The organism is Pseudomonas sp. RW409 (assembly GCF_003184125.1).
Taxonomy (GTDB): Bacteria; Pseudomonadota; Gammaproteobacteria; order Pseudomonadales; family Pseudomonadaceae; genus Aquipseudomonas; species Aquipseudomonas chlororaphis_I.
Map to the genome: position 1 here is coordinate 265209 of NZ_QHHP01000004.1, position 57671 is coordinate 322879.

Here is a 57671-nt window from a genome sequence, read left to right on the forward strand (position 1 = left end):
GGTGCAGATCGACCAGGGCCCGGTGCGTGGCGCGACCGCGCTGTTGCCGGTGCAGCAGTGGTTCTTCGAATCGCCGATGAGCGAGCGCCATCACTGGAACCAGTCGGTACTGCTCAAGCCGGCCCAGCCGTTGCGCGCCGAAGTCGTGGAAAACGCCTTGCAGGCACTGTGGGTGCAGCATGACGCCCTGCGCTTGCAGTTCAGCCAGCAGGCCGATGGCTGGTCGGCCCGGTTCGCCGATGCCGGCCAGCGGCCGAGCCTGCTTTGGCAGGTCGCGGTGGATAACGCCCAGGCCATGGAACAATCGGCGATCGCGGCCCAGCGCAGCCTGAACCTGCAGGACGGACCGCTGTTGCGGGCCGTGCTGTTCAGCCTGGCGGACGGCAGCCAGCGCCTGTTGCTGGTGATCCACCACCTGGTGGTGGATGGCGTGTCCTGGCGGATCCTGCTGGAGGACCTGCAACTGGCCCACGCGCAACTGAGCGCCGGCCAGCCCCTGGCATTGCCGGCCAAGACCAGCTCGACCCAGGCCTGGGCCGAGCACATGCAGGCCTATGCGCAAAGCGCGGCGCTGCAACAGGAGCTGGGCTACTGGCAGACCCAGTTGCAAGGCGTGGAGTCGAGCCTGCCACTGGATCACCCCGTGACGCCGTTGCAGAACCAGCACGCCAGCAGCCTGAGTTCGCGCCTGGACAAGGCGCATACCCAGCGCTTGTTGCAGGACGCTCCGGCGGCCTATCGCACGCAGATCAACGACCTGCTGCTCACCGCCCTGGCCCGGGTCATCACCCGCTGGACCGGCGAGGCCAGCGCCCTGGTGCAACTGGAAGGCCATGGTCGCGAAGACTTGTTCGATAACCTCGACCTGACCCGCACAGTGGGTTGGTTCACCAGCATGTTCCCGGTCAAGCTGACGCCCCGGGCGGCCCTGGCCGACTCGATCAAGCAGATCAAGGAACAGCTGCGCGCGGTGCCGAACAAGGGTATCGGCTTCGGTGCCCTGCGTTACCTGGGGGATACCAATGCCCAGGAAACCCTCGCGGCCCTGGCCGTGCCGCGTATCACCTTCAACTACCTGGGCCAGTTCGACGGCAGCTTCGACGAACAGGATTCCCTGTTCAAGCCGACCGGTGAAGCCAAGGGCGACGACCAGAGCCCGCTGGCCCCGCTGAGCAACTGGCTGAGCCTGGATGGCCAGGTCTATGGCGGTGAGCTGAGCCTGAGCTGGACCTTCAGCACACAGATGTTCGACGCCGCGACCATCCAGCACCTGGCGAATGACTATGCCGCGGAACTCAAGGCTCTGGTGGCGCATTGCTGCGAGCCGGGCCAGGGCGGCGCGACGCCTTCGGACTTCCCGCTGGCCGGCCTGGACCAGCAACAGCTGGACCGCCTGCCGGTGGCGCTGGCCGAGGTCGAAGACCTCTACCCGCTGTCGCCGATGCAGCAGGGCATGCTGTTCCACACCCTGTATGAACAGGCCGCGGGCGACTACATCAACCAGCTGCGAGTGGACGTGGACGGGCTCGACCCGCTGCGCTTCCAGCAGGCCTGGCAGGCGGCCATCGATCGGCACGACATCCTGCGCACCGGCTTTATCTGGCAGGGCGAGGTGGCGACCCCGCTGCAGGTGGTGCACAAGCACGTCGCCCTGGCGTGCAGCGAGCATGACTGGCGTGGCCAGCCGCAGTTGCAAGAGGCGCTGGACAGCCTGGCAACCGCCGAGCGCCAGCGTGGCTTCGAGCTGGATGCGGTGCCGTTGCTGCGCCTGACCCTGGTGCGTATCGACGACCAGCGGCATCACCTGATCTACACCAACCATCACATCCTGATGGACGGCTGGAGCAACTCGCAGTTGCTCGGCGAAGTGCTGCAGCGTTATGCCGGTCAGTTGCCGAACCATGCGCCCGGCCGCTACCGGGATTACATCGGTTGGCTGCAACGCCAGGATGCCCAGGCCTGCGAGAACTTCTGGAAAGAACAATTGCAGGCGCTGGACGAACCGACCCGCCTGACCCAGGCCCTGTCCCGGGTCGCGGAGATTCCCGCCGGTACAGGCCATGGCAAGCATCAGCGTGAGCTGGACCTGGCGCAGACCGCGCGCCTGGGCGAGTTCGCCCGTCAGCAGAAGGTCACGATCAATACCCTGGTGCAGGCGGCCTGGCTGCTGTTGCTGCAGCGTTGCACCGGCCAGGAAAGCGTGGTGTTCGGCGCCACGGTGGCGGGGCGTCCGGCCGAGCTCAAGGGCATCGAGCAGCAAGTGGGCCTGTTTATCAACACCTTGCCGGTGGTGGCCACGCCACGTCCGGACATGACCGTGAGCCAATGGCTGCAGGCGGTGCAGAGCCGCAACCTGGCGCTGCGCGACTATGAATACACACCGCTGTACGAAGTGCAGCGTTGGGCCGGCCTGGGTGGCGATGCGCTGTTCGACAACATCCTGGTGTTCGAGAACTACCCGGTGTCCGAGGCCCTGGAAAAGGGCGCGCCGGCACAGCTGCAGTTCGGCGCGGTGGGCAACCACGAGCAGACCAACTACCCGCTGACGGTCGCGGTCAATCTGGGCCAGAGCCTGTCGTTCGAATTGATCTATGCCCGCGAGTCGTTCTCCGAGGCTTCGATGGTGCAGTTGGGTGGGCATTTGCAGAGCCTGTTGCTGAGCCTGATGGCGCATCCGCAGACCGGCCTGGGCGAGTTGCCGTTGTTGACCCTGGAAGAGCAGCGCGGCATCCGCCAGGACTGGGATCACACCCAGGTGGTTTACCCCACCAACCGCTTTGTCCACCAACTGTTCGCCGATCAGGCGGCCAGGGCGCCGGAGGCGCCGGCGGTGTTCTTCGCCGAGCAGCGCCTGAGCTACCGTGAACTGGACATTCAGGCTAACCAGCTGGCGCACAAGCTGATCGAGCTGGGAGTCGGTCCGGAAGTCCGGGTCGCCATCGCCATGCCGCGTTGCGCGGAGATCATGGTGGCCTTCCTGGCCGTGCTCAAGGCCGGTGGGGTTTATGTGCCGCTGGATATCGAATATCCCCAGGACCGCCTGCGCTACATGATGCAGGACAGTGGTGCCTGGTTGCTGCTGACCCAGAGCCATCTGCTGGATCGCCTGCCGATTCCCGATGGTTTGCCGACCCTCAGCGTCGAAGGCGCGGCTGACTTTGCGGCTTACCCTATGACCAGCCCGCAGGTGGAACTGGCCGAGGAAAACCTCGCCTACGTGATCTACACCTCCGGCTCCACCGGCCTGCCCAAAGGCGTGGCGGTGTCCCACGGTCCGCTGGCCATGCACAGCCTGGCCACCGGCGAGCGTTATGAAATGAGCCCGGCGGACTGCGAGCTGCACTTTATGTCCTTCGCTTTCGACGGTTCCCACGAAGGCTGGATGCACCCGCTGATCTACGGTGCCAGCGTGCTGATCCGCGATGACAGCCTGTGGTCGCCGGAATACACCTACGAGCAGATGCACCGTTATGGCGTCACCGTGGGCGTGTTCCCACCGGTGTACCTGCAACAGCTGGCGGTGCACGCCGAACGCGACGGCAATCCGCCGGCGGTGCGGGTGTATTGCTTCGGCGGTGACGCGGTGCCGCAGGCCAGCTACGACCTGGCCTGGCGGGTGCTGCGGCCGAAGTACATTTTCAACGGTTATGGCCCGACCGAAACCGTGGTCACCCCGCTGATCTGGAAGGCCAAGGCTGGCGATCCGTGCGACGCGGCTTATGCGCCGATCGGCAATATCGTCGGCAATCGCAGCGCCTACGTGGCTGATGCCAACCTCAACCTGCTGCCGGTGGGCGTGGCGGGCGAGCTGTACCTGGGCGGCCTGGGCGTGGCCCGGGGTTACCTGGATCGGCCGGGCCTGACGGCCGAGCGTTTTATTCCCGACCCTTACAGCACCAGCGGTGCACGGCTGTACCGCAGCGGCGACCTGACTCGTTATCGCACTGACGGCCTGGTGGAGTACGTCGGTCGTGTCGACCATCAAGTGAAGGTGCGGGGTTTCCGTATCGAGCTGGGTGAAATCGAAGCGCGCTTGCTGGAACAGGAGCCGGTACTGGAAGTGGCGGTGATCGCCCAGCCAGGCCCGAGCGGCCAGCAACTGGTGGGCTACATCGTGCCGGTGGACGCGCAGGTTACTTCGAGCAATGAACGTCAGGCGCAACTGCGGGAAAGCATCAAGGCCCGCCTGCGGGAAAACCTGCCGGACTACATGGTGCCGACCTATTTGTTGTTCCTGGAGGCTTTGCCGCTGACGCCGAACGGCAAGCTGGACCGCAGGTCGCTGCCGAAGGTCGATGCGCAACTGATGCAGCAGACCTATGTCGCACCGCAAAACGAGTTGGAACAGCAGATCGCCGCCATCTGGGCCGATGTGCTGAAGCTGGAACAGGTCGGTGTGACCGACAACTTCTTCGAGCTCGGTGGCGACTCGATCATCTCGATCCAGGTAGTCAGCCGTGCCCGTCAGGCCGGTATTCGTTTCACCCCGAAAGACCTGTTCCAGCACCAGACGGTGCAGGGATTGGCCACGGTGGCGGAGCAGGGCGAAGGCGGGTTGCAGATCGACCAGGGCCCGGTGCGCGGCGAGATGGCACTGCTGCCGATCCAGCAATGGTTCTTCGACACCCCGGTGCCGGAGCGCCATCACTGGAACCAGTCGGTGCTGCTCAAGCCGGCCCAGCCTGTGCAAGCGGATGTCCTGGAAACGGCCTTGCAGGCGCTGACGGTGCAGCATGACGCCCTGCGCCTGCGTTTTGTCGAGGGCGAGGGGGGCTGGAGCGCAGCGTTTTCCGAGTTCGACGAGCAGGCGCAACTGCTGTGGCAGGCCAGCGTGGCCAACGATCAGGAGTTGCAGCAATGCAGTGAACGCGCCCAGCGCAGCCTGAACCTGCAGGACGGTCCGCTGCTGCGTGGCGTGCTCTTTACCCTGTCTGACCAGAGTCAGCGCTTGTTGCTGATCTTCCACCACCTGGTGGTGGACGGGGTGTCCTGGCGGATCCTCCTGGAAGACTTGCAGGCGTTGCTGGGCAACCAGTCGCTGCCGGCCAAGTCCAGTTCGACCCAGGCCTGGGCCGGGCAGTTGCAGGCGTATGCCCGCAGCACAGCCCTGCAACAGGAACTGGCTTACTGGCAGGCGCAGCTGCAAGGCGTCGACTCGAACCTGCCCTGGGATCACGCGAGCGACGGGCTGCAGAACCAGCACGCGTGCAGCGTCGACACCCGACTGAGCAAGCGCGATACCCAGCGCCTGCTGCAGGATGCCCCGGCGGCCTACCGCACGCAGATCAACGATCTGCTGCTGACCGCGCTGGCCCGGGTCATCACCCGCTGGACCGGTGGTGACAGCGCCCTGGTGCAACTGGAAGGCCATGGCCGTGAAGAACTGTTCGACAACCTCGACTTGAGCCGCACTGTGGGTTGGTTCACCAGCGTATTCCCGGTCAAGCTCACGCCGCAGGCGGCCCTGGCCGACTCGATCAAGCAGATCAAGGAACAGCTGCGCGCGGTGCCGAACAAGGGCATCGGTTTTGGTGCCCTGCGTTACCTGGGAGACGAGGCTGCCCGGCAGACTTTGGCGGCCCTGGCCGTGCCGCGCATCACCTTCAACTACCTGGGCCAGTTCGACGCCAGCTTCGATGAAGAGCAGGCGTTGTTCATGCCGGCCGGTGAAGCCAAGGGTGAAGACCAGAGCCCGCAGGCGCCCCTGGGTAACTGGCTGACCCTCAATGGCCAGGTCTATGGCGGCGAGCTGAGCCTGGGCTGGAGCTTCAGCCAGGCGATGTTCGAGCCGGCGACCATCCAGCGCCTGGCGGATGACTACGCCGAGGAACTCAAGGCGCTGATCGAGCATTGCAGCCAGCCGCAGCACCGTGGCGTCACCCCATCGGACTTCCCGTTGGCACGCCTGAACCAGCAGCAACTGGATCGCTTGCCCGTGCCGCTGGCGCAGATCGAGGATCTCTATCCACTGTCGCCGATGCAGCAGGGCATGCTGTTCCATACCTTGTACGAGCAGCAGGGCGGCGACTACATCAACCAGTTGCGGGTGGACGTGGACGGGCTCGACCCCGAGCGTTTCCGCCAGGCCTGGCAGGCGACTGTCGAGCGCCATGACATCCTGCGCAGCGGTTTCCTCTGGCAGGGCGAACTGCCGGCGCCGATCCAGGTGGTGTACAAGCAGGTCGGCCTGGAGTGCGCCGAGCATGACTGGCGCGGGCAGGCGCAGTTGCAAGAGGCGCTGGACACCCTGGCGGCGACCGAGCGCCAGCGCGGCTTCGACCTGGCGACGGCGCCGTTGCTGCGCCTGACCCTGGTGCGCACGACCGAGCAGCGTTATCACCTGATCTACACCAACCATCACATCCTGATGGACGGCTGGAGCAATTCGCAGCTGCTCGGCGAAGTGCTGCAACGTTATGCCGGCCAGCTGCCCGCGCACCTGACCGGGCGCTATCGCGACTACATCGCCTGGCTGCAACGCCAGGACGCCCAGGTCAGCGAGGACTTCTGGAAGCAGCAACTGCTGGGCCTGGATGAACCGACGCGCCTGGCCCAGGCTCTCGCTCCGGGCGCCCAGGCGCTGGAGGAGCGCGGCCATGCCAGCCATTCCTGCACCCTGGACGAGCAACAGACTCAAGGCTTGAGCGAGTTCGCCCGCCAGCAGAAGGTCACGGTCAACACCCTGGTGCAAGCCGCCTGGCTGCTGTTGCTGCAACGCTGCACCGGGCAGGACACGGTGGTGTTCGGCGCTACGGTGTCTGGGCGTCCCGCGGAGCTTAAAGGCGTGGAGCAGCAGATCGGCCTGTTTATCAACACCCTGCCGGTGGTGGCCGCGCCGCGTCCGGAGCAGTCGCTGGGCGAGTGGCTGCAAGTGGTGCAGGCACGCAACCTGGCCTTGCGCGACTTCGAACACACGCCGCTGTATGACGTGCAGCGCTGGGCCGGTCTGGGGGGCGAAGCGCTGTTCGACAACATCCTGGTGTTCGAGAACTACCCGGTGTCCGAGGCCCTGGAAAAAGGCTCGCCGGCGCAGCTGCAATTCGGCGCGGTGGGCAATCATGAACAGACCAACTACCCGCTGACCCTGTCGGTGTTCGTCGCTGAACGCTTGTCGTTCGACTACAGCTATTCCTTGCAGCACTTCAGCGCCGCAGCGATCGAGCAGTTGGCCGCCGGGTTGCGGCATCTGCTGTTGGCCATGCTCGGCAATGCCCGGCAGTGCCTGGGCGAGATGTCCCTGCTCAGTGACGGGCAACGGGCGGCCAGCGAACTGGAGTCGCGCCGCGCGCTCACTCAAGTGGGCCGTGACTTGAACGTCCACCAGTTGATCGAGGCCCAGGCCCGGCGCACCCCGGATGCGGTGGCGCTGCTGTGTGGCGACCGGCAGCTGAGCTACGGCCAGCTCAACCAGCGCGCCAACCAGTTGGCCCACAAGCTGATCGAGCTGGGCATTGGCCCGGATGTCCGGGTCGGCATCGCCGTGGAGCGCGGGCTGGACATGATTGTCGGCCTGCTGGCGGTGCTCAAGGCCGGGGGCGCCTACGTACCGCTGGACCCTGAATACCCGCAGGACCGCCTGCACTACATGATGCAGGACAGCGGCATCCAGTTACTGCTGACCCAGGCGCCGTTGCTCGAACGTCTGCGCGCAGGCGTGGAAGTGCCGCACCTGTGCCTGGACCAGGACCATGAATGGCTGGCCGGCGCTGACCGGGGCAATCCGGTTCAACGCAGCAACCCGGAGAACCTGGCGTATGTGATGTACACCTCCGGTTCCACCGGCCGGCCCAAGGGCGTCAGCATCACGCATAACGCCCTGAGCCAGCATGCGCGGGCTGCGCGGGATTATTTCAAAATGACCGCCGAGGACCGCGGGCTGCAATTCTCCACCTTCAACTTCGACGCCTTCGTCGAGCAGCTATACCCGGCGCTGATCTGCGGTGCCTCGGTGGTGATCCGCGGCAAGGCGCTGTGGGACAGCGAAACCTTCTACCGCGAGTTGATCGGGCAGGGCATCAGCATCGTCGACTTGAGTACCGCCTACTGGTTCATGCTCGGTAAGGATTTCGCGGCCAAGGGACCACGGGACTTCGGGCGCCTGCGCCAGCTCAACCTGGGCGGCGAGGCCATGCCGGCCGAAGGCGTGGCCGCCTGGAAACAGGCCGGGTTGACGGACGCTTGCCTGCTCAACACCTATGGCCCGACCGAAACCACCGTCAGTGCCACCGCCCATGATTGCGAGGCTTACCTGAGCGGTGCCGAGCCGTTGCCCGCGGTGATCCCGTTGGGCAAGGCGTTGCCCGGGCGTTCCATCTACCTGCTGGACAACAGCGGCAACCTGCCGCTGAACGGCGTCGTTGGTGAGCTGATGATCGGCGGCGAGCTGCTGGCCCGGGGTTACCACGATCGCCCTGGCCTGACGGCGGAGCGTTTCATCCCCGACCCGTTCAGCCAGGACGGCGGGCGCCTGTACCGTTCCGGCGACCTGGCGCGTTATAACGCCAACGGTGTGATCGACTACGCCGGACGCATCGACCATCAGGTGAAGATCCGCGGTTTCCGGATCGAGATGGGCGAGATCGAAGCCCGTCTGCTGGAACAGCCGCAAGTGCGTGAAGCGGTGGTGCTGGCCCAGGACGCGGCCGGTGGTCCGCAGTTGGTGGCCTATCTGGTGGCCGCCCAGGGTGTGAGCGCAGACAGCCAGGACGAGCAGGCCCGGTTGCGCGAGCAGTTGAAAGCGGCGCTCAAGGCAGTGCTGCCGGACTACATGCTGCCGGCGCATCTGCTGTTCCTCGAGGCGCTGCCGCTGAGCCCCAACGGCAAGCTGGACCGCAAGGCCCTGCCCAAGGCCGACGCCAGCTTGTTGCAGCAGGCCTATGTCGCGCCGCAAAGCGAATTGGAGCAACAGGTCGCGGCGATCTGGGCCGAGGTCCTGGGTATCGAGCAGGTGGGGCTGGACGACAACTTCTTCGAACTGGGTGGCCACTCCCTGGATGCGTTGCGCCTGATCGGCGCCCTCAACCAGGCGCTGGGGTTGCAACTGAGCATCAATGCGCTGTTCAGCGCGCCGACTGTCGGGCAACTGCTGGTCGTCGTCGACGCCGGCCAGGCCGCTGTGGCGGACAACGTCATCGCCCTGGGAGGCTCCGGCCAGCCGCTGTTCTGCTTCCACCCGGCGGGGGGCAGCGTGTATGGCTACCTGCCGCTGGCGGCGCGACTGCGCGATCGTTGCGCGGTGTATGGCGTGCTGCATCAGTCCTATCTGCAGGCCGACTGGAGCGAAGTCTCCTGGCAGGCCATGGTCCAGCGTTATGTGGCCAGCATCCGCCAGGTGCAGCCGGCGGGGCCTTACTACCTGGCCGGTTGGTCCCTGGGCGGGTCGATTGCCATGGATGTGGCCAGCGAGCTGGAGGCAGTGGGAGAGACAGTGCGCTTCCTCGGGCTGCTCGACCCGACACCGCCCCAGGCGGCGGTGGAGGACAGGGTCGAGGAACAGGCAGTGCCGGTCACGGTGACGGCCGAGTCCGAGTGGCGGGCGATTGTCGACAAGCTTTGCCTGCTGTTCCCGGCCAGCGCCGAGCTGATCGGGCAGCGGTTGAGGCAGGAGGCCGAGCTGAACGGGCCCGGCATCCATGGCTGGGTGTCGCGCAATATCGCCCTGGAGCCCGGCGAGCTGGAGCGGGTGCTGGGGTTGTTCAAGGCGGAGTTCGATGCGTCGTTGGTCAGCGCCGTGTTCAATGACTTGAGCGCCTTGGCCGCGGCCTATGCCTATCGTCCGTTGCAGGTCGCGCCTCATCTGTGGTGGTCCGGCGATTATTCCGACCAGGCCATCCAGGCCCTGGAACAGGTCATGGGCCGAGAGGTGCTGGGCGGACGGCCAGTGGCGTCGCTGAAGACGGGCTCCCGCCATGAGGAGATGGTGAACAGCGAGATCTTGCTGGCAAGTTTCAGAAAGCACTTGCTGACCTGCTTGAACTGAGGGCGAGCCCCAGGCCTGGACCGGTAACGGTCCAGGCCTTTTTTGTGCCTGTCTTTTTCTGCCCGGGCTTCCCTCGAAACCCCATCCACCGCCCAGGCAGCGATTGGTCTGTGAAGGCGTGCTTATGCCTTGCGCGCCTGGCGGTTGCGATCGCCGGCAAGCCGGTTCCTACGGAGGAGCGGGGACAGGGATAGGGGGCGTGATGCAAGCGGGCTGGTGTAGGCGCTGGCTGGCCAGCGAAGGCCTGCTTATGTCTTGTGTGCCTGGCGGCTGCTATCGGCGGCGGCTGGCATCTAGAGGGGAGGGGAAAAGGCGTCGGACCGGGCGCTGGGGCCGTGGATCCGACGTGGGCAGGGCGGTGTCGAGGGGGCCGTCGCCGTTGGCGCCGACCCCGGGTCAGGGGAGGAGATTAGAGCGACCAGCTGACGGTGACCATGGCGTTGCGCGGATCGCCGTAGAAGTTGTTGCCGTAGTCGGTGTTGCTGCTGATGCTCTGGTAGTAACGCTTGTCGAAGACGTTGTTGAGGTTCAGGCGAATGTTCACATTCTCCGAGGCCTTGTAGCTGGTCATCAGGTCCACCAGGGTGTAGGCCTTTTGTTCGATGTGGTAGTCGAAGGTGGTCAGGTATTCGTTGGTGCCCTTGTTGTAGATGGTGTTCTGCCGATACAGGCCGCCACCGATGGTCCAGCGGTTGAGGTCGCCGGGCAATTGGTAGGTGGTGAAGGCCTTGAACACATGGCGCGGGATATCGGTGTCGAACAGGGTGCCTTCCTTGGTCGGGTCGGAGTCCTTGGTGTACTTGACCGAGGCGTAGGTGTAGCCGGCCCCCAGCTGCCAGCCCGGGGCCAGGGAGCCGTTGATTTCCAGCTCGATACCTTGGCTGCGCACTTCGCCCGCGGCTTCATAGCAGTCGTTCCCCGGAGGGCACAGAATGGGGTTCAGTAGCTTGGCGCGGTTTTCCTGGTCGATGCGGAAGATCGCCGCACTGGCATTCAGGGCGCCGTCGAAGTACTCGCCCTTGATGCCCATCTCGTAGTTCTTGCCTTCGATGGGCTTGAGCGCGTTGTTGGAGGCGTCGAGCTCGGTCTGCGGCTTGAAGATGTCGGTGTAGCTGACATAGACCGAGTGATGCTGGTCCAGGTCGTAGATCACGCCGGCATAGCGGGTCAGGTTGCGGGTGACCTTGTTGGGCAGGCTGGTGGAGGAGGGCTTGCCGTTCCAGGTGGTGGTCACATCGTAGTCGTACCAGTCCAGCCGTCCGCCGAGGATGAGTTTCAGGTCGTCGGCAAGGTTCAGGCGCGTGGTGACGTAGGTACTCTTCAGTTCGCTGGTGCGGTCCTGTGTCCAGGGGTTGGCACTCATGTCCGGCTTGGGAATGCCGGAAGGATTGTTCAGGTCGGTGTGGGTCTCGAGGTCGATGGGCAGGCCCTTGCCCTTGAACTTCAGGTCGCGCTTGCTGGCGCCCACCACCAGTTCGTGGGTACGGCCGAACAGCGAGAAGGGACCGCTGACATAACCGTCGTAGCTGCTCTGCTTGTCCTTGTAGTCGTACCGGCCGATGTTCTGGCCGAACTCGACGTAGTCGCTTTGCCAGGTGCGCATCGGGATGGAGCCGAGCATGCTCAGGTCCGACCAGCTCTTGCTGGCGGCCAGGAGCATTTTCCAGTCGTTGGCGAAGCGGTATTCCAGGCGGGTGAAGGCGGTGGTGTTGTCCTGGTCCCAGAATTCCCAGTCGCTGCCCAGGTAGGTCGAGCGCTTCAGGTGCAGGTCGCTGCCGTCGGCGGCCACCGGCAGGCCGCCCCAGGATGTGTTGTTGTTGGCGTTCTGGTTGGAGATGCCGAAGGTGAAGGTGGTGTCTTCGTTCAGGTCGGCCTCGGTGATGCCGTAGAACACCGAGCGCTCGGAGCTGACGAAGTCCTGGAAGCTGTCCTTGGTCTGGTAGGCGGTGACTATCCGGCCACGCAGGGTGCCACTTTCGTTCAAGGCATTGGAAGCGTCGAACTCGGTGCGGTAGTTGTCCCAGCTGCCGGCGCTGCCGGTGAGGGTGACCCGCGGGGTAGCGGTCGGACGCTTGTGCACCATGTTCACCGCGGCCGAGGGGTTGCCCGCGCCCTGCATCAGACCGGTGGCGCCGCGCACCACTTCCACCCGGTCGAAGATCGCCATGTCGGGGGTGGAGTTCATGTCCCGGCTGAGGTAGTGGCTCAGGTCGTTGGACAAGCCGTCGACCATCAGGTTTTCAATGGCGAAGCCGCGGGAGTAGAAGGTCGGGCGCTGCGGACCGTCCTTGGTCACGGAAATGCCCGGGGTGGCCTTGAGCACATCCTCCAGGGTCTTCATGTTCTGGTCATCCATGCGCTGGCGGGTGATGACCGTGACCGATTGCGGTGTTTCCCGGGCCGTCAGGGCCAGCTTGCTGGCGGTCTGCATGGGCCCGGTGGTGTAGGAACCGGTGTCTTCGGTGGTCGAGTCCAGGCCCTGGGCGGTGATGGTGCTGGTCCCCAGTTCCAGTGAACCGGCGGAAGCCCGGTTGAGAATGGTCACCGAGTTGCCCTTGAGGGAATAGGCGACCCCCGTGCCATTGAGCATCGCCGCGATGGCCCGCTCCGGCGAGTAGCTGCCGGAGAGCGCATTGCTGCGCTTGCCTTGCACATCGTCGGGGCTGTACAGCACTTGCAGGTTGGCCTGGCGCCCGAACTCCTGCAGGGCCGACGCCATGGATTGCGCGGCGATATTGAAATGGATTTCCTGGGCCTGGACCTGGGCCATCAAGGGCAGGGTCAGGGCCAGGCCCAGGGTGCGGGAAGCCATTCTCGGCGAGAACGCCTGGCCAAGCAGGGCTTTGGCCAGAGGAGTCAGTCGATGTTGTGCGGGCATGCTCATGTGCTCTTATAAAACGGCAGAGGTAATGATTGTTAATGCTAGTAATTCTCAGTTCTGTCTGTAAGACGCACCAGTTGCCAGAAACCGGAAACAATCACGCCGGTTGCAGATCGCTCATGACTTGCCCGGCCTTCATGCGCACCAACTGGTCGGCGATATCGAAGTAGCGATCGTCGTGGCTGATGACGATGATGGTCTTGCCCAGGCGCTTGAGGTCCGGCAGCAGCTCGGTATAGAAAATCCGCCGGAAGGCCGGGTCCTGGTCGGCGGCCCATTCGTCGAACACCAGCACCGGGCGCTCTTCGAGCCAGGCATTGATCAGCGCCAGGCGCTTGCGTTGGCCGGTGGAGAGGTCGGTGGTGGTGAAAGCGCCATCCTTGATGCTGACCTTGTGGGCGATTTCCAGGCGGTCCAGGTACTGGGTGGCGATGTCCAGCGACTTGCCGGCATTGCCCTGGACCAGGTCGTCGAACAGGTGGTAGTCGGCGAAGACCGTGGTGAACAGTTGTCGGTAGTCGTCCCGGAGCCGGTCGGTCACGGCTTCGCCATTGAGGCGGATCTCCCCGGACTGAGGCTGGTACAGGCCCAGCAACAGTTTGATCAGGGTGGTCTTGCCGCAGCCGTTCTCGCCGACGATGAAGACGATGTCGCCCTGCCTGATGTTCAGGTTGATCGGGCCCAGGTGGAACGGCTCGCTGCCTGCCACGGGCGGCGGACTGTAGCTCACACCGCGCAGTTCCAGGCTGTGCACCACCGCTTGCGGCGCTTCGCTGTCGTCCATCAGCAGATGCGGCTCGGGGGAGGAGAAGCGTTCCGACAGCTCGCGGATACGGGCGAAGGCGATCTTCGCCTTGCCAACGATGGGCAGGTAGCCGACCACGTGTTCCAGGGGGCCCTTCATGTACAGCAGCACCAGCACGAAACCGGTGATCACGGCGGGGTCCGGGTTCGGGTAGTAGGCCTGCATGGCCAGGGCCAGGCCGATGACCACGAAGAACAGCATCGAGCCGAAGCTCTTGGCCAGGATATAGATGTTCACCGAGCGCACCTGGATATCGCTGATGCGGTCCGCGGTTTTCTGGATGCGCTGGGTGTTCATGCGAAAGCGCCGTGGCCGGTGGATGCGCAGTTCCTTGGCGCCGGAGGCAATAGCGTTGTAGTAGCGCTGCAGTTCGTCCTCGTGGTCGCGCGCTTCGTCGAAGCCCTTGATGCCCTTGCCGCCGGCCACCAGTTGCACGCTGGTGCCGATGATGATGGCGACCACCATCATCAGGAACATCGGCACCGACAGGTACGCCAGGTAGCCCAGGCAACCCAGGGTGACGGTGGTGGCGATGGCCAGCGGGGTGAAGGCGAAGGAGAAGTCGCTGATGGTGTCGACGTCGTGGGTCAGCACCGGGATCAGGCGGTGGGAGCGGTAGCGTTCGATCTGGGTGATGGGCGCCGAGAGTACTTTTTCCCCCAGGTCCTTGCGCAGGGCGGCAATGATGCGCTGGCCCACATAGTTGGTGCCGATGTCCGAGACGATCGAGCTGGTCAACGCCAGCAGGCACAGGGCGGCGAAGGTCAGGACCACGCCCTGGGTCATGCCGGTCGCCGAGTGCAGGGCGTTGTTGATGGTGGCCAGCAGCAGGGTGATGGCCAGGCCGCCGACCATGCCCAGGGCAACGGAAATCACGACAGTGGTACGAAAGGGTCTGAGCAGGGCGAGCAGTCCGTGAAAGGCTCCGCGCTTGGGGTCGGTCATAAGGGGTTCCCGGCAGTGAATGAAGGGTCGAGGCAGAAAGACCCGTACTCATGAACAGACGAACCGTTGGCGGCAGTATTTAGCGTGGCCGCGGGCGCGGATAAATTGCCCGGCGCCTGTTTCGTTCTTGTTCTGGAGGTGCACGCGTAACGACGTCGTGCCTGGCCCATTCAGCGAGAGCGAGCAAATGACGAAAAAGAATCTGGTGTATGTCTGGTCCCTGAGGAACGCGGCGGCCGACAAGGCCGGGCAACCGGTGGCCTACAAGGATCACGAGCGCTACATGAAGTCGGTGCTGGAATTCCTGGTGGAGTCGCTGAACCAGACGCCCCTGGGCGAGGCGTATAACCTGGTGGGCGTGGTCTACGACGATGACGAGCAGTCGCCGCGGGACCAGCAACTGGTGAGCGACTACGGCTTCGCCTATCAGCCCGGCCGGCAGTGGCTGTACCCGGCGGACCTGCAGGTGCAGGGGCGCCTGGTCAACGACCTGCTGCTCAGCGTGCCGTCCACCTATCGCCGCCATCCGCGGGGTTCGGCCGAGCATATCGCCGGCAAGCAGGATTTCGAGCGTCGCCTGCACGACACCCTGGTGGAGCTCAAGGCCGACATCGTGGTGCTCGACGGCCTGCTGGTGATCCTCGACGAGCTGGTGCGCCCGGGCGCGCCTTTCGCGCGGCGGATCATGAACATCCATCCGGGCATCACCCGCCTCGAATCGCCCTACGAGCGTCGCGGCGCCTATGCCACCTGGAATGCGCTGTACGGTGCCCGTGGGCAGAAGGTGGTGGACTGGGCTACGCGGGAAACCGAGCCGGTCGAGCCGCTGTACATGACCGGGGCCTCGTTCCACTACGTGGACAACGGCATCGATTCCGGCGAGGTGTTCCACGACGTGCTCAACACCGAGATCGCGCCCGAGGACACCATCCTCGAACTGCGCTGGAACAACTTCAACAACAGCCTGTTCCCGGCCTTGCATGAAGGCCTGGCGCTGCTGGCCGAGCAGCTTGGCCAGCAGCCGGTCGGCGAATCCCGGGCCGGCGCCTGAGGCCCGCGGCGATCAGGCGCGACGGTCGCGCTTGATCGCTGTCGATCGGGCCTTTTACTGGTGCTGGGTGCCGGGCTGTTCCAGTTCGCGCACGACACGGAAGCTCAACCAATCCCCACGCACTTCGCGCTTGCGGCTGTTGCGGTTGCCCGAGCGGGAGAACACCGGGGCCTCGCCCCAGTCGTTGCCGCGAATCTGCGCGTCGAGACACACCCCGCCCGATTCCTCCATCCAGGCCCTGCCATCGGCGGGCGCGCCGACATAGTCGGGGTGCCAGCAGTCGGCGACCCACTCGTAGACATTGCCGTGCATGTCATACATGCCGAAGGCATTGGGCGGGTAGCTGCCTACCGGGGCGCTGTAGCTGTAGCCGTCCTTGGGGCCGTAGGTGTTGGCGTGCTGGGTGATCTGGTACTGGCCTTCTTCATCGAAGGGGAAGGGGAACGAGCCGCTGCTGCCGGCCCGCGCGGCGTACTCGCGCTCGGCCTCGCTGACCATCCGGTAGTGCTGGCCGGTCTTCTTCGACAGCCACCGGGCATAGGCCTGGACGTCGGCATAGTCGACGCAGACCGCGGGCTGGCGCGGGCCTTGTTCATAACGCGGCTTGCTGGCCTGGCACAGGCGGCCGGGACGCTCGTCGCCGTCCTTGATCACTGTGCCGGTCTCGCGGATGTAGGCGTCCAGCTCGCCGGCGGTCACGTGGAAACGGCTCATGGCGAAGGCCTTGTTGAAGGTCACCGTATGCTGCGGGCCTTCGTCGGGCTCTCGGCCGACTTCGTCTTCGGGGGTGCCCATGACGAAGCTGCCGGCGGGCAGCACCACCATCTCCGGGCAGTTCTTGCAGTCCTTGAACACGCTGCCGGGCTTGGGCGGCTCGACAGCCTGGGCATTGAGGCTGGCCAGGCAGCCGAACAGCGCGGCGAGTGAGGAGCAGGCGACAGGTTTCATCATCAATAACCTTGTGCAATGTAGAGAAAAGAAGTGGGCGAGGGGCTCAGGCGGTCTTGCCGGCGCGCAGGCGCTTGCCCAGCAGGTCCATGGCGCGGTCGATGTCTGCTTCGCTGTTGAGCAGGCCGGGCGCCATGCGCACCAGCGGCCCCGCGTCGCGGTACACCGCATCCACCAGGATGCGGTTCTCGATCAGCCAGGCAGCGGTGGCGTCGGTGTCCAGGTTCGGGCCGCGGAAGAAGGTGAAGCCAGCGGAAAGCTGCGGGCTCAGGGGCGTCACCAGTTCGATGCCGGGGAGTTCCTGCAAGCGTTGCTTGAGGTAGCTGTTGAGTTGGTGGATCCGCGCCTGGATGTTGGCCTTGCCCAGCTGCATGTGCAGGTCGAAGGCCTGGTCCACGGCCCAGCGGTGCTCGAAGCTGTGGTAGCCGCCGGGGGTCATGGTGGTGGCGAAGTCCTGGTTCTCGGAGAAGGTCGCCACCATCGGCGTCAGGTGCTCGAGCTTTTCCGAGCGCGAGCAGAAGATCCCGGTGCCCCGCGGGCCGAACATCCATTTGTGGGTGCCGGCGACGAAGAAGTCGCAATTGAGGTCGGCAAAAGTGACGTCCTCCACCCCCAGGCCATGGACGCCGTCGACGCAGTAGAGAATCCGCTCGCCCTCGTCGCGGTTGCGGTTGTGCTGGTCCACCAGCTTGCCGATCTCGCCGATCGGCAGCTTGACGCTGCTGCCCGACTGCACCCAGGTCATCCCCAGTACGCGGGTGTTGGGGCGGATGCTGCGGTCGATATTGCCCAGCACTTCATCGACGGAAACCTGGTGGGGCGACTTGAACAGCTCGATGGTGCGCACCTGGGTGCCGTCGCGCTGGGTGCGGAACTTCAGGGCGTTACGGGTCGAGTAGTGTTCATGCACCGTGGTCAGTATCTCCTGCCCGGGGCGCACGTGAATGCCGCCATACATCATGGCCAGGCCTTCGGTGGTGCTGCCGGTCAGGGCCACCTGGGCGGGCTTGATCTGCAGGTAGCGGCCGACGCTCTCGCGCACCTGGGCCTCGCGCTTCCAGGTGTACTGGGTGTCGTAGTCCATGGCCATGGCCGGGTTGCGATCCAGGACCGCGCGGTATTTTTCGATGGCTTCGCGCACGGGCCTGGGGTGCGAGGTGATGAGGAAGTTGGCCAGGTGCACGTAGTCCGGGTCGAGGTCGAACAGCTGGCGCAGTTGGTCCCAGGGTTGCTGGTGGGTGGCGGGCGTGGCGGCGGCCCGGGCCTGGCCGATGGCGAAGGTGCCCAGGGGCAGGGCGGCGGCCAGCAGGCTCGCGTGCTTGAGGAAGGTCCGACGATTGGTCACAGGGATTCTCGTGGTCAGGGTTCAGCCGGCGACGGCGGGTGGTTCGACGGGATGTGTGGCGGGTTGCGTGGCAGGTTGCGCGGTGGGGCTTACCGGCTTGGCCAGTTTCTGCACCTGTTCCCAGACGCGCAGGTAGTTCTCGCCCCAGAGCTTGGCAATCTCGATATCGCTGTAGCCGCGCTGGATCAGTTCGGCGGTGACGTTGCGGTTGTCCGCCACGTTCATCCAGCCGTTGACGCCGCCGCCCTCGTTGAAGTCCGAGCTGATGCCGACGTGATCGATGCCGACCTTCTTCACCGTGTAGTCGATGGCGTCGACATAGTCCTTGAGACTGGCCTTGGGCTCTTCTTCCAGAATGCCGTACAGGGAACTGGCGTACTCGCCGAAGCGTTGTTCCGGCCAGATGGTGATGACCGCGTCGCCCGGCATCAGGGCGTTTTCCAGGCCCTGCAGCGGGCCCAGGTCGAAGCGCTGGCGCAGGGCGTTGAGCTTGTCCAGGGTCGGCTGGCTGAGGGGCCGCAGGTAGGTGGAGAAGCCCACCACCTGGACCACCCCGCCTGTGGCCTTGATTACCTGCAGTTCCTTGTCGCTGAGGTTGCGCGGGATGTCCACCAGCGCCCGGGGCGCGGAGTGTGAGGCCACCACCGGCGCGCGGGTCAGGGCCGCGACGTCGTCCAGGGCCTTGCTGGACATCTGCGAGACGTCGATCACCACCCCCAGGTCGTTGAGCCTGCGCACGGCCTGCTTGCCGATCGGCGAGAGGCCGCCGAGGGCGTCCCGGGTGTCGTTGAAGAATGGCAGCGGGCGCGAGGAGTCGGCCCAGTCGTTATTGCCCACATAGCTGAAGCCGAACAGACGCATGCCGCGGGCGGCCCACTTGTCCAGCTGGTCGAGATCGTCGCCCATGGCGTAGGCGTTGAGCAGGCTGATCACCACTGCCAGCTTGCCTTCGGAGGCGATGCGGCGCAGGTCGGCGGGGGTATAGGCAATGGCCGCCTGGTTGGGGAAGTCGCGCACTAGGCCCTGGATGATCCGGTAGCGGGTCTCCCGCTGGTGCCGGGCCTCTTCGACGAAGCCGGCGGTGGGGCGATGCGGGGCGTTGGCGCCGTTCCACATTTCCGGCCAGGCGAGAATGCTCAGGGCGGCGCCGGACATCCTGCCGCGACCGGCCTTGACCAGGTCGAACTGGCGATGGGTGTCCTTGTCCGCCTCGGTGCCTTCGGTGCCGAAATCCAGGGGCACGGTGATATGGCTGTCGAAGGAGATGATGCGTTCCTGCAGGTCGTTGGCGTGCTTGACGATTTCGCTGGGGTAAGACACCCGGTCCTTCCAGTAGTAGTGCCAGGCGGCCCCGGCACCGACACCGAGTACGGCGACAGTAAGTACCAGCAGGCTCAGGTAGAGGGTTTTCTTACCAGGTAATTTGATCATTGCTATCCCAGTCGCAGGCGGGCTGATGACGGGGTCGGAGCGGGAGGCGCAATGCCTCCAGGCCCGACCTTTTTGTGCACATCTATCCGCGATAAACGAGCTGGCCGGCGGCAAATTTAGCGGCCCGGGAGCGGCTCGCCGGTAAATTTCCGTGCAAATCCAACGTTCTAGCTAGATGCGTGAGGCGCCACTGGATATAGGTAGAGCGATGAGGTTTTCGAGACGAGGATTTTTGACCGGTCTGGCGGTGACGGGGGCGGCTATTCCTGTGGCGCTCTACACCCGCAAGGAGTTGCAGCGCCTGGATGTGCGTCGTCAGGAAGAACTGGAAATCACCCCGGGGGAAGCCAAGCTGGAAGTCGCCCTCGACCCGGGCGTGCGCCTTGCCGATCACCTGCGGGGCATCTGGGATATCGAGTTCCTGGATGCCGACGCACCGCTGCCGCGTCGCGGCTGTGAACTGGTGCTCGATGTCGGTCCGACCGGGCGCGGCCTGCGGGGCTTCCTGGGGCGTGCGCAAAGCCTGCGGGGCGACGGTCCGGTGGAGTTTCGGGTGCAGGGCGAGCTGGCGGCGGTGGACGCCGCGAAATTGTGCTGGCGGCTGTTCCCCGGCGGCCAGCTCAGCGGCGCGCCCAGCCATGAGTGCCAGGTGGTGCTCGACGAGGTCTGGGCGAACTGGGGCAATGCCGGCAGCGGCACCCTCAGTGGCCGCCTGCAGTCGTTGCAGGTGTCGCTCCTGGCGCCGGTATCCGCGGTGCGCTTCGTGGCGCGCAAGCGGGCCTTTCCCGCGGCCCGGGAGCAGAACGGCCTGAGCCCCGAGTTGCTGGCCTGGCTGGTGTCCCCGCAGCATCGCCTGTTCCACCAGCTCTGGCATGCCTCCCGGGATCGCTGGCATTCCTTGCCCAAGGACAAGCGCAACAGCCTGCGCGGGCTTGGCTGGCAGCCGGGACCGCTGAAGCACGAGCGCGATGCCCGTGGACGACGCAAGCATCGCAATGCCTCGGGGATCGATTTCCTCTTCATGCACCGGCACATGCTGTTGCAGGCGCGTTCGTTACAGCCGGACCTGGTGTCCTGGCAGCAGCTGCCCTTGCCGTCCCCGCGCCTCGAGCAGGATCGTCTGGGCTTTATCCGCTACTACGAAAATCACGACGGCTGCTCGGTGCCGCCGGCCTGGATCGCCGACGACGATGAAGAGTTCACCCAGTGGCTGCATGGCTTGAAAAGCGATGCGGCCTTCTATGGCAACTTCCAGGTCTGGGAGTCGCAGTACCAGGATCCCGACTACCTCAGCCGCCTGACCCTGGGGCAGTTCGGCTCGGAGGTCGAGCTGGGCCTGCATGACTGGTTGCACATGCGCTGGGCCGATGTCGCCCGGGACCCTGCCAACGGCATGCCGGTCATGGAGGCCCGGGTGTCCTCGGACTTCGCCGGACGCTGGTACCTGGCGCAGAACGACTTTCTCGGCGACCCGTTCTCGTCCCATGTGCATCCGATGTTCTGGAAGTTCCATGGCTGGATCGATGACCGCATCGACGATTGGTTCCGCGCCCATGAGCGCTTCCATCCCGGTGAAGTGTTGCGCCGCGAGGTCAACGGCGTGCCGTGGTTCGCGCCCGGGCGCTGGGTCGAGGTCGACGACCCGTGGCTGGGGGCCTCGACCCATGGTTGCGGCCCGCTGGGCAACGCGCCGGGCGAGATGTCGCTGGAGATGGACCAGGAGGTCATGAAGCTGGCCTTGCGTATCGCCCTGAGCCGTGACGAGGAGGTGCCGCAGTTGCTCAAGCGGGCGCCCCGGCGTCCCTGGTACGCCCAGCACCTGAAGGTGTGAGTCGGCAAGGCAGCGGCGCGGGTCCTGTTGCAGGGCCCGCGCTTTTTTTCAGCGTTTTATTTAAAGGCTCTTTATTCAGCGCTTCTTCGTTTCGAGTGTCTTCCAGCCACCGCCCAGGGCTTTGTACAGGGCAATGCTCGACTGCACCCGGGACAGCCGCAGTTGCACGTTCTGGTCTTGTGCGGTGTACAGGGTGCGCTGGGTTTCCAGGACTGTGAGCAGGTCGGCGGCGCCGGCCTGGTAGCGGCTCTGGGCGATTTCGAAGGCGCGTTGCGCCTGCCTCAGTTCTTCGTCTTGCCATTGCCGCTGCTGGTCCAGGCCGCGAATGCTGTTGAGGGCCTTTTCCACATCGGCGAAGCCATTGACGATCGCTGCGCGGTAGCTTTCCAGCAGTTCCTGCTGGCGGGCCGTGGCCCGGTCGCGCTCGGCGCTCAGGCGCCCATTGTTGAAGATCGGCGCCACCAGCCCGGCGGTCAGGTTGTAGAAGGGGCTGCGTAGCACGTCATCGAACTGGTTGGCGCCGGAGCCGAGGTTGGCGGTCAGGGTCACGCTGGGCAGCATCGCCGCCCGCGCCACTTTGACATCGGCCCGGGCCGCCGCCAGCCGGGCTTCGGCGCCGGCGATATCGGGGCGGCGGGCCAGCAGGTCGCTGGGCACCCCGGCATCGATGTCCGGCCAGTTCAGTCGGGCGAAAGGCTGGTCGCTCAAGGTCAGGCTCTGTACCGGCCGGCCGAGGAGGGCGGCGAGGGTGATCAGGGCTTCTTCGGCCTGTTGCCGAACCAGCGGCACCTGGCGTTGCTGCGCCGCCACCAGGCTCTTCTGCTGGGCCAGCTCCAGGGCGGTGGCCGAGCCCGAGTCGTAACGGGTCTGCACCAGCCTGAGCACGCTTTGCGCATTGGCCAGGTTGAGTTCGGCGATGCGGCTCTGCTCGCGCAGCGACAGCACCTGGGCGTAACTGTTGGCCACGCCGCTGAGCAGGGTCAGCTCCACGGTGGCCTGGTCGAATTCGCTGGCCTGCACGCCCAGCAGCGCGCTGTCCCGGGCGGCACGCTTGCCGCCCCAGAAATCGATTTCATAGCTGGCGCTCAGGCCGGCATCGAAATAGTCCACGGCCTTGTTGTTGCTGTCGGCATTCAGCTGGCTGTAGCCGTTGCCCCGCATGAGCTTCTGGCGGTTGGCGTTGAAGGTGCCGTTGACGGCGGGCAGCAAGGGCGCGCCGGCAATGACGGCACTGGCCTGCGCCTGGCGCACCCGGGCCATGGCGGCGGCCAGGTCGTGGCTGCCCAGGCGGGCCTGTTCGACCAGGCGTTCCAGTTCCGGGCTGCCGAAGCGGGTCCACCATTGCCGGTTGTCCTGCTGCGCGGCCGCGGTATGCGGCGAGTGCCAGGCGGGCGGTGCCTGCAAGCCACTGTCCGGGCGCGGCGCGGGGCCGCTGCAGGCCACCAGCAACAGGCTGGCGGCGATAAGGCTGAGGGGCGCTTTCATAGGTCGATCATTCACTGGTGAGGGCCGTGACCGGGTCGAGTCGGGCTGCTTTGCGGGCCGGCATGAAGCCGAAGACGACGCCGGTGACCAGGGCGCAGGCGAAGGCGCCCAGGATCGCGGCCAGGGAGAAGGCCACGGCCACTTCGCTGAGGATCAGGATGCCGCCGATGATCAGCGCCACGCCGATCCCGGCCAGGCCGCCGACCACCGAGAGCATCACCGCCTCGGTGAGGAACTGGCGCAGGATGTCGCGCTGGCGGGCGCCGGTGGCCATGCGGATGCCGATCTCGCGGGTGCGTTCGCGCACGGTCATGAGCATGATGTTCATCACCCCGATGCCGCCCACCAGCAGCGAGATCGCGGCGATGGCGCCGAGCATCAGCGACAGGGTGTTCTGGGTGCGGGCCTCGGCCTGGATCATCGCGGCGTTGTTGGTCAGTTCGAAGTCGCGCTTGCCGCCGTGCATGCGCAGCATCAGTTCGTCGATCTCGCGCTCGGTCTGCTTGACCCGGCTGGCATCGGCGGCAGCAATCGCCACGTACTGCGGGTTATGGTCGCCGAACAGGCGGATGCTGGCGGCGGAGTAGGGCACGGCGATGCGGTCGTCGCTGTCGCTGTCGCCGGAACTGGCGCCCTTTTCCGAAAGCACGCCGAGCACCTGGAACGGCACGTTCTCGATCAGGATGTATTGGCCGATGGGGTTGGCCACGTCCTTGAGGAGCTTTTCCCGGACCTTGTGGCCGATCACCGCCACCGCCGCCGCCGAGCGTTCGTCGGCGTCGCTGAAGTAGCTGCCCTGGGCCACGGGCCAGTTGAAGATCTCCGGGAAGTTGGTGTCGTTACCGCCTACATAACTCATGTAGTCGGCGTTGCCGAAGCGCACCCCGGCCTTTGCGCCGTTGACCGGCATGATGCGTTTTACCTGGGGCAGGTTGGCCAGGGCCGCGACGTCGTCCAGGGTGACGATGCCCTCGGGCGTGCGCGGGTTGGGCGAGTAGCCGCTCAAGTAGATGATGTTCGAGCCAAAGGCGCCCATCTGCGCCATGACCTGGCGCTTGCTGCCTTCGCCCACCGCCAGCATCACCACCACCGAAGCCACGCCTATGACGATCCCCAGCAGGGTCAGGGCGGTGCGGAAGCGGTTGATCCACATCACCCGCCAGGCCGCCTGCACGGCGTCCACCAGTTCGCCTTTCCAGGCGCCGTTGTGTTCGCTGCCGTCGGCCAGGCGCTGGCGCAGGTCCACCGCCTGCAGGGCGCCGCTGTTGGCGCTGGCCTGGACCTCGGGGTGGTCGTCGGCAGTGTCGCTGATGATCTCGCCGTCGCGGATTTCGATGATGCGCTTGGCCCGCGCCGCGACTTCGCGGTCGTGGGTGATGAGGATCACCACATGGCCCTGGCTGGCCAGCTCGTCGAGCAGCGCCATGACCTCGGCGCCGCTGTGGCTGTCGAGGGCGCCGGTGGGTTCGTCGGCGAGGATGATGTGGCCGCCGTTCATCAGCGCGCGGGCGATCGACACCCGCTGCTGCTGGCCGCCGGACAACTGGTGCGGGCGGTTGCCGGTGCGGCTGGCCAGGCCCAGGCGGTCGAGCAGGGCGGCGGCGCGGGCATGGCGCTCGGCCGCCGGGGTGCCGGCGTAGATCGCCGGCATCTCGACGTTTTCCTGGGCCGAGCCGGATGCAATCAGGTGGTAGCCCTGGAACACGAAGCCGAAGGCTTCGCGGCGTAGCCAGGCCAGTTCGTCGCTGCCCAGGCGGGCGACGTTTTCCCCGGCGAACAGGTACTCGCCCGAGGTCGGGCGGTCGAGGCAGCCGAGGATGTTCATCAGTGTCGATTTGCCGGAGCCGGAAGCACCGACGATGGCGACGAATTCGCCGGCGTGGATCGACAGGTCGATGCCACGCAGCACGTCCACTTGCGGCGTGTCGCCGCCGCCATAGGATTTGCGGATGCCCTTGAGGTCGATCAGCGGGGTCTGCATTCAGCCTCCGCTGCTTTGCGCGGGACCGATCAGCAGGTGATCGCCTTCGGCGAGGCCGTCGAGGATCTGGATGCGCAAGCGGTCGCTGATGCCGACCCGCACCTTGCGCTCCTCGATCGAACCGTTTTTCGCCACCACCCGGGCCAGCTGCACGCCGCTATCGGCGCCGCTCTGCAGGGCGGCAAGCGGCGCGGTAAGAACGTCCTGCGCGCGCTCGGCGACAAAAAACACCTGGGCGGTCATTTCGGCCATCAAGGTGTTGTCGGCGTTATCCACATCCAGCAGCACGGTGTAGAGCACCACCCGGCCGCTGCCGCTCTTGCTCGAACTGTTGGGGCTGCCGCTGCCCTGGCTGCTTTCGTTCAGCGGCTTGGGCGGAATCGGCAGGATCTGCCGCACGGTGCTGGTCCAGCGCCGGGTGCCGCCGCTCAAGGTGGTGAAGTAGGCGCTCATGCCCGGTTTGACGTGACCGATATCGGCTTCGGAGACTTCGGCCCAGACGGTCATCGGCGACAGCCGGGCAATGCGCAGGATCAGCGGCGTCTGCTGCTGGGCGTTGAGGGTCTGGCCTTCGCGGGCGTCCACCGCGACCACGGTGCCGGACATCGGCGCGTAGATCCGCGTATAGCCCAGCTCGGCCTGGTCGCTGCGCAGGCTGGCCTGGGCCTGGCGGATCTGCGCCTGGATCATGTCGATCCGCGCCTGGGTGGCCTTGAGTTCGGCGCGGGCGGTCTGCACGTCTTCGTCGCGGGTCGCGCCACCGGCGGCGAGGTTCTGCTGGCGCTGGTACTTCTGCCGGGCCAGCTCGTTCTGCGCCCGCTGCTCTTGCAGCTGGGCCTGCAGGTTCTCGATGGAGAAGCGGCTGGCGTCGAGCTTGGCCTGCTGGGTGGCGGGGTCGATCTCCACCAGCAGCTGGCCTTCCTTGACCGGGTCGCCGGCCTCGACGTGGATCTTGCGGATCTGCCCGGACGCCTGGGCGCCGACGTCGACATAACGCCGCGGTTGCAGGGTGCCCAGGGCGGTCACGCTGCTTTCGATGGTGCCGCGGCTGACCTGCACGGTGGCGAACTGGTCGCGCCCCGGCGGCAGGATCTGCCAGGCGGCGAGGGCGACGATGGGAATCAGACACAGGGTGACAAGCAGGGCGCGTCGGGGATGACGGGGACGTTTCATGCAGGGTTCCGGCCAATGGAAATCGGCCCGTCGTCCGGCCTGGCCCGTGGCATGGGCGCTGGCTGGAGGCTGTCGATGGAGCGACAGATACGGGGAGCTGTCAGGTAAACGAGGGAAAACAGAGGGAATTTAAGCATGGACACATGGAGTTACAGCTGGGGCGAAAAATGTAGACGAAGAAAATAAAGTCGGCGAATCGACTCAGTACTTTAAATCTATATGAGAATTACTATAAATTACGCCACTTCTAAACTGCCATCATCGAATCGCCTGCCCAGGGGCGGGGCGCCGGTTGTGCTCAAGGACAAAAGCCGCGTATCGCGGTCGGGAGTCATGTTGGAAAACTACTATCGCGAGCTGGTGTGTTTCCTCAACGCCAAGCTGGGCAACCTGCAGGTGGCCGAAGATGTGGTGCATGACGCTTACGTGCGGGTGCTGGAGCGCTCCAGCGACACGCCGATCGAGCAACCGCGGGCCTTCCTCTATCGCACCGCGCTGAACCTGGTGATCGATGGCCATCGGCGCAACGCCTTGCGCCAGGTCGAGCCGCTGGATGTGCTCGACAATGAAGAGCGCTTCTTCAGCCCCTCGCCGCAAACCAGCATCGACCACGGCCAGCGCCTGGACATGCTGCAACGGGCGCTGGCGGAGCTGCCGGCGCTGTGCCGGGAAAGCTTCCTGCTGCGCAAGCTCGAAGGCCTGTCCCACCCCGAGATCGCCGAGCGCCTGGGGATCTCCCGCAGCCTGGTGGAGAAGCACATCGTCAACGCAATGAAACATTGCCGGGTGCGGGTCCGGCAGTGGGACGCCCATTGATCCTTCTTTGTTAAATTTTTTTTCACTGTCCTCGTTCCTACTCAACAGACGACCTGCTGCCTCGCCATGGGCCGATCAGGTCACCGTCGATTTCTCCCCGCGTTGAGGGATTTATCCAGAGGACACTGGAAATGACACAGGCAATTGCATCGACCATCGTTCACGACCTGATCGGTATCGGTTTCGGCCCCTCGAATCTGGCGCTGGCTATCGCGCTGGAAGAACGTGGCCAGATCCAGGGGCCGCTGGACGCGCTGTTTCTCGACAAGCAGGCCGACTACCGCTGGCACGGCAACACCCTGGTGGCCCAGAGCGACCTGCAGATTTCCTTCCTCAAGGACCTGGTGACCCTGCGCAACCCGACCAGCCCGTACTCCTTCGTCAACTACCTCAAGCACCACGGCCGCCTGGTGGACTTCATCAACCTGGGCACCTTCTATCCGTGCCGCATGGAGTTCAACGATTACCTGCGCTGGGTCGCCGGGCACTTCCAGGAGCAGAGCCGCTACGGCGAAGAGGTGCTGGCCATCGAACCGGTGCTGCACAACCAGCAGGTCGAGGCACTGCGGGTGATTTCCCGCGACAGCCAGGGCCAGGAATTCGTCCGTACCAGCCGTTCGGTAGTGGTCAGCCCTGGCGGCACGCCACTGATCCCGGACACCTTCAAGGCGCTCAAGGACGACGGCCGGGTGTTCCACCACGCGCACTACCTGGAACGCATGGCCAACCAGCCATGCACCAACGGCAAGCCGATGAACGTGGCGATCATCGGGGGCGGGCAGAGCGCCGCCGAGGCCTTCATCGACCTCAACGACAGCTTCCCATCGGTGCAGGTGGACATACTGATGCGCGGTTCGGCGCTGAAGCCGGCGGACGACAGCCCGTTCGTCAACGAAGTGTTCTCGCCGGCCTTCACCGACCTGGTGTTCCAGCAGCCGAGCGGCGAGCGCGAGCGCCTGGTCCACGAGTACCAGAACACCAACTATTCGGTGGTGGACGTCGACCTGATCGAACGCATCTACGGGATTCTCTACCGCCAGAAAGTCTCCGGCATCGCGCGCCATGCCTTCCGCACCCTGACCACCGTGGAGAAAGCCACCGCCACCGCCCAGGGCATCGAACTGGTGCTGCGCAACACCTCCACCGGCGAGCTGAGCACCCGCCACTACGATGCAGTGATCCTGGCCACCGGCTACGAGCGCCAGACCCACCGCGCATTGCTGGCGCCGCTGGAAGCCTACCTGGGCGACTTCGAAGTGGACCGCAATTACCGGGTCATCACCGACGAGCGCTGCAAGGCCGGCATCTACACCCAGGGCTTCAGCCAGGCCAGCCATGGCCTGAGCGACACCTTGCTGTCGGTGCTGCCGATTCGTGCCGAGGAAATCGCCGCCTCGCTGTACGAGCACGACAAAGGCCGCCACAGCCGTTCGGTGCGCGACCTGCTGCTGGCCACGGCCAGCTGATAGAGGCCGTCGGGCCCGATAGTTCTGTGTTGAATGTTCGGGCCTCATCGCGGGCAAGCCTCGCTCCTACAGACGCAAATCGACGTCAACCTGTAGGAGCGAGGCTTGCCCGCGATGGGCGGCGCAGCCGTCCCCCATTCCAACCCTCTCGATATCCCCGAAAATCCCCGCATCCAGCCTTCGCTGCCGACCCTTCCTGAACCTTCGCTGAAGAACTTTTCGATTCCCCCGCCCGGGCCTTTGCCGCCGATTTACTCGGCAAAAACCGCGGCGTAAGCTTCGCGCGTTTTCCATCAAGCGGAGACCCACAGTGGGTACTTGTTCGAGTGACAGTAGTCGGCCGGTTTCGATAACCGGCGCCTTCCCGGCAAGATAACGCGCCCGCTTTTTTTGCGCCGTTGTCTCGCCGTAACAGCGAGCGGCGGCTTCCCGACCGTGGCCTTCAGGGCCCGTTCCCGATGTCCTTCTCATCGACACTGCAACAGTGGGTGATGCCTGACGCATCGCCGCGCTACGGCTGCGCCTGTTCGCGCGGCCGGCGAACCCGACCTGGCTGTGAGTCTCCCGGCGCCGACCGTTAGGGGACACACCATGAACCTCACCCTGCTCAAAGAGTTTTTTGCCGGCTTCCTGCGGACCCGGCACTTCGCCCGGCACTTTCGCCGCCTGGCCTTGCTGGAAAGCTTCAGCGACGCCAGCGTCAGCCGCGATGTACCGCCCAGCCTGGCGCACACCCTGGTGGCCGCGGCCAACGACGAGGCCGCGGACCTGCTGCAACGCCTCGGCAGCCACACCGATGGCCTGAGCGAAGCCGAGGCCCAGGCCCTGCGCGAACGGCATGGCCTCAACGAGGTCGAGCATGAGCAGCCGCTGCCTTGGTGGACGCACCTGTGGCATTGCTACAAGAACCCCTTCAACCTGCTGCTGACCCTGCTGGCGGTGATCTCCTGGCTGACCGAAGACATGAAGGCGGCCACGGTGATTTTTTCCATGGTGGTGCTCTCCACGCTGCTGCGTTTCTGGCAGGAGGCCAAGTCGAACAAGGCCGCCGACGCCCTCAAGGCGATGGTCAGCAACACTGCCACGGTGCTGCGGCGCGATGTGCTCGATAGCGCGCCGTCGGTGTTCGCCAGGCTGCATGGCGCGGCGGTGGCGCACCAGGGCCTGCAACGCCTGGAACTGCCGATCCGGCAACTGGTGCCGGGCGACCTGATCCAGCTTTCGGCCGGCGACATGATCCCCGCCGATTGCCGGGTGCTCAGCGCCAAGGACCTGTTCGTCAGCCAGGCGGCGATGACCGGCGAATCGCTGCCAGTGGAGAAATTCCCGCGCCAGCAGGACGCCGCCACCCTCAACCCGCTGGAGCTGGACAACATCCTGTTCATGGGCACCAACGTGGTGTCCGGCGCGGCCACCGCGCTGGTCCTGACCACCGGCAATGCCACCTATTTCGGCGCCCTGGCCCAGCGGGTCGGGGCCACCGACCGGGCGCCGACTTCATTCCAGAACGGGGTGAATAAGGTCAGTTGGCTGCTGATCCGCTTCATGTTCGTCATGGCGCCGCTGGTGCTGTTCATCAACGGCTTCACCAAGGGCGACTGGATGGAGGCGCTGCTGTTCGCGCTGTCCATCGCCGTGGGCCTGACCCCGGAAATGCTGCCGATGATCGTCACCTCGACCCTGGCCAAGGGCGCGGTGTTCCTATCGCGCAAGAAGGTCATCGTCAAGCGCCTGGACGCGATCCAGAACTTCGGCGCCATGGACGTGCTGTGCACCGACAAGACCGGCACCCTGACCCAGGACAAGATCTTCCTCGCCCGGCATGTGGATGTCTGGGGGGAGGAGTCCGAGGACGTGCTGGAAATGGCCTACCTGAACAGCTACTACCAGACCGGCCTGAAGAACCTGCTGGACGTGGCGGTGCTGGAGCACGTCGAAGTGCACCGCGAGCTGCGGGTCGGCACGGCGTTCCAGAAGGTCGACGAGATTCCCTTCGACTTCAACCGGCGGCGCATGTCGGTGGTGGTGGCCGAGAAGGAGCGTGCGCACCTGCTGATCTGCAAGGGCGCGGTGGAGGAGGTGCTGGCGGTGTGCACCCGGGTGCGCCATGGCGCCGCCGAGGAAATGCTCAGCGACGAGCTGCTGGCGCGGATTCGCCAGGTCACCGCCGAGTTCAACGGCGAAGGCCTGCGGGTGGTGGCCGTGGCCGCCCGGCCGATGCCGCGGGGCCGCGACAGTTACAGCCTGGCGGACGAGCAGGGGCTGACCCTGATCGGCTACGTGGCATTCCTCGACCCGCCCAAGGAAAGCACCGCGCCGGCCCTCCAGGCCCTGGCCGCCCATGGCGTGGCGGTGAAGGTACTGACCGGCGACAATGAGCTGGTGACGGCGAAGATCTGCCGCGAAGTCGGCCTGGAGCAACGGGGCCTGCTGCTGGGCAACGACATCGAGCGCATGAGTGATACCCAACTGGCCAAGGCCGTGGAAACCACCAATGTCTTCGCCCGGCTCACGCCCTCGCACAAGGAGCGCATCGTCCGCCTGCTCAAGGGCAATGGCCATGTGGTCGGTTTCATGGGCGATGGCATCAACGATGCGCCGGCATTGCGCACCGCGGACATCGGCATCTCGGTGGACAGCGCCGTGGACATCGCCAAGGAGGCGGCGGACATCATCCTCCTGGAAAAAAGCCTGATGGTGCTGGAGGAAGGCGTGCTGGAAGGGCGGCGGACCTTCGCGAACATGCTCAAGTACATCAAGATGACCGCCAGCTCGAACTTCGGCAACGTGTTCTCGGTGCTGGTGGCCAGCGCCTTCATTCCGTTCCTGCCGATGCTGCCGATGCACCTGCTGGTGCAGAACCTGCTGTACGACATTTCCCAGATCGCCATCCCGTTCGACAACGTCGACGAGGACATGCTGGCCCGGCCCCAGCGCTGGCAGCCGGCGGACGTCGGGCGCTTCATGCTGTTTTTCGGGCCGATCAGTTCGATCTTCGACATCGGCACCTTCGCCCTGATGTGGTACGTGTTCGACGCCAATACCCCGGACCACCAGACGCTGTTCCAGTCCGGCTGGTTCGTGGTCGGGCTGCTGACCCAGACCCTGATCGTGCACATGATCCGCACGCCGAAGATCCCCTTCCTGCAAAGCCGCGCGGCCATGCCGCTGCTGGTGATGACGGGGGTGATCATGGCCATCGGCATCTTCCTGCCCATGGGCCCGCTGGCGCACTACTTCAAGCTGCAGGCGCTGCCGTCGCTGTACTTCGTGTTCCTGCCGGTGATCCTGCTGGCGTACATGGCGCTGACCCAGGCGGTGAAGGGCTTTTATATCCGCCGGTTCGGCTGGCAATAAGCGGAGCGCCGCACCAAATCCTGTAGCCGCTGCCGCAGGCTGCGCCAGGACCGCAGGTCCTCCGGCGTTGGCACGATCGCCACGGCCCTGCGGGCCGATCGCAGCCTGCGGCAGCGGCTACAGGGTCAATCCAGCGCTTGCCCGATGAGCGCCATCTATCCGTAGGAGCGAGGCTTGCCCGCGATGGGCCGTGCAGCGGCTCTGGTTCCGCGGGCCAACCGGCAATCGCCATCTGCTCGTAATACCTGCCGGTGCAAGATACCCGGCACCCTGGCCGGCCTCATCGCGGGCGGTTGGATCGCCGCCCGCTCGCTCCGGCAAAGTGCACCTATCCTGTAGGGGCAACCGACCGTCGCGTACTCAAGGACTTGATTCATGCAAGCACTCCAGAACATCAACCTGACCTCCCTGGTGGACACCCTGGTCAGCCTCAGTGCGGCCTTTATCCTCGGTGGCCTGATCGGCTTCGAGCGCCAATACCGGCAGCGCACCGCCGGCCTGCGCACCAACGTGCTGGTGGCGGTGGGGGCGGCGATTTTCGTCGACATGGCCAACCGCCTCGGCGGCGCCGAAGGCGCGGTGCGGGTGGTGGCCTATGTGGTGTCCGGCATCGGCTTTCTCGGTGCCGGGGTGATCATGCGCGAAGAGGGCAACGTGCGCGGCCTGAACACCGCGGCCACCCTCTGGGCCTCGGCGGCGGTGGGTGCCTGCGCCGGCGCCGACCTGATCCTCGAGGCCTTTCTCGGCACGCTGTTCGTGCTGGCGGCCAATACCTTGCTGCGGCCGATCGTCAACAATATCAACCGCCAGCCGCTGGACGTGATCTCCGCCGAGGTCACCAACATCGTCTACGTGATCGCCCATCGCTCCAAACAGAAAGCCGTGTTCGCCCTGCTCGAAGCGGAGCTGGAGCGCAGCAACTACCCGGCCAGCGATATCGATGTCCATGCCTTCGGCAACGACGACGTGGAGATCGAAGCCACCCTGGCCACCACCTCGGTGGACGGCGACGAACTCGACGCGCTGGTGGCGCGGCTGTCCACCTCGGCCCTGGTGGAGCAGGCATTCTGGAGTCCCAGTACCACCGAATAGACCGCGCAATCGTGTTGGTGCGGTGGGGCGATGCGCCTGTAAACAGCGGGCTTTTTGTCGAGAGGAAAAAATTCTCCGTCTACAGCGATTTTTGCGAATCGTCTTAAAGAGTCGGCCGGGGGCCATCGGATAGTCTGTTGAACCTCTGTGTTCAACCGAGAGTTGCCACGCCGATGCCCAACAAACGCCTGAGAATACTGATTGCCGACGCGTCCCGGGAACGGTGTGGACGCATCCAGCGTGTGTTGAATGGCCTGGGTTACTTTCGCGTCGCCACGGTGGAGGCTTTCCGCGAACTGGTAACCCTGACCCACTATTCCTGCGAGCCCTTCGAGAACTTCGACCTGTTGCTGCTCAGCGGCGAGCTGGCGTTTGCCGCCGGGGTGGACGCCGGCGTGTTCTGCCAGGGCAACCCGCAGATCCGCCATGCCATGATCTACGGCGGCCGCACCGACCATGCATTGCCGGTGGTCCTCGGCGCTTCTGCGTTACAGGAGATTCTCTGGGTGCAGGGCGCAACGCAGGAAATCCTCCTGCGCTTCATTGCCCATATCAATCCTCCCTCCTCGGGCAAAGACCGAACCTGCTGAATACTGGAATAGCCCCCGCAGTGGCTGGGAACAGGGCTGCGTCGTGCTGCTGGCGGCGGACACCACCACCTGGCCAGCGGTTTTCCGATGGCCGCTGCCGGGGCCGGGCGGGCCTTTTGTCTCCCCCGGGCCGGGCAAGAAGCAGGGCCCAAAGCTGCCCATCGATACCGGGTGTATGCCGCCGATGCCCGTGGATATCCCAGGGAAACGAGCATTTCAGGCTTAAAAAGTAGGGGAAAGCCGTATTTTAGTAATGTGGAGTAGGGCTTTTCAGAAAAACCTTAGAGAAAACACTCGGCTGCTCCCCTAGCCTTTATTCGTAGGCTTGGAGCCTGTCATCTCAGACTTTTTCATGGTCGCGAAAAAATGCCGAATAAAACGTTACGAATCCTGATCGCCGATGAACAGCATTTTCATCGAATGAAAATCGAGCGGGTGCTGAACCAGCTGGGCTATTACCGGATTGCACCGATGTATCGACTCATCGAGGTGTTGAACATCGTGGAATATGGCAGTGAGCCAATGGACCTGCTGATCATCAACGCCTCTCTGGGGTTGCAGGCCCGGCTCGATATCGTGGCGTTCTGCATGGATAACCCGCAGGTCCGTCACGTACTGGTCTATGACTCCGAGCTTCTCGGCATGCCATCGATTCCACCCGGCTCGCGACGCAAGCTGTATATCAGCAGCCTGCCGTTGCCGGACTACGAGACCATCAGCCGCTTGATGAGGGCCATCGACACCGGCCGCCGGAGCAGGACCCCGGCGGCCGGAACGTTTCCCGGCAGCTCCAATGAGGAAGAAATAGCGCCCGACGGCATTCGGTTGAATGTCGTGGTGCGCTAGGACCTCAGTCCCACGCCGGTGCAATGCCGGCGGGGCTGGTCAGGCGATGCCCGCGCTCCAGATCGGCGATGCGCCGCATGTCTGCTTCGCCCAGGGTCAGGGCACAGGCCTTGAGGTTGCTTTCCAGGTTCGCGCGCCTGGTCGAGGAGGGAATCACCGCATAACCCGATTGCATGGCCCAGGCCAGGGTCACTTGAGCCGGCGTCGCCCGATGCTGCTCGGCGATCTGCTGGATGACCGGGTCCTTGAGCACTTCCCCGTAGGCCAGCGTCATGTACGAGGTGATGTGAATCCCCTGGCTTTGCGCGAACTCCACGACCTTGCGGTTCTGCAGGTAAGGATGCAGTTCGATCTGGTGGGTGGCGATGTGTTCGGCACCCACCGCGGCGATGGCCTGTTTCATCAGGTCGTTGGTGAAGTTGGAAACCCCGATCTGCCGGGTCAGCCCCAGTTGCCTGGCTTCCAGCAGCGCTGCCATGAACTCTTCGACCGGCACCTGGTTGTCCGGTGACGGCCAGTGGATCAGGGTCAGGTCCAGGTAGTCGGTCCGCAGCTTGCGCAGGCTGTCCTTGAGGCTGGGGATCAGCTTGTCGCGGGCGAAATTGGCGACCCAGATCTTGCTGGTGACGAACAGCTCGTCGCGGGGGATGCCGCTGTCGGCGATGGCCTGGCCGACCTCGGCTTCGTTCTCGTAGATCTGTGCGGTGTCGATCGCCCGGTAGCCCAGCTCGAGCGCGGTGCTGACCGAGTCGATGACCACCTGGCCTTGCAGGCGATAGGTGCCGAGGCCGAAAGCAGGTACAGACATGGATGACTCCAGATGGCAGTGGAAAGGCCACGAGTATCCCGGTCCGTACCTTTGAGAAAAACCGCCGGACAGGCAAAGGAATCTTTACCGCGAATCACGAATATCCCCGGCTCCCGCAGAGACGACGCACGCCCCGCAGGAGCAACCGGGCGACCCCCATCAATCACCCACCTCCACACGCGACAGGTTCAGCCACGGGCTTCGAGGATCATGCAGGTGGTGGAACCGGTGGCGTACAGGCGGCCATCGACATCGTAGATCCGCCCTTCGGCCAGGGCGGTGGAGCGGCCCAGGTGGACGATCTTGCCTTCGGCGCGGATCGGCCCGCTGCTGCCGGTCAGGGCCCGTACATAACTGATGCGCAGGTCCAGGGTGGTGTAGCCCTGGCCCTTGTTCAGCCGGGTGTGGATCGCACAGCCCATGCAGGAGTCCAGCAGGGTCGCGGCATAACCGCCGTGCACGCTGCCCAGCGGGTTGTAATGGCGGGCATCCGGGGTGCCCTGGAACACGAAGTGCCCGGCGGACCATTCGATGGGGATGAAATCCATCAGCGTGCCGATGGGCGGCGAGGGCAGTTCGCCGTTGCCGATGCCATCGAAGAATTCGCTGGGGGAGAGGGCGCTGACTTCGGCCAGGGACAGGCTGCCCGGACCGGCCAGGCGTGCGCGCATGGCCTGTTCCTGGGCAATCCACTGGGCCAGGGTGGCCTCGCGGGATGGGCTTTGCATGGGCGTTTTCCTCACTGGGCGGAATAAGATGACGAGCAAAATATTATGTTCGAAATATTATTTCGGCCAGTGTCAAAAACGCCACAGGTCGGAAGATTCAGCCTGGCTTCACCTGGAGCGCATCCTCAGGTGATATCGCTGCGGCTGAACTCCTCGCCGAGAAAGTCGATCAGCGTGCGCACCGACGGCAGCAGGCCACGGCGCGACGGGAAGATCGCATGGACGATCCCGCACTTGGGCGCCCAGTCCGGTACCAGCTGCACCAGGCGCCCGGCGGCCACATCGTCGCGCACCACCACGCTGGGCAGGTGGACGATGCCGATCCCCGCCAGGGCCGCCTGGCGCAGGGCGATCAGGTCGTCGGTGACCATCCGCGGCTTGTGGCGAATCTGCGCCAGGGCTTCGTTGGGGCCGAACAGCTCCCACTGGTATTCGCGCTGCGCCGAGCCCCAGTGCAGGCTCGGCAGGCCGCTGAGGTCGGCGAGCGAGGCGGGGCTCGACAGCCGCGCGAGAAAGTCCGGGTGGCCGACCAGCCACTGGGTGCTGTTGCCCAGCACCTTCATCACCAGGTCGCTGCTTTCCAGCGGCGGGAAGCGCACCCGCAGGGCGATGTCGAAACCTTCGTGGATCAGGTCGACCCGGCGGTTGGTGCTCTCGATGAACAGCTCCACCAGCGGGTACTTGAGCATGTAGCGGGTCAGCATCGGCCCGACCCAGGAGTTGAGCAGCGCGGTCGGGCAACTGAGGCGCACCAGGCCCTGGGGTTCGGAACGGTTGCGCTCGATGACTTCCGCGGCGCTTTCCGCTTCCACGCGCATGGCCAGGCAGCGCTGGTAGTACTCATGGCCGATCTCGGTGAGCGAGCAGTGGCGGCTGGTGCGGTGAATCAGGCGCACGCCGAGGCGTTCCTCGAGCTGGGCAATGCGCCGGCTGAGCTTGGACTTGGGCATGTCCAGGGCGCGCCCGGCGGCGGCGAAACCCCGGTGTTCGACGACCTGGGTGAAGTAATAGAGGGTGTTGAGGTCTTCCACCATCGTTCTCCAAATAGAACGCTAAGGACGATTTTTGCAGTCTAGTGCATCAAAGGTATGGGTTTTAAGGTGTATCCACGAAATAACTCACCCATGTCGGAGGCACCCGCATGAAAAACATCATCGGTATCTACACCAGCCCACGGTCTCATTGGGTGGGCGATGGTTTCCCGGTTCGTACGCTGTTTTCCTACGACAACCTGGGCAAGCACATCAGCCCGTTCCTGCTGCTCGACCACGCCGGCCCGGCTGAATTCACCCCGACCCAGGGGCGCCGTGGCGTGGGCCAGCACCCCCATCGCGGCTTCGAAACCGTGACCATCGTCTACAAGGGCGAGGTGGAACACCGCGACTCCACCGGCAGCGGCGGCAAGATCGGCCCTGGCGACGTGCAATGGATGACCGCGGCCTCGGGGATTCTCCATGAGGAATTCCACTCCGCAGCGTTCGCCCAGTCCGGCGGCACCCTGGACATGGTCCAGCTGTGGGTCAACCTGCCAGCGCGGGACAAGATGGCCGCCCCCGGTTACCAGACCCTTCTCGATGGCGACATTCCGGCCATTGCCCTCAAGGACAAGGCCGGCACCCTGCGGCTGATCGCCGGCGAGTTCGACGGCGTCAAGGGCCCGGCGCGCACCTTCACCCCGATCGACGTCTGGGACATCCGCCTGAATGCCGGCAAGCCCCTGACCCTCGACCTGCACCAGGGGCGCAACACCGCCCTGGTGCTGCTGCGCGGCACGGTCCAGGTCAATGGCCAGGAGCTGGTGCGCGAAGGTCAGCTGGTGCTGTTCGAACGCGATGGTGACCAGATCAGCCTGGAAGCCAACGACGACGCGGTGGTGCTGCTGCTCAGCGGTGAACCGATCGACGAGCCCATCGTCGGCCATGGCCCGTTCGTGATGAACAGCGAGGCCGAGATCCACCAGGCATTCGTCGACTTCCAGTCCGGCCGTTTCGGCCAGATGCCTGGCTGACACCCCCTTACCGACTTGCACAGGATGTGTAGGCCGGTTTCAGGGCCAGGGATGGCTGTTGCCTTAAATAAATGCCTAGACACCAGAGGAACTGCACATGAACACCCTCAACGCGGCCAACTTCAATGGCCTGAAACCGACCATCGACCCCAACGACGCGGCAATGCTGCTGATCGACCACCAGAGCGGCCTGTTCCAGATCGTCAAGGACATGGACGTGCCGCAACTGCGGGCCAATGCCATCGCCCTGGCGAAAGCCGCGACCCTGTTGCAGATGCCGGTAATCACCACGGCCTCGGTACCCCAGGGGCCCAACGGCCCGCTGATCCCGGAAATCCACCAGGAAGCGCCCCATGCCCGGTACGTGGCCCGCAAAGGCGAAATCAACGCCTGGGACAATCCCGAGTTCCGGGCGGCGGTAGAAGCCACCGGCAAGAAAACCCTGGTGATCGCCGGCACCCTGACCAGCGTCTGCCTGGCGTTTCCGTCGATCGCCGCGGTGCATGAAGGCTACAAGGTGTTCGCGGTGGTCGATGCCTCGGGCAACCATTCGCGGCTGGCCACCGATCTGACCATCGCCCGCCTGGCCCAGGCCGGGGTGGTGCCGATCGACATCATGGCCACGCTCTCCGAACTGCAGGGTTCGTGGAACCGTCCGGACGCCGAGCAGTGGGCCGCGGTCTACGCCCAGGCCATGCCGCACTATCAGTTGCTGATCGAGAGCTACATCAAGGCCCAGCAAGTGGCGAATGAACACGAAGTGCTGGATTCCCAGCGCTGAAGCAGCACCCCCCACGCCGATTTCCAGTCGGTATCGACAAGAAGCGAGGATTACCCCATGACTACTGCCTACAAGCGTCTCGATAAAGACAATGCCGCCGTGCTGCTGGTGGATCACCAGGCCGGCCTGCTGTCCCTGGTGCGCGACATCGACCCGGACAAGTTCAAGAACAACGTGCTGGCCCTGGCCGACCTGGCCAAGTACTTCAAGCTGCCGACCATCCTCACCACCAGCTTCGAAACCGGCCCCAACGGCCCGCTGGTGCCCGAGCTCAAGGCGCTGTTCCCGGACGCGCCGTACATTGCCCGGCCCGGCCAGATCAATGCCTGGGACAACGAGGACTTCGTCAAGGCGATCAAGGCCACTGGCAAGAAGCAGCTGATCATCGCTGGCGTGGTGACCGAGGTCTGCGTGGCGTTCCCGGCGCTGTCGGCCCTGGAAGAAGGCTTCGAGGTGTTCGTGGTGACCGACGCCTCCGGCACCTTCAATGAGCTGACGCGCGATTCGGCCTGGAACCGCATGTCCACCGCCGGCGCGCAGCTGATGACCTGGTTCGGCCTGGCCTGCGAGCTGCACCGCGACTGGCGCAACGACATCGAGGGCCTGGGCACCTTGTTCTCCAACCACATCCCGGACTACCGCAACCTGATCACCAGCTACACCACCCTGACCACCGGCAAATGACCTGCCGGTAGCCGCTGGCGAAGGCTGCGACCGGGGGCGCAGCCCCGTAAACCGGCCAACGCATTTTCCAGGCAGGTCCGGGGCTCAGGGGTTGCGGCAACTGCGTTGCCGATCGCAGCCTCGCCAAGGCTCGGCAGCGGCTACACGGTGACCATACCTGTAGCCGCTGCCGAAGGCTGCGATCGCTTGCGCAGCAAGCGCGACCCAGGGCATGCGGTCCGCCTGTCGAACCGCGTGCTCGGCCTTGACGACGGCTACGGGCTGCGCCAGCGGCTACAGAGGTGAACGAAGGCGTTACAGACAGGGGCCTCCCATGAGGCCCCTGTTTTTGTTTTTCCGGCTATACCTGCAAGGTCGCTTCTGTGAGATTGTCGCGCCTCTGACTGTGCTGGAGTTGCTTGATGTCGATTCTGTTCGCCGACCACCCGTTGTTCGCCGCATTGGTGCTGATCCTGCTGGACATGCTGCTGTGGCGCTTGATCGGCGCGCGGGGCGGTTACTGGAAGCTGCTGGTGCGGGTGCTGATCTTCACCCTGTACAGCGTGCTGCTGTTCAACCAGGGCCTGAACCCGATGCAGGCGGCGCCCTGGCCGGAGGACGTGCCGCTGCACCTGGCCGCCACCGGGTTGCAGATCGGTTGGTGGCTGTTCGGCGCGCGGACCCTGACGGTGCTGCTCGGCACCCTGATGATGCAACGGGTCGGGCATACCGGGCGGCTGTTGCAGGACCTGATGGGCGCGGTGATTTTCCTGATCGCCATCATCGCCGCCATGGCCTATGTGCTGGAACTGCCGGTCAAGGGCGTGCTGGCCACCTCCGGCGCGGTGGCGATCATTGTCGGCCTGGCGCTGCAAAGCACCCTCAGCGACGTGTTCTCCGGGATCGTGCTGAACACCACCAAGCCTTATCAGCTCGATGACTGGATCTCCATCGACGGCACCGAAGGCCGGGTCACCGACATCGACTGGCGCGCCACCCGCTTGCAGACCTCCCAGGGCAGCATGGCGGTGATCCCCAACTCCCTGGCGGCCAAGGCCAAGATCATCAACTTCAGCCGTCCCGCCGATATGCACGGGCTGTCCATCAGCCTCCAGGTCAGCCCCCATGCGCGGCCGCAAACGGTGATCGAGGCGCTGGAGCGGGCCATGCTCGGTTGCCGTTTCCTGCTCCCCAAGCCGGCCCCCAGCGTGGCCCTGAAAAGCTCGGGCAACGCCGGGGTTGAGTACGAGATCAGCGGCTTCGTGGCCTCCATGAGCCAGAAGCGCGAAGTGCGCAACCAGCTGTTCGACCTGGCTTTCCGTCACTTGCAGGCGTCCGGCGTCAGCCTGCTGTCCACCGGTGAAAGCAGCGTGGCGGCCAACCTGTCGCGCCCGCGGGCGCTGCTGGACAGCTCGAGCATCTTCTCCACCCTGCGCCAGGAGGAGAAGGAAACCTTCAGCCAGAACATGACCCTGCAAACCTTCCGCGCCGGCGAGACCATCCTGCCGGCGGGCGAGGTCAGCGATCACCTGCTGATCATCGAGTCGGGGGTGGTCTCGGTCAGCCTGATCCGCGATGGCAAGCCGTTCGAAGCCGGGCGCATGGGGCCGGGCGAAGTGATAGGCGAGGCGGGCATCGCCGATCAGGCGAACGCGGCGGACTTCTCGGCCAAGACCTTCTGCACCCTCTACCGCATCGAAAACGAGTACCTCAAGCCGTGCCTGGACGCGCGGCGCGATATCAACGAGGCGATGAAAAATCTCCTGGATTTCCGCCAGCACATCGCCCAGACCCTGACCCAGGAAACCCCGCGGCCCGTGCTGAAAAAAGGCTTCATGCAGTGGCTGCGCCGCCGCGCCTGAGCATCCAGCAATGCATGGCCCATGCGCGGCCCTTGTAGGAGCGAGCTTGCTCGCGATGAGGTTCGCCCAGGCACCGCAGTAAATGGCCGCTACGCGGATCGCGAGCAAGCTCGCTCCTACAGGAGGTTTTCGTAGGGCCGGGGACATTGGTCACCTGGTCTTAGCCGGAATTGGTCATTGGTATGGACTGCACCCGGGCTTAACGTAGCGCCACATTCACTGGATCTGGAGCTACCCCCATGCAACCGCGTATCGATTTCTACACCGCTTCGCCGGACGCCCTCAAAGCCATGATCGCCCTGGAAACCGCGGTCTCGAAACTGCCCCTGGAAAAGTCGCTGATCGAGCTGGTGAAGTTGCGCGCCTCGCAGATCAACGGCTGCGCCTTCTGCGTTGACATGCACACCGCCGACGCGCGCAAGAGCGGGGAAACCGAGCGCCGCCTGTACGCGGTCTCGGTCTGGCGCGAAACGCCGTTCTTCACCGACCGCGAACGCGCCGCCCTGGCCTGGACCGAGTCGCTGACCCGGGTCAGCGAAACCCACGCCCCGGATGCCGACTACGCGCTGCTGAGCAGCCAGTTCAGCCCCAGCGAACAGGTCGACCTGAGCCTGGCGATCGCCACCATCAACAGCTGGAACCGCCTGGCCGTGGGTTTCCGCAAAATGCCCCAGGCCTGATTCACCCGGGCTCAATGGCCGTCGCTGGCGGATCGAACGGACCGCCAGCGCCGGCGTTTGGCGAGGAGGAATCAGGGCACCAGCGGAAGCAGTTGGCGCAAGCCGTGGCGAAGACTATTGTTGGCAGTCTGAATAACTGCCCGAAGAGAGCGATGCCATGAACACCAGTGATTTGCTTGAACAGTTGCTGCGCGCCGGCCAGGCCTCGATGACGCAGCAGGGTGGCGGGGCCTCGGCACCGCAGGGCGGCCTGGGAGGCCTGGGTGGCTTGCTCGGCGGCCTGTTGGGCGGGAACAGCGGCGGCGGTGCTCCGGGTGGCCTGGGTGCTGGCGGGCTGGGTGGTCTGCTGGGCGGCCTGCTGGGTGGTTCCGGCTTGGGCGGCGCGATCTCTGGCGGCGCGACTTCCGGTGGAGTCCCTCAGGGCCGCTCCGGCGGTGGCATGAACTACGCCGCGCTGGCGTCCCTGGGGATGATGGCGTTCCAGGCTTACCAGGCCTGGCAACAACAGCAGCAATCGGCGGCCCCGCAACAGGCGTTGCGCACCGTCGACCAACTGGCCGGCCCGGAAGTCGAAGAACACAGCCATGCGATCCTCCGTGCCCTGATCGCCGCGGCCAAGGCCGATGGCCGTATTGACGAGCAGGAAAAACAACTGATCAGCGCCGAGATCGGCCGTCACACCGACGACCCGCAATTGCAGCAATGGCTCGACGACGAAGTCGCGCGTCCCCTGGACGCCGCCGACGTGGCCCAGTCGGCCGCGGGCGAGCCGGGCATGGCGGCGGAAATGTACCTGGCCAGCGTGATGCTGGTGGACGACCAGCAGGACGCCGAGCGCAGTTACCTGGACGAGCTGGCGGCGGCGCTGCGGATCGACCCCGAGCTGCAACTGCACCTGGAGCAACAGGCCAAGGGCGGGGTGGCCTGACTCACAAGAACCGGCCCCCGCGGGGCCGGTTCATTGACCGTGCCGGGCGTGCCATCGACGCCCGGCAATCCCGCATCCGTATCACTCCCAATCTCAGAGTCGTTTCGACAGTGCGACCACCCAGGGCCGAGGTGGATTGTCGCAGCGCAGATTTATTCGCCATCTCCCGGTGCGGGCAGGGTGATAATGCTGGCCTGTTCATCATGCGAGCGCACCGTCGCCATGTTCGAGATCCAGCCGCAGAACCCCGAGCTTTTTCGCCAGCAGACCCGTCGTAGCACCCTGTTTATCGCCCTGATCTTCCTGTCCCTGGCCATGCTGCTGTCCAGCGCCGCGGTGCTGCTGTTCGGCACGCCTGGCGGCGACAACTTCCGCCTGAATGTCGCCGGCGTGCTGGCCGGGCTGGTGCTGAGCATGGTGCTGATGCGCGTGCGTTTCTGGTCGCAGCCGTGGATGGCCGCAGCGGTCTACGGCTGGCAGCTCAAGCGCAGCCTGATGAGCGTGACCAATGTCATGCATCACGTCACCGCCGGCGTCGAGGCCGCAGACCCGACAGCGATGAAACTGCTGCGCTTCTACCACCTGGGCCTGACCCAGATGCACCAGCTGGACGCCAACTCCAGCGCGCTGAGCCAGGTGGTGCATGAGATCGACCGGCACAAGGAACGGATGGAAGCGCTGGGCATGGACACCGAGCAGAACCGCTTGAATCCGGACTGGATCGAAGCAGTGAAGCGGATCCCGGTAAAAAAATGAGCTGAAAAGGGCGCGGCGTCCAAGGTTTTTCCCGGCCGCCTCCAAGCCCATTTCGCCATGTGACTGCTGCATGAAATCCAAGGGTTACATGCGCTGGATACATGGCAAAAAGGCAAAGAGTTATAACGTTAGATTTTATTTATATAAATGGACATAAGCATTAGCGCTATGCTGCCGCCAGTTTTTTACCTGGCCGCGGTTGATGCGTAGGGCTTATTGATGGATGTGGGTAATTTTGGTTTTGTAATCGCGGGCCTGTTGGTGGGTTTCATTGTTGGGATGACGGGGGTGGGAGGCGGTTCGCTGATGACCCCGATCCTGTTGTGGTTTGGGATCAACCCGGCGACCGCTGTGGGGACCGACCTGCTGTATGCCGCCATCACCAAGTCCGGTGGTGTGCTGGTCCATCAGAAAAACCGCAACATCGACTGGAAGATCACCGGCTGGCTGACCCTGGGCAGCGTGCCCGCGGTGTTGGCCACCTTGTGGTTCCTCAAGAGCCTGGACACCGACCCGCAAGCGCTGAACAGCGTGATCAAGCAGGCCCTGGGATTTGTGCTGCTGCTTACCGCCCTGGCGATCCTGTTCAAGAAAAAACTGCTGGCGTTTGCCCAGAAGCATGCCGGCGATCACTACCACCTGAAGGATTCCAGCCTCAACGGGCTGACGGTGGTCACCGGCGTGGTCCTCGGCACCATGGTCGCCCTGACCTCCATCGGCGCTGGCGCCCTGGGCACCGTGGCGCTGTTCATCCTGTACCCGTTCCTGGCCACCAAGCGCCTGGTCGGCACCGAAATCGCCCACGCCGTGCCGCTGACCCTGGTCGCTGGCCTGGGGCACGCGAGCATGGGCAACATGGACTGGCAACTGCTGGGCTTCCTGCTGATGGGCTCGCTGCCGGGGATCTGGCTCGGCAGCCACATGACCGGCCGCGTCTCGGACGAACTGCTGCGGCCGTTCCTGGCGGTCATGCTGTTTTCCATCGGTTACAAGCTGGCGTTCTGAACCCGTGCTGGCGGGCCGAGCCAAAAGCCTCCTGCGGGAGGCTTTTGTGTTTTTGGAGTTTGTGCAGATTGAGCCAGATCCTGGCAGACCTGCCTCCACGCCACTCTCAGCGTTGCGCCAACCAGTAATCGTGCAGCCCACGCGCCGCCTGTTCGACGCGGGCTACCGTCTGGCGATGCTGAACCAGATCCAGGTCGGCCGGCAGTTCGAAGTTGTCCTGTTCGGCGCAGGTGATGATGGCTTGCAGCTGGGCGGCCTGGGCGGCGGGCAGTTCGGGCCAGTTGCTTACGGCCATGGCGCGGATGTAGCCGAAGCACCATTCTTCCGCCAGCGTCAGCGGCTGGTCCTGATGCTCGGTCTGTTCGAAGCGCGGCTGAAAGCTCGCCGAGTCGCTCGCCAGTGCCGTGGCGAGGGCATTCAGGTGGCGCACGCTCAGCTCGATGAAGCGCTTGCACTCCTCGGGGTCCTGCCAGTCCGGGTTCTGCCCGCCCCAGATGGCCGGGAACCATTCGGCGATGTCCACCTGGGCCGGGCCGGACACCAGGGCGGTACAGAAACCGTCGAGCTCGGCCAGGTTGAGCACGGAATGGTCGTCGCCGTACTTGAGCAGGGTGTCTTCGATGAATTCGAACTCGGCGGGGCTGAGCGGCTGGTTGTGCATGGACGGCTTCCTTGGAAAAACGTGCGCCCCAGGGGCTGCGCGGAAAAAAGACGCGGAGGATGGCGCGTTCCGCGGCTTTTATCCAGCGCCGATCATCGTCGCGGAGCGAGTTGTCATGGCTGCAACGCGCTCTCGGCCGGTCCAGCGACCGGGTCCGTCAATCGACCCGGCCGCTGTTTTGCTCAGGGTTGCTTCGCCGCGCCGACCTGGTCATCCAGGGCCTTGAGCAGGGCATGGGCGACCTTCACCCGTTCGGCGTTGGGGTAGTTCTTGTTCGCCAGCAGCACCAGGCCGATGTCCTTGCCGGGCACGAACAGCACATAGGCGCCGAAGCCGTTGGTGGAGCCGGTCTTGTTCAGCAGGGTATTGGCCCGCGGCGCCTGGGGCGGGGTGAACCAGCGGGTCGGGTGCGGTTCGAAGGCCATCTGCGACGAGTTGCCGGCCAGCAGGGCGTCGAGGCTGAGCGGGTAGGGGTAGAGCTCCCAGCCCAGGCCCTGGGTCATGCCCTCGACCTGGTAATAGCCGGTGTGGGTGATGGCGATTGCCTGCGGCCAGGGCTGCGGCAGCGACTCGGGCTTGAGGTTGGCCTGGACGAAGCGCAGCAGGTCGGCGGCAGTGGTCTTCACCCCGTAGGCCTCGGCATCCAGGGCGCCGGGGCCGAGCCGCACCGGCTTGCCGTCCTTGCCGTAGCCCTGGGAGTAATTGCCCATCTGCGACTTCGGCACCTGGATATAGCTGTGCTGCAGGCCCAGTTGCGGGAACAGCTTCTGCTCCATCAATTGTTCGAAGGGCTGCCCCAGGCTTTGTGCGGCCAGGTAGCCGAACAGGCCGATGCTCGGGTTCGAGTACAGGCGCTGGGCGCCGGGGGCAAAGGCCGGTTTCCAGCCCTGGTAGTAGCCGAGCATCTTGTCCTGGCTGTCCCACTGCTCCGGGAACTGCAACGGCAGGCCGCCGGCGCTGTAGGTGCCCAGTTGCAACAGGCTGATGTGCTCGAAAGGGCTGCCTTTGAATGCCGGCAGGTAGCGGCTGGCCGGGTCGTCCAGGGACAGTTTGCCGCTGGCCTGGGCATAGGCCCCCAGGGTTGCGGTGAAGAGCTTGCTCACCGAGCCGACCTCGAACAGCGTGTCGGCGGCGACGGCTTTCTGATCCTCTTTGGAGGCCAGGCCGTAGTTAAAGTAATGGGGCTGGCCCTTGATGGTGATGGCCACCGCCATGCCGGCGATGTCCTGTTGTTGCATCAACGGGCGGATCGCCGCGTCGACCAGGGGCTTGAGCGCGCTGTCCGGCTGGCTGGCGGCCAGGCAGGCGCTGGCGCCGGAGAGCAGCAGGGAAACGGCGAAAAATCCGGATAGGGCAAGGTTTTTGTTGTGCATGATGGGCTGACATTCCATGATTTTGCAGGGTGATGGCCGCTACACTCCGAGCGGCTTTTGCCAGTGCCTGCCCTTGCAGTCAGGGGGCGGGGCGCTGCGAGCCGGCTCAATGTAGGCGGCCGGCGAAGGATCGGCAAACGACGATATTTCGCAGGAGCCATTAGAAAAACTAGGGAGTGGTCATGATTCGACCCCATCTGCCGCTGAATGCCCTGCGGGCCTTCGAGGCCTCGGCGCGGCATTTGAGTTTTACCCGCGCGGCCATCGAGCTGTGCGTGACCCAGGCGGCGGTCAGTCATCAGGTGAAAAGCCTCGAGGCCCAGCTCAACGTCACCCTGTTCAAGCGCCTGCCCCGCGGGCTGATGCTGACCAGCGAGGGCGAAACCCTGCTGCCGGTGCTGTGCGAGTGTTTCGATCGCATCGCCGAAACCCTCGGCCGCTTCGAAGGCGGGCACTACCGTGAAATGCTCAGCGTCGGCGCGGTCGGTACCTTTGCCGTCGGCTGGTTGCTGCCGCGGCTGGAGGACTTCCAGGCCCGCCACCCGTTTATCGACCTGCGCCTGTCGACCCACAACAACCGGGTCGACGTCGCGGCCGAAGGCCTGGACTACGCCATCCGTTTCGGCAGCGGTGCCTGGCATGGCACCGATGCCGTCCAGCTGCTGGAGGCGCCGCTGTCAGTGCTCTGCGTGCCGGAACTGGCGCGACAGCTGCGCAGCCCCGCCGATCTGCTCGGCCAGACCCTGCTGCGCTCCTACCGCACCGACGAATGGCCGGAATGGTTCAGCGCCGCCGGCCTGCCGGCCAGCACCCTGCCTGCGCGCAGCATCGTCTTCGACTCGTCCCTGGGCATGATGGAAGCCGCGCAGCAGGGCATAGGCGTGGCCCTGGCGCCGCCGTTGATGTTCGCCCGGCAGTTGCACGCCGGCAGCATCGTCCAGCCGTTCGCGGTGGGCATCACCACCGGCAGTTATTGGCTGACCCGCTTGCAGTCACGGGTGCAGAGCCCGGCGATGCTGGCGTTCAAGGAATGGTTGTTGGGGACCGTAGAGGAAGGCTGAATGGCTTTGGTCAACATTTGGTTGAATATTCAACTTGGTGTTGATATTTTCGCCAGATTCTTTTTCTGCGAAACCGCCATGAAAACCCCCAGCAGCCCTTTTTCCCCCGAGTGTGCCGCCGAACGCCAGTTGGTGTTCAAGGTGCTGCACAGCACCCTGAACATGCTCGGCAGCGTGGTGGGCCGGCACACCGAAATCGTCCTGCATGACCTGAGCCGGCCGGAATCCTCCATCGTCGCCATCGCCAATGGCCATGTCACCGGTCGCCGGGTCGGCAGCCCGGTGCTGGCCGGGCCGCGCGAGGACCTGGGGTTCATCGCCGTGCGTCGGGCCATGGAGGATCGCTCCGGCAGCGAGCCGGTGCTGGTGGAGAACTACCCGACCACCGCGCCCGACGGTCGCCCGTTGCGCAGCTCGACGGTGGTGTATCGCGACAGCCGCGGCCAGCCCTTCGCCACCCTGTGCACCAACGCCGACCTCAGCGGTATCGCCGCCGCCCATGCCTGCCTGGGCGAACTGCTGGGCCTGGGCGCAGCCCCCGAACCACGCCACGACGAGCCCCAGGACATGGAGCAGTTGATGGCACAAATCATTCAGCAAGCCTGCCCCGGCGGCCGGGCCTTGATGAAGAAAGCCCAGAAGCTCGAAGCCGTGCGCCAGATGCAGGACCGCGGGCTGTTCATCGTCAAGGGCGGTATCGAGAAGGCCGCCGCGGCCCTCGGCGTCACCCGCTACACCGTCTACAACTACCTGGACCAGATCCGGGCCACAGACCAAGCCAATCAACAGGAATGAAGCCGATGCAGCTCGATATCTTTCAGGTGGATGCCTTTTCCTCCACGCCTTTCGGTGGCAACCCGGCCGCGGTCTGCCCGCTGGACGCCTGGTTGCCCGACGCCACGCTGCAACGGATCGCCGAAGAGAACAACCTCTCGGAAACCGCCTACTTCGTGCGCAACGGCGAGCTGTTCGAATTGCGCTGGTTCACCCCGACCGTGGAAGTCGACCTCTGTGGCCACGCCACCCTGGCGGCGGCCTGGGTGCTGTTCGAACAGCTGAACGAACCCAGCGAACTGCTGCGCTTCAGAACCCGCAGTGGCGAGTTGCGCGTGCGTCGTGACGGCGAGCGGCTGTCCATGGACTTCCCGGCCAAGCAGCCGGCGGCCGTGGAGATTCCACCGAGCCTGCTGCAAGCCCTCGGCCTGCCGCGCGCAGAAGCCCTGTACCGCACCGACGACTATTTACTGGTGGTCGAGGACGAAGCGATCATCGCCGGTCTCAAGCCCGACTTCGCCGCCCTGGCCAAGTTCGATGTGCGCGGCATCGCTGTCACCGCGCCGGGCAAGCAGTTCGATTTCGTCTCCCGCTGGTTCGGCCCGAGCGTCGGGGTCAACGAAGACCCGGTCACCGGCTCGGCCCATACCTCCCTGGCGCCGTACTGGGCCCGGCGCCTGGGCAAAACCCGCCTGAGCGCGGAGCAGGGCGGGGCGCGCAAGGGCCAGTTGTGGTGCGAAGTGCTGGATAACGGTCGGGTGCTGATCAGCGGCCAGGGCGCGCTGTATCTGAAGGGCACGATCTTTATCTGAAGACCTGGCGTTTGCTCCGCCAGGAGCATCAGTGATCGACTCGGGTCGTGCCTGGGGCCCTCAGGATCGATCACTGCCGGGTGGACGATACCTCTGTCAGATAGCCCATGTAGCCCTGGGCGAAGTCCAGGTAGGCCCGCACGATGGCCGACGGGTGACGATGGGACGGGTAGAGCAGATTGATTTGCTGCTCCGGCAAGGGATGGTCGGGCAGCAGCGCCAGCAGCCGGCCTTCGCGGATGGCGTGTGCCGCGAGGAAGGGCGGCAGCTCCGTCACCAGGTCACCGGCCAGCGCGCGGCTGCGCAGGTGTGCATAGTCGTTGGTGGCGAGCATGGCCCTGGGCCTGAAGGCCACGTCTCCCAACTGCCAGGTCCCCGGGCTGCCCTGGCTCCAGACACCGCAAGGGTAAGCGTTCAGCGCCTCGACGCTGCTGGGTGGGCCCAGCCGCTCGATCAACCCGGGACTGGCTACCAGCAGGTGGCGATAGCTCAGCAGGCGACGGGCGACCATGGTCTCGTGGGTAATCGCACCGACCCGTAGCGCCACATCCACACCGTCTTCGATCAGGTCGATACGCCGCTCCGTGGTATGCACGCTGACCTCGACCTGCGGGTAGCGGCGTTGGAACGCCGACAGCACATCCCACCAGGGTTCGAACGCGGGCGGCAACGACAGCCGCAAGCGGCCTTTCAACAATGCCTGATCGTTGATCACCGCCTGTTCGCCCTCGACCAATGCCTCGATACCGCGGCTGGCGTGTTCGTACAGGCGTGCCCCCGAGTCGGTGAGCTTGGTGCCCCGTACCGAGCGTTCGAGCAGTTGTACCTTCAGCTGTTGCTCGAGTTCGCGAATGCGTCGGCTCAAGGTCGGCAGGGGAATCTCCAGGCGCTCGGCGGCGGCGGAAAGGCTGCCGGTCTGCGCCACGCTGACAAACATCCGGACGGCGTTGAAGTCCATGATTGCTCCTCTCATTGGTGAGAGGAAGCCTATCTTTTGCGTGGATTATCTTCCAGTTTCGATTGATGGATAGTGAAGCCACTTGCCCAGGCGGCAATGGCTTCAACCCACAACGTACTTGAGGAACTCCACCATGAAAGCTTATGTGATCGAACAGACCGGCGGCCCGGAAGTCCTGCAACTGCGGGATATCCCATCCCCCGCGCCGACGGCCGACGAAGTGCTGATCCGCGTCCGCGCCTTTGGCCTCAACCGCGCCGAAACCTATCTGCGTGCTGGCAAGATGGGCGCCATCAGTGCACCTCGGGTGCCGGGTATCGAGGCGGTAGGCGAAGTCATCCAGGACCCCTCGGGCCAGTTGCGCACTGGCCAGCGGGTGGTCACGGCTATGGGTGGCATGCAGTTCACCCGTAACGGCAGCTACGCCGAGCAGGTGACGGTGCTGCGCAACAATGTGATCGCGCTGGACGACACTTCGCTGTCCTGGGAACAGCTGGCCACGCTGCCCGAGGCGTACCTCACGGTATGGGGCGCACTGGACAAGAGCCTGGGCATCCAGAAGGGCCAGACCTTGCTGGTACGCGGCGGTACTTCATCGGTTGGCCTGGCCGCCATCACCTATGCCAAGGCTCGCGGATTGAAGGTCATCGCGACCACCCGCAACCCTGAAAACAGCCAGCGGCTCTACCAGGCAGGGGCCGATGCAGTGGTGGTCGACAACGGCGACATTGCCCCGCGTATTCGCGAAATCGCACTCGATGGGGTCGATGCCGCCCTGGAAATCGTAGGCGCGCCCACCCTGCGGGACACCCTCAAGACCCTGCGCCCCTTCGGCGCGGTGAGCGTGATCGGACTGCTCGGCGGTGCCCCCACCCTGGAACAATTCCACCTGATGCAGGACCTGCCCGCAGGCGTGCGGCTGAACTTCTTCCCGAGCGGCTTGTTCGGGACGCCGGCCTTGCCCCTGCAGGACACGCCACTACCTTGGCTGGCCAAGGAACTCGCCGCCAAGCGCATACCGTCGATCCATACCCGAACCTTCGCCTTTGACGAAGTCCGCGAGGCGCACCGCTTGATGGAAAGCGATCGCGCACTGGGCAAGCTCGTCGTGGTGCTTTGATCTCAAGGAGAACAGCATGCGTATCCCATTGATCACACTGATGCTCGGCAGCCTGTTGCTGCCCCTGACGGCCCAGGCCGCCAAGCCGGGCACCGAGGCGGGGGTGACCGCGGCGGTCACCCAGCAACTCAAACGTTATGAAACGGCGCTGAACACCTCCGACCTCGATCAGGTCATGACCCTGTATGCCGGCGATGCGGTGTTCATGCCGCAGAACAGCCTGCCGGCCGTAGGCCGTGACGCGGTACGCGCGGCGTATCGGCAGGTCTTCGACCTGATCAGGCTCGACGTGCGTTTCACCATCGATGAGATCCAACCGCTGTCACGGGACTGGGTGTTCGCCCGGACCCGTTCCAACGGAACGGTCAAGTTGCTGAAGGGCGATCAGCCTGCCAGCGCCGAAGGCAATCAGGAGGTTTTCCTGTTGCATCGAGAAAGCGATGGCCAATGGCGTTTTGCACGCTACATCTTCTCGACCATCCAGCCACGCCAGTAGATGAAGGAAGCAGAGGCGCGACGCTGTCTTGGGACCTGCCACGAGTGGATCACAGTTTTCAAGCGCGCCTCTTTTTTACAGGTCACCCGGCAGGCTAAAGGCGCTGAGTTTCTCCATCAGTGCTCCGGCCGCTGCCAGTTGTTTGCGTTCCTTATCCGTCAGGCAGGTGTTCACTGCGCTGTCCAGCCATTGATCACGTTGATCCCGGCTGGCCTGCAACACCAGCCGGCCTTTTTCGGACAGCTCTAGCCAGGTGCGGCGACGATCGCCGGTGTCCTGGGTGCGGGTAATCAGTTCACGGGCTTCCAGGTCCCGCAGCAGCGAGGCGAGGTTGGAGGAGCGCATGTTTTCCTCTTCGGCGATTTTCGAGGGCGTGGCCATGCCGTCCATCCGCTCGATTGCACTCATCACCAGCATCTGCGACCAGGTCTCGGGAGTGTTCTGCGCCTCCTGGCGCAGGCGTTTGCCCAGGCGGGTCAACTGTCCGCGAAACAACGAAATATCCATGCCGTCATACCTATGAAAAAATAGCTATGTAATTATAGCTAAATACAGTTCGCGACGATGCCCATTCCGAGTGTCGGACCGGGAACATCACGAGGGGGGATTACGATGGCTAACGATCATCCGAGATTCGCGCGGATTCTTCTCACCAACGATGACGGCATAGACGCACCAGGGCTCAAGATTCTCGAACGCATCGCGGGCCAACTGGCGCGTGAGGTCTGGGTTGTGGCGCCGTTGCTCGATCAAAGCGGCACCTCTCATTCGCTGAGCCTTCACACACCTCTGCGGCTGAGTTGCCATGGCCAAAGACGCTTTGCGGTCACCGGGACGCCGGGCGATTGCGTGGCAATGGCGTTGGGGCATCTGCTCAATCACGACCGGCCCGACCTGATTCTGTCCGGGGTCAACCGAGGCGCGAACCTGGGGGTGGAAACGGTATTTTCGGGGACGGTCGGCGGCGCCATGACGGGGTTGCTGTTTGGCGTTCCTGCCATCGCCTTGAGCCAGGCCTTTACCGACAGAAGTGCGGTGCCTTGGGATAACGCGCTCAATCATGGGCCGCAAGCCATCACGCAACTGATGGACATGAACTGGCCCGAGGATGTTTGCTTGAACGTCAACTTTCCCGACTGCGCGCCGGATGCCGTGCTTCCATTGAAACTGACGCGTCAAGGCTCGGGGCGCTTGAACGGCGTTTCCGTGCGTACGGAAAACGATCCTCGCGGGCTTGAATATCACTGGCTGAAGCTGGACAGGCACACGCAAGCCGATGAGCCAGGCACTGAGACGGCGGAGCTTCTCGCCGGGCATATCACCGTGACACCGCTGCAATTCGAGCGGACTCACGACAAGGCACTCCTCTCATTTGAACAACAGAATCGAGGCTCGCTGGTTAGGTAGCGCGGCTTTTTCAGACGGGGGGATGGCCTTCAAACAGCTTCGGGCAAGGTCGACTGCAGACTATATGGGCGAGTGATGATGTCGAGGGACGGCCTGATGATTCAGGCTTGTCATTACCGGGCGGGATTGGAGGCAGAGCTGCTCCAATCCCGTCCTTTCCATTACTGACCAGCCACCTGTTTACTGTCCACCAACGCCGGAGTCCGCGGCGGGATCAGGCGTTTGCTGCCGGTGGACTCGTAGGCTGCCGCCAGGCGCAGCAGGTTCGAGTCGTCGTAGGCGCGGCCGGCGAAGGTCAGGCCGATGGGCATGCCGATGTCCGGCATGACGCCCATTGGCACGGTGACCGTGGGCACGCCCAGGTGGCGGATGGCGAGGTTGCCGTTGGCCACCCAGACGCCGTTGCTCCAGGCGATATCCGCCGACGCGGGGTCGACATCGGCATTGGCCGGGCCGACGTCGGCCACGGTCGGGAAGATCACCGCATCGAGCCCCAGCGTGTCCATCCAGTCTTCCAGATCGATCTTCCGGGTTTTCTCCAGGCCGCGCAGGCCGTCGGGCACGGTGGGGATCTGATCCCAGGGGGTGATGCCGCGCTCGGCCATCTTCACGTACTCGTCCATGCCGGCGGCGAGGTCGCCTTCGCGGTTGGGCAGGGTGCCGGGGTCGTGAGGGAATATCAGCGGGCCATCGACGTCCACCAGGCGATTGAGTTGCGGGTCGCCGTTGGCCCGCAGGAAGTCATCGAAGGCCCAGGCGGTCAGGTCCCACAACTCATGGTGCAGGAATTCCTTGGACACCAGGCCGCGGTTGAACACCGTCGGCGCGCCGGGGCGATCGCCCTCGCAATTGGACACCAGGGGGAAATCCACTTCGAGCACTTCGGCGCCCGCGGCTTCGAGCGCCTGGCGCGCCTGCTGCCAGAGGCCGATCACCGAAGGGCGGGTGTGGATGCGTTGCCCGGTCGGGCCACCGATCCCCGGCGCCTCGCTGGTGCCGGCCTCAGGGTCGGCGTTGATGTACATGCGCGGCACGCCGAAGCGCTTGCCGGCCAGGGCGCTGCCGGTGGCGGCCAGTTCCTGATAGGAAGCCGGGCGCACCGAGGCCACGCTGGGGATCGGCACCCAGGGTTGCAGGCGCCACAGATCGCCACGGGTGTCCGGGTCTTCGGCGACCACCACGTCGAGCACTTCGAGCAGGTCGGCCATGGTCCGGGCATAGGGCACCACCACGTCCATGGTCGGGGTCAGCGGCCAGTTGCCGCGCACCGAGATCACCCCGCGCGAAGGGGTGTAGGCACACAAGCCGTTGTTCGAGGCCGGGCCGCGGCCGCTCGACCAGGTTTCTTCCGCCAGGCCGAAGGCGGCGAAACTCGCAGCGGTGGCAGTCCCTGCGCCGTTCGATGAACCCGAGGCGAAGGGCGCGGTGAGGTAGCCGGCGTTGTACGGGCTTTCCGCGCGGCCATAGACCCCGCGCTGCATGCCGCCGTTGGCCATGGGCGGCATATTGGTCTTGCCCAGGCAGATCGCCCCGGCGGCGCGCAGCCGTTCGATGGTGAAGGCATCGCGATAGGCGATCAGCTTGGCGAAGGCAGGGCTGCCGGAGGCCGCGGTGAGGCCCTTGACCAGGTAGCTGTCCTTGGCCGTGTAGGGAATGCCATCGAGCGGACCCAGGGTTTCGCCCCTGGCCCGGCGGGCATCGGAGGCCTGGGCTTCCTTGAGCGCGTCGGGGTTGCGCACCACCACCGCGTTGAGGGCGGTGGGGGTGTCGGGGCCGTCGTAGGCATCGATCCTGGCCAGATAGGCCTGGACCAGTTCGACCGCCGTGGTCTGGCCAGATTCGAGCGCGGCGCGCAGTTGGGCAATGGAAACCTCGGTGACTTCGATCATGCGGTTACCGCCGGCTGCTGATGGGTGATGTGGTGAAGGTTGCCATCACACTGGCGCTGGGGGTTGGGCGGCTTGGGCACATCGCTTATCTCACAATGGGTTTTCATATCGGTTCTCGTTGCGCGGCACGACGCGACTGGGGCTGGGCTACAACCTGAACGGGGTATTTTGCACCAAGTTGCCGGCGGGGGAATCGCTAAACGCTTCGCCGTCGTTGTTGGCTGTTGATCGGTGTCTGGCGCCCGTCGTGTAGGGGCCCCCAGGCATCGGCGGTTTTTACCTCAGTCAGGCCCCAAAAAGTAAGTAGCTGTTTTAAAAACAAATTTATGCATCTTGGTCTTCACAGATACAGAAAAAGTTGATAAATTTCCGCGCGTTCTTGCAGAGGTCCTCCCACGGGCCTTGCAGCGAGAGCAGGCAATAGCAGAGATAGGGGCGTCGCCAAGCGGTAAGGCAGCAGGTTTTGATCCTGCCATGCGTTGGTTCGAATCCAGCCGCCCCTGCCATCTCTTACCCATCCAGGTACCCCTCGGCCGCCAGGCATGAGGCGAGTCCTCCCGAAACACCCATCCTTCTGTTTTTATCAAGCGCTCTCGTAATGCCCCGGTATCTGTGTGGATGCTCAAGCGGCGCATTTTCGCGTGCCCGGAATATCCCCATCACCTCGCCCGTGCCCGACGGCTAGCGAAAGCGCTGCGCGATGGCCTCGGCAAACGGGTAATGGACAAAGTAGGGCCGGGCTTCGTCGATGACCCGCTGGAACGACGGCCGCTGTATCAGCCGCTCGAAATAGGCGCTCAGGTGGCGATGGTCGTCGGCAAAGGCCACGAGCGTGCTGGCATAGAACAAGGCCGGGGCGGCGGCGCAGTCGGCCAGGCTGAAGCCCGGGCTGGCCACCCAGGTCCTCGAGGCCAGGCGCTGCTCGAGCAGGGCGTATACGCTCAGCAGGGCTGCGCGTTCCCGGCTCAGGTCGCCGTGGGTGCCGTACAAGCGATCGGCGACTATCCGCTGCATCGGCCCCTGGACATGGCAATCGAAAAAACGGTCCCACAGCCGGACTTCCAGCGCACTGTCCCAATCCTCGGGAATCAACGGCTGCCGGCCCCTATAAAACCGGTCCAGATACTCGATGATCACACTCGATTCCGGCACATCACGCTGCCGGGCGTGGTCGCGGATGACCGGGAACTTGCCCAGCGGCCACAGGCTTTGCAGCTCGGCCCGGTCGGCGTCGTTGGCCAGATCGATGATGCGCTTTTCAAAGGCGATGCCGTGTTCGTACAGGGCGATCAGCACCTTGTGGCAGAACGACGACAGCGGATGGAAATACAGGGTCAGCGGCATTTTCCGGTTCCTCGGTGAAGTGTGGGGCGCACGACGTGCCAGCAGGGCAACCCACACAGTATCGGCCTGCCTGGGTGGCAACGCGCTGGCAGGCGACGAGCCGGGCTACAACCCCCCGGAATATTTCACCGCCGCCGCGGCCCGCGACGGCACGTTGAGGATGCGCAGCAGCGAAGACACATGGATGCGCACGGTGAAGGGCGAGATCTCCAGTTCGCGGGCGATTTCCTTGTTGGTCTTGCCCTGGGCGATCAGGCGCAGCACCTCGAGCTGGCGCGTGGTCAGGGTGGCGCCGGTGCCCAGGGGCAGCAGGCCGGAAGGGGCGAACTTGACCAGCACCTCGCCTTCGCGAATGGCCAGGACGGCCTGGCCGATCTCGTCCGGGGCGATGTTCTTGCCGATAAAACCGTCGACGCCGGCGGCCATGACCTCGCCGATCAGCGCCTGGTCATCGACCATCGACACCACGATCAGGGTGGTGCGCGGCAATTGCTTGCGCAGTTCGGCCAGCTGGCTGACGCAGGTCAGGCCCGGAAAACGCAGGTCGAGGATCAGCGTGTCCAGTTCGTCGCCGGCCTGGGTCAGGGCGAGTACGGTGTCCAGGTCGCCGGCCTGTTCGATCCGCGCGTCCGGCAGCAGGCGCTGGACCGTGCGCAACATACCCTCGCGAAACAGCGGGTGATCGTCGGCTATGATAATCCGGCATGCCATGGGGTGACTCTCCTTGGGTCGAGCTTTCCTTGAGGCTGCTACTTTAGCAGCGGGTCAGGCAACTGCCCGTGATTCGTGCTGGGTACGACGACTGCCGGACAAGGATGTTCCCCATGAAATTCGAAAAAAACACCGAGCTCGACCAGGCCAACCTGCGCACCATCGTGGGCAGCTGCGCCTTGGCCTATATCAGCGTGCTGGGTTTCCTGCCCGGGCAGCGGCTCGATACCTACCTGCCGATCGTGATCTATATCGTCCTGTTCCTGCTGCTGTCGATTGTCCTGCGCCAGGCCATCGTGCGCTGGCCCGGGCATTATCCGGCGCGGCGGGTCCTGGGCATGGTCTATGACTACACCGGGACTTCGTTCGGCCTGGTGGTCGGCGGGGAAGCGGCGCTGCCGCTGTACGCGGTGATGGTCTGGGTCAACCTGGGCAACGGCATGCGCTTTGGTTCGCGTTACCTGGCGATTGCCACGGTCCTGGCGTTGGTGGCACTGCTGGCCATCTATCGCCTGACGCCGCTGTGGCAGGCGCAACCCTTCATGGTGCTGATGCTGTTGATCACCAGCACGGTGATCCCGATCTACGCCCATATCTTGCTGGAACGCACGCGCAAGGCGTCGGAGGAGGCGATTGCCGCCAACCTGGAAAAGTCGCGTTTTCTCGCCCAGGCCAGCCACGACCTGCGCCAGCCGATCCATTCCATCGGCCTGTTCACCGCCTGCCTGCGCGAGGCGCGCCTGGGCGACGAGGAGCGGCGCCTGGTGGACAACATCGACCGTTCGCTGCTCAACGTCTCGCAGTTGTTCCGCTCGATCCTCGAC

At 64.7% G+C, this 57671-nt stretch carries 42 protein-coding genes and 1 tRNA gene (1 of these 43 only partly in view); 25 read left to right on the plus strand and 18 right to left on the minus strand.

What is annotated here, in order from left to right; translation table 11 throughout:
* On the plus strand, positions 1–9979 hold a 9979-nt coding region (locus DK261_RS03805; protein WP_110175474.1), incomplete at its 5' end, for a non-ribosomal peptide synthetase.
* A 409-nt stretch (positions 9980–10388) separates the two neighbouring features.
* Here the strand turns inward: DK261_RS03805 and DK261_RS03810 are convergent.
* Together DK261_RS03810 and DK261_RS03815 are read right to left on the minus strand one after the other, a co-directional pair.
* Complete coding sequence (locus tag DK261_RS03810) at positions 10389–12863, minus strand: TonB-dependent siderophore receptor (protein WP_009049994.1); 2475 nt, start codon at positions 12861–12863, stop codon at positions 10389–10391.
* 94 nt (positions 12864–12957) lie between these two features.
* A complete protein-coding gene (locus DK261_RS03815; RefSeq protein WP_103331725.1) occupies positions 12958–14610 on the minus strand; it encodes a cyclic peptide export ABC transporter in 1653 nt (550 codons plus the stop codon).
* 187 nt (positions 14611–14797) lie between these two features.
* Between DK261_RS03815 and DK261_RS03820 the strand changes: the two genes are divergently transcribed.
* Complete coding sequence (locus DK261_RS03820; RefSeq protein ID WP_009049992.1) at positions 14798–15661, plus strand: formyltransferase family protein; 864 nt, start codon at positions 14798–14800, stop codon at positions 15659–15661.
* Positions 15662–15715: 54 nt separating this feature from the next.
* Here the strand turns inward: DK261_RS03820 and DK261_RS03825 are convergent, their stop codons facing one another.
* The 3 genes from DK261_RS03825 to pvdM are packed head-to-tail and all read right to left on the minus strand — an operon-like array spanning position 15716 to position 19385.
* On the minus strand, positions 15716–16609 hold the full coding sequence (locus DK261_RS03825) for a formylglycine-generating enzyme family protein (protein ID WP_016702395.1): 894 nt from the start codon (positions 16607–16609) through the stop codon (positions 15716–15718).
* A 46-nt stretch (positions 16610–16655) separates the two neighbouring features.
* On the minus strand, positions 16656–17954 hold the full coding sequence (locus DK261_RS03830; protein WP_110175293.1) for an aminotransferase class V-fold PLP-dependent enzyme: 1299 nt from the start codon (positions 17952–17954) through the stop codon (positions 16656–16658).
* Between the two features lie 21 nt (positions 17955–17975).
* Positions 17976–19385, minus strand: coding sequence for a pyoverdine-tailoring dipeptidase-like protein PvdM (gene pvdM / locus DK261_RS03835; protein ID WP_009049989.1), 1410 nt, complete (start codon positions 19383–19385; stop codon positions 17976–17978).
* A 208-nt stretch (positions 19386–19593) separates the two neighbouring features.
* On the opposite strand from pvdM, the gene DK261_RS03840 reads away from it, so the two are divergent.
* Positions 19594–21216 (plus strand): twin-arginine translocation signal domain-containing protein, encoded by a 1623-nt coding sequence (locus DK261_RS03840; protein ID WP_009049988.1) that lies wholly within the window; start codon positions 19594–19596, stop codon positions 21214–21216.
* Between the two features lie 75 nt (positions 21217–21291).
* Here DK261_RS03840 and DK261_RS03845 read toward each other — a convergent pair whose 3' ends face one another.
* Genes DK261_RS03845 through DK261_RS03855 form a run of 3 tightly spaced genes read right to left on the minus strand, consistent with a single transcriptional unit; the run spans position 21292 to position 25855 of the window.
* Positions 21292–22701 carry an efflux transporter outer membrane subunit gene (locus tag DK261_RS03845; protein ID WP_110175294.1) on the minus strand — a complete coding sequence of 470 codons (1410 nt, stop codon included), beginning with the start codon at positions 22699–22701 and terminating at the stop codon, positions 21292–21294.
* A gap of 7 nt (positions 22702–22708) precedes the next feature.
* A complete protein-coding gene (locus tag DK261_RS03850; RefSeq protein ID WP_110175295.1) occupies positions 22709–24682 on the minus strand; it encodes a MacB family efflux pump subunit in 1974 nt (657 codons plus the stop codon).
* Positions 24683–25855, minus strand: coding sequence for an efflux RND transporter periplasmic adaptor subunit (locus DK261_RS03855; RefSeq protein ID WP_053269564.1), 1173 nt, complete (start codon positions 25853–25855; stop codon positions 24683–24685). It abuts the gene before it with no gap.
* A gap of 333 nt (positions 25856–26188) precedes the next feature.
* On the opposite strand from DK261_RS03855, the gene DK261_RS03860 reads away from it, so the two are divergent.
* The 6 genes from DK261_RS03860 to DK261_RS03890 all read left to right on the plus strand — a co-directional run bounded on the left by DK261_RS03860 (position 26189) and on the right by DK261_RS03890 (position 34022).
* Positions 26189–26671, plus strand: coding sequence for a sigma-70 family RNA polymerase sigma factor (locus tag DK261_RS03860; RefSeq protein ID WP_016702389.1), 483 nt, complete (start codon positions 26189–26191; stop codon positions 26669–26671).
* A 131-nt stretch (positions 26672–26802) separates the two neighbouring features.
* On the plus strand, positions 26803–28137 hold the full coding sequence (locus DK261_RS03865; protein WP_053269563.1) for a lysine N(6)-hydroxylase/L-ornithine N(5)-oxygenase family protein: 1335 nt from the start codon (positions 26803–26805) through the stop codon (positions 28135–28137).
* A 591-nt stretch (positions 28138–28728) separates the two neighbouring features.
* Complete coding sequence (mgtA, locus tag DK261_RS03875) at positions 28729–31494, plus strand: magnesium-translocating P-type ATPase (protein WP_110175296.1); 2766 nt, start codon at positions 28729–28731, stop codon at positions 31492–31494.
* Between the two features lie 375 nt (positions 31495–31869).
* Entirely contained in the window at positions 31870–32586 is a 717-nt protein-coding gene (locus DK261_RS03880; RefSeq protein WP_007927856.1) for an MgtC/SapB family protein, read from the plus strand.
* Between the two features lie 173 nt (positions 32587–32759).
* Positions 32760–33176 (plus strand): hypothetical protein, encoded by a 417-nt coding sequence (locus DK261_RS03885; protein WP_029526230.1) that lies wholly within the window; start codon positions 32760–32762, stop codon positions 33174–33176.
* Between the two features lie 366 nt (positions 33177–33542).
* Positions 33543–34022: a hypothetical protein gene (locus tag DK261_RS03890; protein WP_028682085.1), complete on the plus strand. Its 480-nt coding sequence runs from the start codon at positions 33543–33545 to the stop codon at positions 34020–34022.
* A 4-nt stretch (positions 34023–34026) separates the two neighbouring features.
* Here DK261_RS03890 and dkgB read toward each other — a convergent pair whose 3' ends face one another.
* The 3 genes from dkgB to DK261_RS03905 form a co-directional block, all read right to left on the minus strand.
* Positions 34027–34830 carry a 2,5-didehydrogluconate reductase DkgB gene (gene dkgB, locus DK261_RS03895; RefSeq protein WP_110175297.1) on the minus strand — a complete coding sequence of 268 codons (804 nt, stop codon included), beginning with the start codon at positions 34828–34830 and terminating at the stop codon, positions 34027–34029.
* A gap of 188 nt (positions 34831–35018) precedes the next feature.
* Positions 35019–35558 (minus strand): PaaI family thioesterase, encoded by a 540-nt coding sequence (locus DK261_RS03900; RefSeq protein WP_009049978.1) that lies wholly within the window; start codon positions 35556–35558, stop codon positions 35019–35021.
* Positions 35559–35683: 125 nt separating this feature from the next.
* Positions 35684–36592: a LysR family transcriptional regulator gene (locus tag DK261_RS03905; protein WP_009049977.1), complete on the minus strand. Its 909-nt coding sequence runs from the start codon at positions 36590–36592 to the stop codon at positions 35684–35686.
* A gap of 107 nt (positions 36593–36699) precedes the next feature.
* Here DK261_RS03905 and DK261_RS03910 point away from each other — a divergent pair, with 107 nt between their 5' ends.
* The 8 genes from DK261_RS03910 (at position 36700) to DK261_RS03945 (ending at position 44241) form a co-directional block, all read left to right on the plus strand.
* Positions 36700–37566: a pirin family protein gene (locus DK261_RS03910; protein ID WP_016702382.1), complete on the plus strand. Its 867-nt coding sequence runs from the start codon at positions 36700–36702 to the stop codon at positions 37564–37566.
* Positions 37567–37663: 97 nt separating this feature from the next.
* Complete coding sequence (locus DK261_RS03915) at positions 37664–38347, plus strand: isochorismatase family protein (protein ID WP_016702381.1); 684 nt, start codon at positions 37664–37666, stop codon at positions 38345–38347.
* A 57-nt stretch (positions 38348–38404) separates the two neighbouring features.
* Positions 38405–39031 carry an isochorismate family cysteine hydrolase YcaC gene (ycaC, locus tag DK261_RS03920; RefSeq protein WP_009049974.1) on the plus strand — a complete coding sequence of 209 codons (627 nt, stop codon included), beginning with the start codon at positions 38405–38407 and terminating at the stop codon, positions 39029–39031.
* A gap of 401 nt (positions 39032–39432) precedes the next feature.
* A complete protein-coding gene (locus DK261_RS03925; RefSeq protein WP_016702380.1) occupies positions 39433–40872 on the plus strand; it encodes a mechanosensitive ion channel family protein in 1440 nt (479 codons plus the stop codon).
* A gap of 239 nt (positions 40873–41111) precedes the next feature.
* Complete coding sequence (locus DK261_RS03930; RefSeq protein WP_009049972.1) at positions 41112–41552, plus strand: carboxymuconolactone decarboxylase family protein; 441 nt, start codon at positions 41112–41114, stop codon at positions 41550–41552.
* 157 nt (positions 41553–41709) lie between these two features.
* Complete coding sequence (locus DK261_RS03935; protein ID WP_028682080.1) at positions 41710–42480, plus strand: DUF533 domain-containing protein; 771 nt, start codon at positions 41710–41712, stop codon at positions 42478–42480.
* A 222-nt stretch (positions 42481–42702) separates the two neighbouring features.
* A complete protein-coding gene (locus DK261_RS03940) occupies positions 42703–43236 on the plus strand; it encodes a DUF3087 domain-containing protein (RefSeq protein WP_028682079.1) in 534 nt (177 codons plus the stop codon).
* Between the two features lie 219 nt (positions 43237–43455).
* Positions 43456–44241, plus strand: a complete 786-nt coding sequence (locus tag DK261_RS03945) for a sulfite exporter TauE/SafE family protein (RefSeq protein WP_009049969.1) — start codon at positions 43456–43458, stop codon at positions 44239–44241.
* Positions 44242–44347: 106 nt separating this feature from the next.
* Here DK261_RS03945 and DK261_RS03950 read toward each other — a convergent pair whose 3' ends face one another.
* Entirely contained in the window at positions 44348–44902 is a 555-nt protein-coding gene (locus DK261_RS03950) for a UPF0149 family protein (protein WP_110175298.1), read from the minus strand.
* Between the two features lie 182 nt (positions 44903–45084).
* On the minus strand, positions 45085–46275 hold the full coding sequence (gene ampC / locus DK261_RS03955; protein ID WP_110175299.1) for a class C beta-lactamase: 1191 nt from the start codon (positions 46273–46275) through the stop codon (positions 45085–45087).
* Between the two features lie 182 nt (positions 46276–46457).
* Here ampC and DK261_RS03960 point away from each other — a divergent pair, with 182 nt between their 5' ends.
* From DK261_RS03960 to DK261_RS03970, 3 genes are all read left to right on the plus strand, one after another.
* Entirely contained in the window at positions 46458–47336 is an 879-nt protein-coding gene (locus DK261_RS03960; RefSeq protein ID WP_016702374.1) for a LysR family transcriptional regulator, read from the plus strand.
* A gap of 78 nt (positions 47337–47414) precedes the next feature.
* Positions 47415–48131 (plus strand): transcriptional regulator, encoded by a 717-nt coding sequence (locus tag DK261_RS03965; protein WP_110175475.1) that lies wholly within the window; start codon positions 47415–47417, stop codon positions 48129–48131.
* Positions 48132–48136: 5 nt separating this feature from the next.
* A complete protein-coding gene (locus DK261_RS03970) occupies positions 48137–48922 on the plus strand; it encodes a PhzF family phenazine biosynthesis protein (RefSeq protein ID WP_110175300.1) in 786 nt (261 codons plus the stop codon).
* Positions 48923–48992: 70 nt separating this feature from the next.
* On the opposite strand, the gene DK261_RS03975 is transcribed toward DK261_RS03970, so the two are convergent.
* Entirely contained in the window at positions 48993–49880 is an 888-nt protein-coding gene (locus DK261_RS03975; RefSeq protein WP_110175301.1) for a LysR family transcriptional regulator, read from the minus strand.
* A gap of 133 nt (positions 49881–50013) precedes the next feature.
* Between DK261_RS03975 and DK261_RS03980 the strand changes: the two genes are divergently transcribed.
* A complete protein-coding gene (locus DK261_RS03980) occupies positions 50014–51000 on the plus strand; it encodes a zinc-binding alcohol dehydrogenase family protein (RefSeq protein WP_110175302.1) in 987 nt (328 codons plus the stop codon).
* A gap of 16 nt (positions 51001–51016) precedes the next feature.
* Positions 51017–51496 (plus strand): SgcJ/EcaC family oxidoreductase, encoded by a 480-nt coding sequence (locus tag DK261_RS03985; RefSeq protein WP_110175303.1) that lies wholly within the window; start codon positions 51017–51019, stop codon positions 51494–51496.
* 75 nt (positions 51497–51571) lie between these two features.
* Here DK261_RS03985 and DK261_RS03990 read toward each other — a convergent pair whose 3' ends face one another.
* Complete coding sequence (locus DK261_RS03990) at positions 51572–52003, minus strand: MarR family winged helix-turn-helix transcriptional regulator (RefSeq protein WP_009049958.1); 432 nt, start codon at positions 52001–52003, stop codon at positions 51572–51574.
* 105 nt (positions 52004–52108) lie between these two features.
* Here DK261_RS03990 and surE point away from each other — a divergent pair, with 105 nt between their 5' ends.
* Positions 52109–52903, plus strand: a complete 795-nt coding sequence (gene surE, locus DK261_RS03995) for a 5'/3'-nucleotidase SurE (RefSeq protein ID WP_009049957.1) — start codon at positions 52109–52111, stop codon at positions 52901–52903.
* Positions 52904–53064: 161 nt separating this feature from the next.
* Here the strand turns inward: surE and DK261_RS04000 are convergent, their stop codons facing one another.
* Positions 53065–54792, minus strand: a complete 1728-nt coding sequence (locus tag DK261_RS04000; protein ID WP_110175304.1) for an amidase — start codon at positions 54790–54792, stop codon at positions 53065–53067.
* Positions 54793–55223: 431 nt separating this feature from the next.
* On the opposite strand from DK261_RS04000, the gene DK261_RS04005 reads away from it, so the two are divergent.
* Positions 55224–55298: transfer RNA gene (locus DK261_RS04005), tRNA-Gln, on the plus strand.
* A gap of 175 nt (positions 55299–55473) precedes the next feature.
* Here the strand turns inward: DK261_RS04005 and DK261_RS04010 are convergent.
* Together DK261_RS04010 and DK261_RS04015 are read right to left on the minus strand one after the other, a co-directional pair.
* On the minus strand, positions 55474–56136 hold the full coding sequence (locus tag DK261_RS04010) for a glutathione S-transferase family protein (RefSeq protein ID WP_110175305.1): 663 nt from the start codon (positions 56134–56136) through the stop codon (positions 55474–55476).
* Between the two features lie 105 nt (positions 56137–56241).
* Complete coding sequence (locus DK261_RS04015; RefSeq protein ID WP_009049954.1) at positions 56242–56847, minus strand: response regulator transcription factor; 606 nt, start codon at positions 56845–56847, stop codon at positions 56242–56244.
* A 113-nt stretch (positions 56848–56960) separates the two neighbouring features.
* On the opposite strand from DK261_RS04015, the gene DK261_RS04020 reads away from it, so the two are divergent.
* Positions 56961–57671 carry the start of a hybrid sensor histidine kinase/response regulator gene (locus DK261_RS04020; RefSeq protein WP_009049953.1) on the plus strand. The gene runs 930 nt beyond the window's last position, so the window shows 711 of its 1641 coding nt (coding positions 1–711); its start codon is at positions 56961–56963; its stop codon lies beyond the right edge, outside the window.

Bases quoted from the DNA above. Each gene is read 5' to 3' on its own strand.
- DK261_RS03840 (WP_009049988.1), top strand. From the start codon at position 19,594: ATGAGGTTTTCGAGACGAGGATTTTTGACCGGTCTGGCGGTGACGGGG.
- DK261_RS03905 (WP_009049977.1), bottom strand. From the start codon at position 36,592: ATGGTGGAAGACCTCAACACCCTCTATTACTTCACCCAGGTCGTCGAA.
- DK261_RS03880 (WP_007927856.1), top strand. From the start codon at position 31,870: ATGCAAGCACTCCAGAACATCAACCTGACCTCCCTGGTGGACACCCTG.
- pvdM (WP_009049989.1), bottom strand. From the start codon at position 19,385: ATGATCAAATTACCTGGTAAGAAAACCCTCTACCTGAGCCTGCTGGTA.
- DK261_RS03820 (WP_009049992.1), top strand. From the start codon at position 14,798: ATGACGAAAAAGAATCTGGTGTATGTCTGGTCCCTGAGGAACGCGGCG.
- DK261_RS03925 (WP_016702380.1), top strand. From the start codon at position 39,433: ATGTCGATTCTGTTCGCCGACCACCCGTTGTTCGCCGCATTGGTGCTG.
- DK261_RS03980 (WP_110175302.1), top strand. From the start codon at position 50,014: ATGAAAGCTTATGTGATCGAACAGACCGGCGGCCCGGAAGTCCTGCAA.
- DK261_RS03960 (WP_016702374.1), top strand. From the start codon at position 46,458: ATGATTCGACCCCATCTGCCGCTGAATGCCCTGCGGGCCTTCGAGGCC.
- dkgB (WP_110175297.1), bottom strand. From the start codon at position 34,830: ATGTCTGTACCTGCTTTCGGCCTCGGCACCTATCGCCTGCAAGGCCAG.
- DK261_RS03825 (WP_016702395.1), bottom strand. From the start codon at position 16,609: ATGAAACCTGTCGCCTGCTCCTCACTCGCCGCGCTGTTCGGCTGCCTG.
- ycaC (WP_009049974.1), top strand. From the start codon at position 38,405: ATGACTACTGCCTACAAGCGTCTCGATAAAGACAATGCCGCCGTGCTG.
- DK261_RS03890 (WP_028682085.1), top strand. From the start codon at position 33,543: ATGCCGAATAAAACGTTACGAATCCTGATCGCCGATGAACAGCATTTT.
- DK261_RS03915 (WP_016702381.1), top strand. From the start codon at position 37,664: ATGAACACCCTCAACGCGGCCAACTTCAATGGCCTGAAACCGACCATC.
- DK261_RS03940 (WP_028682079.1), top strand. From the start codon at position 42,703: ATGTTCGAGATCCAGCCGCAGAACCCCGAGCTTTTTCGCCAGCAGACC.
- DK261_RS03985 (WP_110175303.1), top strand. From the start codon at position 51,017: ATGCGTATCCCATTGATCACACTGATGCTCGGCAGCCTGTTGCTGCCC.
- ampC (WP_110175299.1), bottom strand. From the start codon at position 46,275: ATGCACAACAAAAACCTTGCCCTATCCGGATTTTTCGCCGTTTCCCTG.
- DK261_RS03850 (WP_110175295.1), bottom strand. From the start codon at position 24,682: ATGCAGACCCCGCTGATCGACCTCAAGGGCATCCGCAAATCCTATGGC.
- DK261_RS03885 (WP_029526230.1), top strand. From the start codon at position 32,760: ATGCCCAACAAACGCCTGAGAATACTGATTGCCGACGCGTCCCGGGAA.
- DK261_RS03930 (WP_009049972.1), top strand. From the start codon at position 41,112: ATGCAACCGCGTATCGATTTCTACACCGCTTCGCCGGACGCCCTCAAA.
- DK261_RS03950 (WP_110175298.1), bottom strand. From the start codon at position 44,902: ATGCACAACCAGCCGCTCAGCCCCGCCGAGTTCGAATTCATCGAAGAC.
- DK261_RS03945 (WP_009049969.1), top strand. From the start codon at position 43,456: ATGGATGTGGGTAATTTTGGTTTTGTAATCGCGGGCCTGTTGGTGGGT.
- DK261_RS04000 (WP_110175304.1), bottom strand. From the start codon at position 54,792: ATGATCGAAGTCACCGAGGTTTCCATTGCCCAACTGCGCGCCGCGCTC.
- mgtA (WP_110175296.1), top strand. From the start codon at position 28,729: ATGAACCTCACCCTGCTCAAAGAGTTTTTTGCCGGCTTCCTGCGGACC.
- DK261_RS03935 (WP_028682080.1), top strand. From the start codon at position 41,710: ATGAACACCAGTGATTTGCTTGAACAGTTGCTGCGCGCCGGCCAGGCC.
- DK261_RS03855 (WP_053269564.1), bottom strand. From the start codon at position 25,855: ATGAAACGTCCCCGTCATCCCCGACGCGCCCTGCTTGTCACCCTGTGT.
- DK261_RS03865 (WP_053269563.1), top strand. From the start codon at position 26,803: ATGACACAGGCAATTGCATCGACCATCGTTCACGACCTGATCGGTATC.
- DK261_RS03810 (WP_009049994.1), bottom strand. From the start codon at position 12,863: ATGAGCATGCCCGCACAACATCGACTGACTCCTCTGGCCAAAGCCCTG.
- DK261_RS03975 (WP_110175301.1), bottom strand. From the start codon at position 49,880: ATGGACTTCAACGCCGTCCGGATGTTTGTCAGCGTGGCGCAGACCGGC.
- DK261_RS04015 (WP_009049954.1), bottom strand. From the start codon at position 56,847: ATGGCATGCCGGATTATCATAGCCGACGATCACCCGCTGTTTCGCGAG.
- DK261_RS03990 (WP_009049958.1), bottom strand. From the start codon at position 52,003: ATGGATATTTCGTTGTTTCGCGGACAGTTGACCCGCCTGGGCAAACGC.
- DK261_RS03970 (WP_110175300.1), top strand. From the start codon at position 48,137: ATGCAGCTCGATATCTTTCAGGTGGATGCCTTTTCCTCCACGCCTTTC.
- DK261_RS03900 (WP_009049978.1), bottom strand. From the start codon at position 35,558: ATGCAAAGCCCATCCCGCGAGGCCACCCTGGCCCAGTGGATTGCCCAG.
- surE (WP_009049957.1), top strand. From the start codon at position 52,109: ATGGCTAACGATCATCCGAGATTCGCGCGGATTCTTCTCACCAACGAT.
- DK261_RS03910 (WP_016702382.1), top strand. From the start codon at position 36,700: ATGAAAAACATCATCGGTATCTACACCAGCCCACGGTCTCATTGGGTG.
- DK261_RS03845 (WP_110175294.1), bottom strand. From the start codon at position 22,701: ATGAAAGCGCCCCTCAGCCTTATCGCCGCCAGCCTGTTGCTGGTGGCC.
- DK261_RS03860 (WP_016702389.1), top strand. From the start codon at position 26,189: ATGTTGGAAAACTACTATCGCGAGCTGGTGTGTTTCCTCAACGCCAAG.
- DK261_RS04010 (WP_110175305.1), bottom strand. From the start codon at position 56,136: ATGCCGCTGACCCTGTATTTCCATCCGCTGTCGTCGTTCTGCCACAAG.
- DK261_RS03815 (WP_103331725.1), bottom strand. From the start codon at position 14,610: ATGACCGACCCCAAGCGCGGAGCCTTTCACGGACTGCTCGCCCTGCTC.
- DK261_RS03965 (WP_110175475.1), top strand. From the start codon at position 47,415: ATGAAAACCCCCAGCAGCCCTTTTTCCCCCGAGTGTGCCGCCGAACGC.